Annotated in this window: 59 protein-coding genes, 1 tRNA gene, 1 riboswitch and 1 other annotated feature (1 of these 62 only partly in view); of the genes, 8 read left to right on the plus strand and 52 right to left on the minus strand. The window is 41.1% G+C overall.

Going from position 1 to position 57,671, the window contains the following annotated elements:
* The 9 genes from NRIC_RS00595 to NRIC_RS00635 all read right to left on the minus strand — a co-directional run.
* A protein-coding gene (locus tag NRIC_RS00595) for a GntR family transcriptional regulator (protein ID WP_146620749.1) crosses the window boundary here: on the minus strand, positions 1-342 show its 5' end (the start). It extends 357 nt beyond the left edge of the window; 342 of the gene's 699 nt are visible here — the first part of the coding sequence; the start codon lies at positions 340-342; its stop codon lies beyond the left edge, outside the window.
* Positions 343-526: 184 nt separating this feature from the next.
* On the minus strand, positions 527-2,020 hold the full coding sequence (locus NRIC_RS00600) for a glycine betaine uptake BCCT transporter (RefSeq protein WP_146620750.1): 1,494 nt from the start codon (positions 2,018-2,020) through the stop codon (positions 527-529).
* 72 nt (positions 2,021-2,092) lie between these two features.
* Positions 2,093-3,412, minus strand: a complete 1,320-nt coding sequence (gene grdH, locus NRIC_RS00605) for a betaine reductase selenoprotein B (RefSeq protein ID WP_146620751.1) — start codon at positions 3,410-3,412, stop codon at positions 2,093-2,095.
* 11 nt (positions 3,413-3,423) lie between these two features.
* Positions 3,424-4,749: a glycine/sarcosine/betaine reductase component B subunit gene (locus tag NRIC_RS00610; RefSeq protein ID WP_146620752.1), complete on the minus strand. Its 1,326-nt coding sequence runs from the start codon at positions 4,747-4,749 to the stop codon at positions 3,424-3,426.
* A 104-nt stretch (positions 4,750-4,853) separates the two neighbouring features.
* On the minus strand, positions 4,854-6,008 hold the full coding sequence (grdD, locus tag NRIC_RS00615) for a glycine/sarcosine/betaine reductase complex component C subunit alpha (protein WP_146620753.1): 1,155 nt from the start codon (positions 6,006-6,008) through the stop codon (positions 4,854-4,856).
* 4 nt (positions 6,009-6,012) lie between these two features.
* On the minus strand, positions 6,013-7,548 hold the full coding sequence (gene grdC / locus NRIC_RS00620) for a glycine/sarcosine/betaine reductase complex component C subunit beta (RefSeq protein WP_146620754.1): 1,536 nt from the start codon (positions 7,546-7,548) through the stop codon (positions 6,013-6,015).
* Positions 7,549-7,633: 85 nt separating this feature from the next.
* On the minus strand, positions 7,634-8,095 hold the full coding sequence (gene grdA, locus NRIC_RS00625; RefSeq protein WP_146620755.1) for a glycine/sarcosine/betaine reductase complex selenoprotein A: 462 nt from the start codon (positions 8,093-8,095) through the stop codon (positions 7,634-7,636).
* A 44-nt stretch (positions 8,096-8,139) separates the two neighbouring features.
* Positions 8,140-8,457, minus strand: a complete 318-nt coding sequence (gene trxA, locus NRIC_RS00630; protein WP_146620756.1) for a thioredoxin TrxA — start codon at positions 8,455-8,457, stop codon at positions 8,140-8,142.
* A gap of 29 nt (positions 8,458-8,486) precedes the next feature.
* Positions 8,487-9,416 (minus strand): NAD(P)/FAD-dependent oxidoreductase, encoded by a 930-nt coding sequence (locus NRIC_RS00635; RefSeq protein ID WP_146620757.1) that lies wholly within the window; start codon positions 9,414-9,416, stop codon positions 8,487-8,489.
* Between the two features lie 373 nt (positions 9,417-9,789).
* On the opposite strand from NRIC_RS00635, the gene NRIC_RS00640 reads away from it, so the two are divergent.
* Positions 9,790-10,512: a gamma-glutamyl-gamma-aminobutyrate hydrolase family protein gene (locus NRIC_RS00640; RefSeq protein ID WP_146620758.1), complete on the plus strand. Its 723-nt coding sequence runs from the start codon at positions 9,790-9,792 to the stop codon at positions 10,510-10,512.
* A 214-nt stretch (positions 10,513-10,726) separates the two neighbouring features.
* On the opposite strand, the gene NRIC_RS00645 is transcribed toward NRIC_RS00640, so the two are convergent.
* The 11 genes from NRIC_RS00645 to NRIC_RS00695 all read right to left on the minus strand — a co-directional run bounded on the left by NRIC_RS00645 (position 10,727) and on the right by NRIC_RS00695 (position 21,738).
* A complete protein-coding gene (locus tag NRIC_RS00645) occupies positions 10,727-11,548 on the minus strand; it encodes an aldo/keto reductase (RefSeq protein WP_175579962.1) in 822 nt (273 codons plus the stop codon).
* A gap of 101 nt (positions 11,549-11,649) precedes the next feature.
* Positions 11,650-12,918 (minus strand): ABC transporter permease, encoded by a 1,269-nt coding sequence (locus NRIC_RS00650; RefSeq protein WP_146620760.1) that lies wholly within the window; start codon positions 12,916-12,918, stop codon positions 11,650-11,652.
* Positions 12,911-13,810 (minus strand): ABC transporter ATP-binding protein, encoded by a 900-nt coding sequence (locus NRIC_RS00655; RefSeq protein ID WP_146620761.1) that lies wholly within the window; start codon positions 13,808-13,810, stop codon positions 12,911-12,913. Before NRIC_RS00655 ends, NRIC_RS00650 begins: the two co-directional genes overlap by 8 nt.
* A gap of 27 nt (positions 13,811-13,837) precedes the next feature.
* A complete protein-coding gene (locus NRIC_RS00660) occupies positions 13,838-14,302 on the minus strand; it encodes a hypothetical protein (RefSeq protein ID WP_146620762.1) in 465 nt (154 codons plus the stop codon).
* Positions 14,302-14,502, minus strand: a complete 201-nt coding sequence (locus NRIC_RS00665; RefSeq protein WP_146620763.1) for a helix-turn-helix transcriptional regulator — start codon at positions 14,500-14,502, stop codon at positions 14,302-14,304. Before NRIC_RS00665 ends, NRIC_RS00660 begins: the two co-directional genes overlap by 1 nt.
* Before the next feature lie 80 nt (positions 14,503-14,582).
* Positions 14,583-16,367 carry an excinuclease ABC subunit UvrC gene (uvrC, locus tag NRIC_RS00670; RefSeq protein ID WP_146620764.1) on the minus strand — a complete coding sequence of 595 codons (1,785 nt, stop codon included), beginning with the start codon at positions 16,365-16,367 and terminating at the stop codon, positions 14,583-14,585.
* A gap of 158 nt (positions 16,368-16,525) precedes the next feature.
* Positions 16,526-16,840: a thioredoxin gene (gene trxA / locus NRIC_RS00675; RefSeq protein WP_146620765.1), complete on the minus strand. Its 315-nt coding sequence runs from the start codon at positions 16,838-16,840 to the stop codon at positions 16,526-16,528.
* A gap of 85 nt (positions 16,841-16,925) precedes the next feature.
* On the minus strand, positions 16,926-19,286 hold the full coding sequence (locus NRIC_RS00680; RefSeq protein WP_146620766.1) for an endonuclease MutS2: 2,361 nt from the start codon (positions 19,284-19,286) through the stop codon (positions 16,926-16,928).
* A 64-nt stretch (positions 19,287-19,350) separates the two neighbouring features.
* A complete protein-coding gene (locus tag NRIC_RS00685) occupies positions 19,351-19,899 on the minus strand; it encodes a CvpA family protein (RefSeq protein WP_146620767.1) in 549 nt (182 codons plus the stop codon).
* 12 nt (positions 19,900-19,911) lie between these two features.
* Positions 19,912-20,346 (minus strand): cell division protein ZapA, encoded by a 435-nt coding sequence (gene zapA, locus NRIC_RS00690; RefSeq protein ID WP_146620768.1) that lies wholly within the window; start codon positions 20,344-20,346, stop codon positions 19,912-19,914.
* Between the two features lie 288 nt (positions 20,347-20,634).
* Entirely contained in the window at positions 20,635-21,738 is a 1,104-nt protein-coding gene (locus tag NRIC_RS00695; protein WP_146620769.1) for an alpha-hydroxy-acid oxidizing protein, read from the minus strand.
* Positions 21,739-21,910: 172 nt separating this feature from the next.
* Between NRIC_RS00695 and NRIC_RS00700 the strand changes: the two genes are divergently transcribed.
* Entirely contained in the window at positions 21,911-22,402 is a 492-nt protein-coding gene (locus NRIC_RS00700; protein ID WP_146620770.1) for a flavodoxin family protein, read from the plus strand.
* A gap of 163 nt (positions 22,403-22,565) precedes the next feature.
* On the opposite strand, the gene NRIC_RS00705 is transcribed toward NRIC_RS00700, so the two are convergent.
* From NRIC_RS00705 to NRIC_RS00760, 12 genes are all read right to left on the minus strand, one after another.
* Positions 22,566-24,005: a TrkH family potassium uptake protein gene (locus tag NRIC_RS00705; RefSeq protein WP_146620771.1), complete on the minus strand. Its 1,440-nt coding sequence runs from the start codon at positions 24,003-24,005 to the stop codon at positions 22,566-22,568.
* A gap of 9 nt (positions 24,006-24,014) precedes the next feature.
* Positions 24,015-25,376 carry a Trk system potassium transporter TrkA gene (gene trkA / locus NRIC_RS00710; protein ID WP_146620772.1) on the minus strand — a complete coding sequence of 454 codons (1,362 nt, stop codon included), beginning with the start codon at positions 25,374-25,376 and terminating at the stop codon, positions 24,015-24,017.
* Positions 25,377-25,526: 150 nt separating this feature from the next.
* Positions 25,527-25,835 (minus strand): DUF1292 domain-containing protein, encoded by a 309-nt coding sequence (locus NRIC_RS00715; RefSeq protein WP_146620773.1) that lies wholly within the window; start codon positions 25,833-25,835, stop codon positions 25,527-25,529.
* Positions 25,836-25,850: 15 nt separating this feature from the next.
* Positions 25,851-26,279: a Holliday junction resolvase RuvX gene (gene ruvX, locus NRIC_RS00720; RefSeq protein ID WP_146620774.1), complete on the minus strand. Its 429-nt coding sequence runs from the start codon at positions 26,277-26,279 to the stop codon at positions 25,851-25,853.
* Positions 26,279-26,545, minus strand: coding sequence for an IreB family regulatory phosphoprotein (locus NRIC_RS00725; RefSeq protein WP_146620775.1), 267 nt, complete (start codon positions 26,543-26,545; stop codon positions 26,279-26,281). Before NRIC_RS00725 ends, ruvX begins: the two co-directional genes overlap by 1 nt.
* A gap of 234 nt (positions 26,546-26,779) precedes the next feature.
* A complete protein-coding gene (glnA, locus tag NRIC_RS00730; protein WP_146620776.1) occupies positions 26,780-28,120 on the minus strand; it encodes a type I glutamate--ammonia ligase in 1,341 nt (446 codons plus the stop codon).
* A gap of 43 nt (positions 28,121-28,163) precedes the next feature.
* Complete coding sequence (locus tag NRIC_RS00735) at positions 28,164-28,544, minus strand: MerR family transcriptional regulator (protein ID WP_146620777.1); 381 nt, start codon at positions 28,542-28,544, stop codon at positions 28,164-28,166.
* Positions 28,545-28,723: 179 nt separating this feature from the next.
* Entirely contained in the window at positions 28,724-29,974 is a 1,251-nt protein-coding gene (locus NRIC_RS00740) for a methionine gamma-lyase family protein (RefSeq protein ID WP_146620778.1), read from the minus strand.
* Positions 29,958-31,202 carry a GTPase HflX gene (hflX, locus tag NRIC_RS00745; RefSeq protein ID WP_146620779.1) on the minus strand — a complete coding sequence of 415 codons (1,245 nt, stop codon included), beginning with the start codon at positions 31,200-31,202 and terminating at the stop codon, positions 29,958-29,960. Before hflX ends, NRIC_RS00740 begins: the two co-directional genes overlap by 17 nt.
* Positions 31,187-32,125, minus strand: a complete 939-nt coding sequence (miaA, locus tag NRIC_RS00750; RefSeq protein WP_146620780.1) for a tRNA (adenosine(37)-N6)-dimethylallyltransferase MiaA — start codon at positions 32,123-32,125, stop codon at positions 31,187-31,189. Before miaA ends, hflX begins: the two co-directional genes overlap by 16 nt.
* Positions 32,122-32,856 (minus strand): glycerophosphodiester phosphodiesterase, encoded by a 735-nt coding sequence (locus NRIC_RS00755; RefSeq protein ID WP_146620781.1) that lies wholly within the window; start codon positions 32,854-32,856, stop codon positions 32,122-32,124. Before NRIC_RS00755 ends, miaA begins: the two co-directional genes overlap by 4 nt.
* A gap of 13 nt (positions 32,857-32,869) precedes the next feature.
* Positions 32,870-33,385 (minus strand): hypothetical protein, encoded by a 516-nt coding sequence (locus NRIC_RS00760; protein WP_146620782.1) that lies wholly within the window; start codon positions 33,383-33,385, stop codon positions 32,870-32,872.
* Positions 33,386-33,581: 196 nt separating this feature from the next.
* Here NRIC_RS00760 and clpP point away from each other — a divergent pair, with 196 nt between their 5' ends.
* Positions 33,582-34,175 (plus strand): ATP-dependent Clp endopeptidase proteolytic subunit ClpP, encoded by a 594-nt coding sequence (clpP, locus tag NRIC_RS00765; RefSeq protein ID WP_146620783.1) that lies wholly within the window; start codon positions 33,582-33,584, stop codon positions 34,173-34,175.
* 217 nt (positions 34,176-34,392) lie between these two features.
* Here the strand turns inward: clpP and NRIC_RS00770 are convergent, their stop codons facing one another.
* From NRIC_RS00770 to NRIC_RS00780, 3 genes are all read right to left on the minus strand, one after another.
* Positions 34,393-35,091, minus strand: coding sequence for a DNA/RNA non-specific endonuclease (locus NRIC_RS00770; RefSeq protein ID WP_373862065.1), 699 nt, complete (start codon positions 35,089-35,091; stop codon positions 34,393-34,395).
* Between the two features lie 142 nt (positions 35,092-35,233).
* Entirely contained in the window at positions 35,234-35,707 is a 474-nt protein-coding gene (locus NRIC_RS00775) for a rhodanese-like domain-containing protein (protein WP_146620785.1), read from the minus strand.
* A 390-nt stretch (positions 35,708-36,097) separates the two neighbouring features.
* Positions 36,098-36,168, minus strand: a tRNA-Gly gene (locus NRIC_RS00780).
* A 215-nt stretch (positions 36,169-36,383) separates the two neighbouring features.
* Here NRIC_RS00780 and NRIC_RS19430 point away from each other — a divergent pair.
* On the plus strand, positions 36,384-36,587 hold the full coding sequence (locus NRIC_RS19430; protein ID WP_227873696.1) for a thioredoxin family protein: 204 nt from the start codon (positions 36,384-36,386) through the stop codon (positions 36,585-36,587).
* A gap of 57 nt (positions 36,588-36,644) precedes the next feature.
* Here NRIC_RS19430 and NRIC_RS00790 read toward each other — a convergent pair whose 3' ends face one another.
* The gene (locus tag NRIC_RS00790) at positions 36,645-37,286 is read right to left on the minus strand and encodes a redox-sensing transcriptional repressor Rex (protein WP_146620786.1); all 642 of its coding nucleotides are present in this window, start codon (positions 37,284-37,286) and stop codon (positions 36,645-36,647) included.
* Between the two features lie 196 nt (positions 37,287-37,482).
* On the opposite strand from NRIC_RS00790, the gene NRIC_RS00795 reads away from it, so the two are divergent.
* Together NRIC_RS00795 and NRIC_RS00800 are read left to right on the plus strand one after the other, a co-directional pair.
* Complete coding sequence (locus NRIC_RS00795) at positions 37,483-39,414, plus strand: ABC-F family ATP-binding cassette domain-containing protein (protein WP_146620787.1); 1,932 nt, start codon at positions 37,483-37,485, stop codon at positions 39,412-39,414.
* A gap of 58 nt (positions 39,415-39,472) precedes the next feature.
* Positions 39,473-40,132 (plus strand): C39 family peptidase, encoded by a 660-nt coding sequence (locus tag NRIC_RS00800; protein ID WP_146620788.1) that lies wholly within the window; start codon positions 39,473-39,475, stop codon positions 40,130-40,132.
* A gap of 47 nt (positions 40,133-40,179) precedes the next feature.
* Here NRIC_RS00800 and NRIC_RS00805 read toward each other — a convergent pair whose 3' ends face one another.
* The 12 genes from NRIC_RS00805 to argF form a co-directional block, all read right to left on the minus strand.
* Positions 40,180-41,286, minus strand: a complete 1,107-nt coding sequence (locus tag NRIC_RS00805) for a 5-methyltetrahydropteroyltriglutamate--homocysteine S-methyltransferase (protein ID WP_146620789.1) — start codon at positions 41,284-41,286, stop codon at positions 40,180-40,182.
* 59 nt (positions 41,287-41,345) lie between these two features.
* Positions 41,346-41,582, minus strand: a binding site (T-box leader).
* 359 nt (positions 41,583-41,941) lie between these two features.
* Entirely contained in the window at positions 41,942-42,682 is a 741-nt protein-coding gene (dagF, locus tag NRIC_RS00810; RefSeq protein ID WP_146620790.1) for a 2-dehydro-3-deoxy-phosphogluconate aldolase, read from the minus strand.
* Positions 42,683-42,685: 3 nt separating this feature from the next.
* On the minus strand, positions 42,686-43,786 hold the full coding sequence (locus NRIC_RS00815) for a DgaE family pyridoxal phosphate-dependent ammonia lyase (RefSeq protein ID WP_146620791.1): 1,101 nt from the start codon (positions 43,784-43,786) through the stop codon (positions 42,686-42,688).
* Positions 43,770-44,879 carry an amidohydrolase/deacetylase family metallohydrolase gene (locus NRIC_RS00820; protein ID WP_146620792.1) on the minus strand — a complete coding sequence of 370 codons (1,110 nt, stop codon included), beginning with the start codon at positions 44,877-44,879 and terminating at the stop codon, positions 43,770-43,772. The genes NRIC_RS00815 and NRIC_RS00820 overlap by 17 nt, the downstream gene beginning before the upstream one ends.
* Before the next feature lie 13 nt (positions 44,880-44,892).
* The gene (locus tag NRIC_RS00825; RefSeq protein ID WP_146620793.1) at positions 44,893-45,564 is read right to left on the minus strand and encodes a DUF4310 family protein; all 672 of its coding nucleotides are present in this window, start codon (positions 45,562-45,564) and stop codon (positions 44,893-44,895) included.
* A gap of 47 nt (positions 45,565-45,611) precedes the next feature.
* Complete coding sequence (locus NRIC_RS00830) at positions 45,612-46,391, minus strand: DUF4311 domain-containing protein (RefSeq protein ID WP_146620794.1); 780 nt, start codon at positions 46,389-46,391, stop codon at positions 45,612-45,614.
* Positions 46,392-46,406: 15 nt separating this feature from the next.
* On the minus strand, positions 46,407-46,760 hold the full coding sequence (locus NRIC_RS00835; protein WP_146620795.1) for a DUF4312 family protein: 354 nt from the start codon (positions 46,758-46,760) through the stop codon (positions 46,407-46,409).
* A gap of 17 nt (positions 46,761-46,777) precedes the next feature.
* Positions 46,778-47,134: a glycine-rich SFCGS family protein gene (locus NRIC_RS00840; RefSeq protein WP_146620796.1), complete on the minus strand. Its 357-nt coding sequence runs from the start codon at positions 47,132-47,134 to the stop codon at positions 46,778-46,780.
* 22 nt (positions 47,135-47,156) lie between these two features.
* Positions 47,157-47,489: a PRD domain-containing protein gene (locus NRIC_RS00845; RefSeq protein WP_146620797.1), complete on the minus strand. Its 333-nt coding sequence runs from the start codon at positions 47,487-47,489 to the stop codon at positions 47,157-47,159.
* Complete coding sequence (locus tag NRIC_RS00850) at positions 47,437-49,368, minus strand: BglG family transcription antiterminator (RefSeq protein ID WP_227873697.1); 1,932 nt, start codon at positions 49,366-49,368, stop codon at positions 47,437-47,439. The genes NRIC_RS00845 and NRIC_RS00850 overlap by 53 nt, the downstream gene beginning before the upstream one ends.
* A gap of 309 nt (positions 49,369-49,677) precedes the next feature.
* A complete protein-coding gene (argS, locus tag NRIC_RS00855) occupies positions 49,678-51,369 on the minus strand; it encodes an arginine--tRNA ligase (protein ID WP_146620798.1) in 1,692 nt (563 codons plus the stop codon).
* Between the two features lie 353 nt (positions 51,370-51,722).
* The gene (gene argF / locus NRIC_RS00860; protein ID WP_146620799.1) at positions 51,723-52,736 is read right to left on the minus strand and encodes an ornithine carbamoyltransferase; all 1,014 of its coding nucleotides are present in this window, start codon (positions 52,734-52,736) and stop codon (positions 51,723-51,725) included.
* Between the two features lie 152 nt (positions 52,737-52,888).
* A riboswitch (PreQ1 riboswitch) is annotated at positions 52,889-52,933 on the plus strand.
* A 64-nt stretch (positions 52,934-52,997) separates the two neighbouring features.
* On the opposite strand from argF, the gene NRIC_RS00865 reads away from it, so the two are divergent.
* The gene (locus NRIC_RS00865; RefSeq protein ID WP_146620800.1) at positions 52,998-53,972 is read left to right on the plus strand and encodes a nucleoside hydrolase; all 975 of its coding nucleotides are present in this window, start codon (positions 52,998-53,000) and stop codon (positions 53,970-53,972) included.
* Positions 53,969-54,523: an ECF transporter S component gene (locus NRIC_RS00870; protein ID WP_146620801.1), complete on the plus strand. Its 555-nt coding sequence runs from the start codon at positions 53,969-53,971 to the stop codon at positions 54,521-54,523. Before NRIC_RS00865 ends, NRIC_RS00870 begins: the two co-directional genes overlap by 4 nt.
* A gap of 310 nt (positions 54,524-54,833) precedes the next feature.
* On the opposite strand, the gene tsaD is transcribed toward NRIC_RS00870, so the two are convergent.
* The 4 genes from tsaD to tsaB are packed head-to-tail and all read right to left on the minus strand — an operon-like array spanning position 54,834 to position 57,546.
* Positions 54,834-55,862, minus strand: a complete 1,029-nt coding sequence (tsaD, locus tag NRIC_RS00875; RefSeq protein ID WP_175579963.1) for a tRNA (adenosine(37)-N6)-threonylcarbamoyltransferase complex transferase subunit TsaD — start codon at positions 55,860-55,862, stop codon at positions 54,834-54,836.
* The gene (rimI, locus tag NRIC_RS00880; protein ID WP_146620803.1) at positions 55,852-56,313 is read right to left on the minus strand and encodes a ribosomal protein S18-alanine N-acetyltransferase; all 462 of its coding nucleotides are present in this window, start codon (positions 56,311-56,313) and stop codon (positions 55,852-55,854) included. Before rimI (NRIC_RS00880) ends, tsaD begins: the two co-directional genes overlap by 11 nt.
* Entirely contained in the window at positions 56,310-56,855 is a 546-nt protein-coding gene (gene rimI / locus NRIC_RS00885) for a ribosomal protein S18-alanine N-acetyltransferase (protein ID WP_146620804.1), read from the minus strand. The genes rimI (NRIC_RS00880) and rimI (NRIC_RS00885) overlap by 4 nt, the downstream gene beginning before the upstream one ends.
* Complete coding sequence (gene tsaB / locus NRIC_RS00890; RefSeq protein WP_146620805.1) at positions 56,839-57,546, minus strand: tRNA (adenosine(37)-N6)-threonylcarbamoyltransferase complex dimerization subunit type 1 TsaB; 708 nt, start codon at positions 57,544-57,546, stop codon at positions 56,839-56,841. The genes rimI (NRIC_RS00885) and tsaB overlap by 17 nt, the downstream gene beginning before the upstream one ends.
* Positions 57,547-57,671 lie beyond the last annotated feature (125 nt).

Below are 57,671 nucleotides of genomic sequence, written 5' to 3' on the forward strand. Positions count from 1 at the left end.
CAAATTCTGAAAATCTTCCTCCACGAGCATCTGGTTACGCAAAATTTTTCGCAGAATCTGGGTCTCCAAAGAAGCACGAATCTCAAAAACTTCTAAAATTTCATTCGAAGTCAATTCAACCACGTGGTTGCCCTTTCTGGGTGAGAAGGAGATGATCCCCTGCTCGTTCAAAATTCTCATAGCTTCCCTCACAGGTGCACGGCTGATGTTGAATTTGGTAGAAATTTCCGATTCGATCAACCGATCACCACTTTTGAGAGTCCCTGACAATATTCTGTTTTTTATATATGTTACGACCATATCACTTAAACTCTTTTTTTCGTATTTTGGAATAATTTCCATGATTAACTCAGCATCCCTTCCAATATATCTCCCTTATTATATCAGAAAGCCCTTGCTAAGTCTTTGGTCGTTCGGAAATTGCCTTTTCTTATGGGTTTGTTTTCTGTCAAACATCGCTGCTTGAATGGAAAATCACTTGATTTGGTTTTGATCAATTTTTCACAAGAAACCAGGTTCTCTTTTGTTATTTTGGAACCTTTTCTGCTTCTTCCTGGAGTGGTAATTCCGATTTTCTTTCTTGCATCAGGGCTTTAAACAAGCATACTGCGCAGAGCAGCATAATAACAGTTAGTGGAAGTGCCGCAACGATGGAACATGTTTGCAATGCATCTAATCCACCTGTCATCAGCAAGACTAATGCTAAAAGGGCCTGAATTACACCCCATAAAATCTTTTTATCATTGCCAGGATTTAAATCCCCTTCTGAAGAAAACATCGACAATACAAAAATCCCTGAATTCGCCGAGGTTATGAAGAAGGTGCACAATAAACAAATCGCGATGATCGAGAAGATCATGCCTAGCGGATATTCTGCAAGCACCACGAAAAGTGCTGTCTCTGTTACTTCTTTCGCCTTGTCAATGATTCCAAGATCCAAGTTAAGCCCTAAACTGCCGAAGACAGAAAACCAAACAAAAGAAACCATTGAAGGTGCAATAATGACCCCTAGTACGAATTCTTTGATCGTTCTTCCTTTAGAAATGCGTGCAATAAAAGTACCTACAAATGGCCCCCATGCGATCCACCAAGACCAATAAAAAATTGTCCAGGATCCGAGCCAAGAATTGTCACCAAAGGGATTGATCGAGAAACTTTCCGAAACCAAATTATTGAAGTAGCCGCCTAACGTATTTGTAAAAATATTCAAGGTCATAATCTTAGGACCAATCAAAAAGGCTCCAACCAAAATCAAGATAGCTAACAATAAGTTGATATCTGACAAAAGTTTGATTCCTTTATCGATCCCACTGACTGCGGTCCAAGTATAGATCACCGTTAACACGACGATAATGACAATCTGAACAAGTCGAGTCGTTGGAATATCGAACAAATAATTTAAGCCTGAATTGATTTGCAATGTCCCTTGTCCTAATGAAGTTGCAATACCGGCGACTGTTGCGAACACTGCACAAATATCGATCAGTTTCCCAATCGGGCCTCTCACGCCTTCTTCTCCTAGGATCGGAAGAAAAATACTACTGATCAAACCTGGAGTCTTTTTTCTAAATTGGAAATACGCCAAGGCCATCCCAATAATTGAATATGCTGCCCAGGGATGAAATCCCCAATGTAAAAAGGATTTCCGCATCGCTAAATCAGCCGCCTGCTCACTGCCGCCAAAGGTCACAAAATGATTCAACGGTTCCGCAACACCCCAGAACACCAGTCCAATCCCCATTCCAGCACCAAAAAGCATCGCAAACCATGAACGATTGCTGTATTCAGGCACAGAATCATCTGGCCCTAATTTTATTTTGCCAAAGCGGCTGAACGCAATGAAAAGTGAAAATATGACGAAAACAAACATCGCAATAAGATAAAACCAGCCAAAGGTCTCAACAAGAAATTCCTTTACAACATTCATGCCTTGGGCAAAAGGACCTGGAACAATCAATCCTACCAAGACAATCACAGCTGTAATTAAAAGAGAAATATAAAATACACTATTTTTTTTCATAGAACCCTCTCCTCTTCAACGTTTTTAATTTAGAGAGCCGCAACTTTTCTGGTTGCGACTCTCCTGCACAAATTAAATCTTCACTTCAAAGAGTCGTGGTTCTTCGATCTCAGTCGATAATGCATCCAAAGCAACTCCAACACGGTGATAACGCAAACGGTATTGTACGTCTTTTGGTGTTGAAGGATCCCCTAATGGGTACGGAATCGAGATAGTTGGAACGATTCTGTTCACTCCAACCGTTCGTGCCACCGGAATCAGATTGGCCATTTGTACGATCGTGATCCCTGCTTTTTCAATCTCTCGGGTCATCGTTGCACCGCAACGAGTACAGGTTCCTCAGGTGGAGGTTAGAATAACAGCCTTCACACCATCATCAACTAATTCCTGAGCAATCTCTTGCCCCATTCGTGTCGCTTCTGCCTGAGTCGTTCCTGTTCCTACCGTAGCATAAAAATATTGATAAACGCCTCCGATCTTACCTTCCTTCGCATATTGCTTCATTGCGTCCAATGGCAAGACCACATTTGGATCATCGTTCGCTGCAGCTGGATCAAATCCAGCATGAATCGTCATAAATTCCCCTTTTTTCAGTTCATCCATTGATTCAATATCGTATTTGCCCCATTTGGTAGCAGAAGCCGATTGAATCCTATCTGGGTTTCCAACCGGAACGATCCCACCAGAAGTTACTAAAGCTACTTTAATTTTCGCCAATTCATCAGCCGAAATGGCAGGAGCGATCGGTGCTCGTTCGGATTTTGGAATGACTAATTCTGACTGGTAAGGTTCCCCATTCACTTTCTTCAAAAGCATATTGATTACTCGGTCTGCTGCAGTAACAGGTGGGTTCAACCAAATTTGATCACGGATCCCTCTGCCAAAATATCCTTCCTCTTCAGCCGAATTCAATTTTTCACCTTTTAATAAACGTAATGCGAACGAAGTCATTTTAGCAACATCCTTACGCATTGCCGCAGCACTTGCTCCGCCTTTAAAAATGTACATTTCTTTTTTGTACATTTCTACACCGGGGTTTTCTTCGTTCATCGACGTCACTGCTGGAACATTAAATTTCTTCTGAACCGCCGAACAGATATGCCCACAAGCAGCACCATACCGGCCTGCACGGAAAGCAGGTCCAGCGAAGAAAATATCAAAATCCTTTCCTTCTAAAAAGCCAAGGATCCGTTCAATCGCTTCTTCGGTATTGGAGCCCATAAAATTGTCGCCACAAATAATCGTATGAGTCAATTCGACTTCATCGCCTAGAGCAGCAGAGAAAGCCATACCTGGACCGACGATTCCTTCTCTAATTTCTGGTTCATGTCCGGCGAATTCCTCACCACCGATCTGACCAAAAAACTGATTGATATACAAAATCGCTTTCATGTTTTCCCTCCTTAGAATTCAACCATTGTTTTTGTTGACCATCCTACTACCTGATCGCCGCAGAACATTGCATTGTTTTCCATAATAATGGAACCGTCTGGTTTCACAGATGCTCCGAGAACCTCATCATTAGACCAACCGCCTGAGAGACCATCTCTAGCCAGTGCTTCCAATTCTCCCAAAACAGTTTTCATTGCTGGCAAGCGAATAAGTGAAGATACATTTCCAGCAGACACAATCGCGTCGCATTTTTCATCCATTGATACCAACGGTTGGCTCGCGCCGTCACGACCCGTGCACTCGTTGGTTAAACCAACTGTTTTGACTCCTGCATCTTCTAAAGCAACATAGCAGGCAGTAAAGTCAGCATCTGGATTTCCATAGCCTTCTTCAGCTACAACAGCACTATCCGCTCCTAAGCTTTTCGCCATCTGAGCTACAAACAAGGCTGCCCGTTCCTTTTGCTCCAGAGCAACATTCAAGTTTGACATGATGATTCCAAGGAAATTGATTGTCTTGCCATGTTCTTGGTAAAGTCGTTTAATCATAGGAAAATTCTGGAAATCATAGGTCGACCATTTAGAAGAACAAGGCATGAATGAACCAGAAATCATTGCGCCATCCAATACCTCATTTGGATGCATGAAGGTAGGCAGCATTAAGTTGCAATCCCATCCATAATTTAAATCATTATATCCCGAATCTTCCATTTGCGATTGCGGTTGCATAACAAATACGACACTTGGCAGTTTGTTTATTTTTTCAGATCGTTTTGTTACAGGTTCTAATTGGTAAGTCTCGATCTCATCAGATTTCAAGCCTTTGGTACATGCACCAATATACTCTGCTAAACGCATTCCAGCCCAACGCAAGGCGTGATTTTTCTTTTGTTGTTCATGATGTTCAAATGCTTCATCCGTATCTGCGACTAAGACAACATTTTTTAATTGTGAGTAGTATGTGTATTTTGCACCTTCTCCACTCATATCGATCAAACCATCCTGAAATCCCCCGTAATGTCTCCCAACGACTAAAACACTCATGTCCTTCAAGGCATGGGTTACTCCATTTCCTGCTTGCATCAATTTCCCGGTTACTCCAGGGAATACAGGGCCACCCCCAACGCGATACCGTGGTTCAATAGCTTCTTTTACAGGAACCAATCGCACTTCGTCTCCTGGACGAACAATGTGAAGGTCTGCTTCAGTAATATGTTCATCTTCAAAAACAACATCTAAGGCTTCTTTTTTATTGATTGTCAAAATTCCTTCAGAGTATTCGGTTTTTTCTCCGAACTGAATTTCATTGACATGGAAATTTGCGATGTCTAATTTCATTTACTGTTTTCCTCCTTTAATCCATTCCCTCAAAAATAATTAGTGAAGGTTTGAACAAGAATGTTGAATATCATATTATTTTGTAAAGTAGTAGTCATAGTTTCTTATCCAATATAACCGGCTTTGGACAAGATTTCCTTTGCTTTTGCTGTATTTTTTTCTGAGATCATGACGACAGGCCCCGTACAGCCCATACCGCTTTCGGCATAAACATTTTGTTTCCAAAGGTGCCGAACAGCATCCTCCAGATCCAATATTTCTACTCCGTGGATTTCTTCTGTAACAATTTCCTTGTCAGGCTGCGCGATTTCTTCTTGAACCACTTCTTTTTGCGGCTGTGCCTCTTTCAAAAGAGTTTCCAGTGAAGCTTGCTTTGCTTTTGCCATCTCATCTTTTACTATTTTTTTGAAATTGCCGCGAACGAGCTCATCCGCAAACTCGATTGCTCCACAAATTACTGGTGCTCCTGAAGCCCGTGAAACGATCATAATGATTTGGTCCATCGCTTCTCCGACACCAGGTCCATAACCAAATCCTAACGATTCGTAATTTCCGCCTGTGTGGTAAGAAGAGAAAACCTTCTGCAGAATATTTCCGGTCAATGAATCCATCACTAATATGTCGCATGTTCCAGCAAGAGCATCATTCCCCCGCATGACTGCGCCGCCATCACTCCGATTCGATTCTGCAAAGTGTATCGGGTACCCATTTTCTGCTAAACGTTTCAGGACTATTTCCGTTTGTCGAGCACCATCGATATTTAACAATCCAACAGTAGGCTTCTTGATTCCACAAGCTTTGGCTGTCATAATCCCATATAAAGTGTTGCGAACTAAGGCTTCTACACGGTTTAATGCGGAAGTCCCAGTCGTTGTAGCAAGGTACATAGGTTTGCCTTTCGCAGGGGTAATCACCCTTCCAACGGTGGAAACTCCGATCGGAAATGGATAATGCATCGTCACTCCAGCTTGAGCCTTACCTGTCTCCAGCAATCCCTCTAATTTCTGATGACTCGCTTCCTCGTCAGAAACCAAAATACTTTCAACACCTGGATAGTCGATGGATTGTGTCCCAATAACTTTAACGGATATTCCCCTGTCTGCTGCCATTCTGGCAGCCTGATACAATTCGGCTTCCCCGTGCTCACTTCCTAGGGCTGTCAGCGCGATGGAAGAAGAGATACCTCTCCCGGTTTCCAATGTATTCGCCATCTGCTGGAATACTTCGGCAATGGTTTGATTGATTTCTTTTTCAGCCATCTGCCTAATCCTCTAGCTTTCCAGCAAGATGATTGGCAAAATCCCTCAAAGATTCAGCAATCAATTGCTTGATCTGTTCTTCGGAAACGGCTTCCTCCTGTACGCCACTATTTTTTTGCAGAACAAAAGAAATCCCGTCAAACAAGTTTGTCATTCTTCCTAGGAAAAGACTGCCTTTACCAACAAACATGGCTCGTTGGATTTTCCCGTCTAGCATATTTTGTCTTGCTAATCCTAAATAAGGAACACCTGAAGGAATATGACCTTGTGTAGGCGCCCAGCCTACCATGCCATGTTGTTTCACAAAATCGGCCAATTCTGGTTTCTGGATCTGCCCTTTCATAACTGCAAGTGCACCAATCATTTTATAATTTGCCTCTGGAACATTCCCGGCGCCAGCGGGTTTGGTAATATCTGGATTTTGCATCTCTACTGAATATTTATCAATATCGGTCAGCTTCAAACCAGCTTTTTCTAGCGGAATGCTTGTTAAAGAGGAAATGACATTTTGCGGAGAGGCACCAGTCCCTACAGTATGGCGGCCTACAATGTCGATATTCAACTCCGGATTAATGCCATCATTTTCTGAGATCAACACTGCAAAACTGGCGACACTATCCTCTAAAATTGGCAGGCCCTTTTTCAGGTGATCCTTCCCATTCATTCCAAGCTTCGCAGTAGATCCGCCGGCAGCAACAATAACGTGTTTGAATACACCAGACTTAACAAGAGAAGCAGCTTGTACTAAAGCATGAGCAGGTCCTGCACAGAATCCTCTGACATCACTCCCAGTGGCATTGTCCAATCCAACGATTTCTGCAGCAGCTTTTGCAAAGTTTCCTCCACCACGTTGGTTCATATCTCCGCAAGCTTCTTCAGAACATTCAATCACATATTCCACGGTATCTTTGTTCATCCCCGTTTGCTGCATCAAATGCAAAATTGCCATAGTACACGAGGCTTTTGAAACGAGGTTCTCAAAGATCACATGAGCAAACAACGTATCATCCAAATTATGAGCAGCCTTCACACATCCGACTACTTCTCCTTCAAAATAGATTGGTTCTGCATGTTCATTTTTTATAAAGCCTTGAATTTCTTCGATAGATACTTCTTCATCCAGCTTGGCTACTAAGGCCTGATCAAGCAAAGGATGCGCTTTCAATTTGTTGCTGACTACTTTACTAAATTCATTATTCAATTTGACTAAATCAAAAACATCTACATATTTCATCATGCCTATGAATTCATCTTGAGGCATAATCTCTCCAAATGTTCCTTGGCGTTGACTTTCAACCCTTTTGTCATACCAAGGCATTTCGATTTTCTCCAGCTCCTCAGGTGTCATATTGCCGATATACACCTGATTTGGCGGATAAGTGACGCAATCCTCATAGCTGCGCAAGTGATTGCTGATATTTTTTAAGTATTCTGAATCAGGATCAATTTTTCTTTGAAGTGTTTGAGTCGTCCCATTGTGAACAACCATGTCAGGGGTATGGGCAAGAAAATAGCTCGACCCTTTTAAAACGCTATACATAAAAACATCCTTCCTTATCAAAGTCTTGTAATGATATCAAACAGAAGCTGACTTCTGTTTGATATCATTTAAAGCTGTAAAAATGTTAACCGACTTGACTTCGGATCGCTGTCATTTCACTAACGATATCATCAACGTCTAAAACCATTTCCATCATGCCAACCTGTTCTTCATACAGCTCAGAGTCGATTTCTTCTTTCATTTCTGGTTCACAGATATGATACACGCTCAGTCCCAACTGGACTCCCGCTAATGGACCTGCATAAGTAGGGTCACCTACAGTAACGGTTTCAGCTGCTAGACCAGCAGCCTCACCTTCAGATGCACCAAGAATAACAACAATATTCTCTGCACCGAATTCCTCTGTAAATTCTTTTACCCTCTTTTGATTTTCCAGATCCATTGCGCCCGCAGCCGTTCAGACAAAGCATTCTGTAGATGAGAACACAACATCTGCGCCAGCTGGCTTCACACATTCTTCAATGGCTTGCCCGGGAACGCCGTCTCTGTCGCCGAGGATGATTACTTTTTTGTCTTTCAGCAACATATTTTTTTCCTCCTTAATTAATTTTATTTAAACGGTTTTACCCGTTAAATATACTTTTGGATCATTGATTCTACATTTTCTGGTGTTGCGTCGTCTTTGACTAATTCTTCGACTTTCTCACCATTCTTATAAATTGCAATCACCGGAAGTCCCAAGATTTTTTGCCCGATGGCAACTCGTCTTGCTTTACTAGTATCTAGTTTCGCAAATTGCAATTGATCTCCATATTTTTCTGAAAATTCTACAATGCTCGGCATCAACGCCTGGCAAGGTTCGCAGCTTTCTGAATAGAAATCAACGACAAGTGTATCGGTTGAATTTAAAACTTCTTCCTCAAAATTCTTTTTGTCTAAGATCTTCATTGATAGGCACTCCTTTTCACTTCAAACTTTTAATGATTCAAGAATTTCTCAACTGCAACAGCAGCTGTTGCTCCATCACTGCTTGCTGTTACTACCTGACGTACATTTTTTACACGAATATCTCCTGCTGCATAAACACCTGGAAGGTTGGTCGCCATTTTCTCATCCGTTTTGATGTACCCATTTTCCATATCCAAAATGCCTTCAAAGACTTTGGATTGCGGAAGATACCCAATAAAACTGAACACTCCGATCAAGCCATCCTCTTCATCCGCTTCAAACCGTGTTGTTTCGTTCGTTTCTGTGTTGCGAATCGTTATCGCTTCAACGATTCCGTCACCCTCTAATTTCTCAACAATTGAGTGATAAATGTAATGAATTTTTTTATTTGCCTTCGCTTGTTCAATTGCAATTGCATCCGCTGTCAGTTCTGACAAGTTTTGAATAATCGTTACCTTTCGCGCAAACGTCGATAGGAACATTGCTTCTTCTACAGCAGAATTCCCTCCACCGATAACAAATACTTCCATGTCCTCAAAGAAAGCGGCATCACAAGTCGCACAGTAGGAAAGACCTTTACCAATGTAATCCTTTTCATTTTCGCACCCAATTGGTCTAGGAAACGCACCTGCTGCAATAATCACAGAACGTCCCTGATACTCATCTTTTTTTCCTTTTAACACCTTAATTTCTTTTGAAAGATCCGCTGCAACAACCGTATCCGCCGCACGAACCACACCAAATGACTCTACTTGCTGGCTCATCCGTTTGATTAATGAAGGCCCTGACTCATGTTCAATACTGCCCGGATAATTCTCAATCTCAGATGTTAAAGCGATCTGTCCACCATCCTTTCCTTTTTCTATCAGCAAGGTCTTTAATCTCGCACGTCCAGCATAGATCGCTGCTGATAAACCTGCAGGCCCAGCGCCAATAATGATTACATCGTACACTTGCATAAGCTTCCTCCATGTTTGATTTATTAAATACAGCTTTCTTTATTGCGAAGAAAGTGTAATTTCTGAGGTTATTTCATTATTTGATATACAAAATGTGAATTTTTGAACAATATCTCCTAAAAATTTTTTATTTATTTTCCTATAAAAAAATAAATAAAAAAGCAACTTAGTCGATTGTCGACAAACGACACCCGCAAAATCATTTTAGCAATATTCCTCATTTCACGCAATACTTTTTTTAAGAATGGTGAAAAAAAACTGCGTTCTTGAATCTTGATTTCTTGCGTATCCTCTTTTTTTATGGTTACAATAAAAATAGTTCAGTTTTACATGTATTCGGATTAACACTTTTTAAACAGAGGAGTATTCATTTATGTCAAAACCAAAAATTGGAATTGCTGCAAATCAACATTATCAAGATAATCAAGCTTTCTTTGATCAGCCATTTACTTATGTTCCTCAAGGTTTTATCAACGGTGTTCATCAAGCGGGCGGCCTTCCCTTTTTATTTCCAATTGGCGATCCCGAGTTGGCACACGAGTATATCTCTGGTGTAGATAAACTGTTATTAGCGGGAGGTCAAGACGTGACTCCTTTTTTATATGACGAGGAACCTCGCCCTGAGTTAGGAGCAACCAGCATTGAGCGTGATCGTTTCGAAATAGCGTTGATCAAAGAGGCCCTCAAACAGAATAAACCGATTTTCACTGTTTGCCGCGGTACTCAGCTTTTAAACGTTACTTTAGGCGGAACATTGTATCAAGATCTTTCACAGTATGATCAATGGCGTGTAAAACACGATATGTATCCGACTTTTCCTGCCTTCGCTTTGCATTCAATCACCGTCAAAAGCAATACGGTCCTGGCTCAGTTATTTGGAGAAAAAGCGCAGGTAAACTCTTACCATCATCAAGCTATTCAGAAAATTGCTGAATCATTAACTCCGATTGCTTGGTCCGAGGATGGCATCATTGAAGCAGTAGAAAGTCGAGACACCAGCACCAGAATTTTAGGTGTTCAATGGCACCCTGAACTAACTCATACTTCAGATCCAAAAGAGCAAAGGCTGTTTGATTATTTTGTCCAAACATTTTAAACGCAAAGAAGTTTTGGAAAGATCTCACTTTTCCAAAGCTTTTTCTTTTGGAGCTTCACAGGATTTCGCCTTTTTTCAAATTTCCTCTGTTGTAAAATCAGACTCTCTACAATTTTTATTTTGATTGTTTGACGATATGAAGATTTTTTAGCTGCGTAAAAAACTCCTCAGAAATAAGCTTCCTGAGGAGTTTACGAATTTATCCTTGATTGGTTTAGAAATCAAAATTATCTGGGTCAGCCCCTAAACGTTCGTTACTATTCAATCCATCGATTTGTGCCATTTCATCCTTTGTTAATTCAAAATCAAATACATCAAAATTTTGTTGAATGCGTGCTTCGTGAACCGATTTCGGGATAACGATGATGTCACTCTGCAAATGCCAGCGGATAATCACTTGAGCAGCAGTCTTATTGTGTTGTTTGCCTATAGACACCAGCGTTTCATTTTCTAATATTTTCCCTTGACCAAGAGGAGACCAAGCTTCTACAGCAATTCCCTCTGATGCTAAATATTTCCTTAGAGGTTCTTGTGTCAACGTCGGATGTAATTCAATTTGATCCACCATCGGTTTTATTTTTGCTGTTGCCATCAGTTTTTCAATATGATGTTGATGGAAATTCGAAACGCCGATCGCTTTTGCTCTGCCGCTCTCATAAATCTCTTCCATCGCACGCCATGAATCGTTGAATTCCCCTTCCACCGGCCAATGGATCAGATATAAATCGACATATTCCAATCCTAAACGATCCAAACTATCATTAAACGCTTGATGTGCGGATTCGTATCCTTGGTCACTGTTCCAAAGCTTAGTCGTGATAAATAAATCTTTACGCTGGATGCCTGACTCTCGAATCCCTTTGCCTACACCTGTTTCATTTTTGTAAATTGCTGCCGTGTCGATCAAACGATACCCATCGTTAATCGCCCATTTGACCGCATCAGTTGCCGTGGTGTCTTCCACACGCCATACTCCTAAGCCTAACCGGGGCATCTCCAACCCATTAGCAAGTTGTTTCGTCTTTTCCATTCTCATCATTCCTCCTTGTTCTCTCCTCAATACACCAAGCTCCACAATAAAGCGAGCAGGACTGTACCTACAACCTTTATTGTGGAGTTGATTGAACATTTGGTCAACTACTTTGTTTGTTTTTTTCGTCGTTCATTCCGCATGATTGACAGAGATTGTTTAAACGAGCTGAAAGTTCCTCCCTCACTATAAACCAATACATTTGATTTATATAGTTCGGCTGAGAATAAAGTCAAACCTATCGTTGTCCCAAATAGAATCCCTAACGAAACCAATGCACTTGAAAAATGCACAGTATTAGTTGCCAGTCTCAAAGGCATACTATAAGAAGAGATGAAGGGAATATAAGAAGTCACTTTTATAACCGCATTGGTTGGATCGGCCGCTCCTAAAATCAACCCGATCATATAACCAATCATCGAAAGATACATAACCGGTTGAATCGCTTTTGCCGTGTCCTCTGGTTTATTGACCAATGACCCACAAAGTGCCGAGAGAACCGCATAAATAAAGATACCGATCAGCATAAAACCGATGATTACGAAAACATTTTTTCCTAACAAGCTTTTGATCGATACATTGGATAGAAAATCACGAACTATTGGTTGATCCTTAAACTGCTGGTAAGCAATGATGAAAGCAATCAGATAAATAACTAATTGAGTGACTGCGACAAGCAAGACACCTAAAAGCTTGCCATAATAATGGGTTTTAGCCTTCATACTAGATAACAGAACCTCCATGATCCGTGTTCCCTTTTCAGAAGCAATCTCCTGAGAAATGATCGATGAATAGGTCATGATAAAAACAAACATGATGATTGTTGTCAAAAAACTCAATACTAGTTGAATACCCGCATCTCCCTGGTCACTTTCCATCTTTCCATTTTCAAAACTGACCTTCGAGGCCTTAAAAGCAGCTGGAGCCATCACTGCCTGGACCTGCTCAGTAGAAAGAGAAAGATTAGCAGCCCGAATGCTAGATTGTAGCTGATTTAAAATTTGCTGAAGACTTAGTTCAGTGGTAGTTCCTAGTGAGGAAGTACTGTACATTTCTCCATTGATATTCTGACCATCAATACTTAATTTTAGGTAGGCATCGATGGTTTCATTCTCTAATTGATCTTGTGCTTTCTTTTCCGAGGAAACTGTCTCAAAGCGATAATCCTTATTCTTTATTTGCTTAAACTGATCAGCAATCGTAGATTCCTCTGCGACGATCCCAATTTTGTTGATATCATTCATATCCCCAAAAAAGTGTTGCGACAAATAGAAGATACCCATGACTAAAAATGGTGCTAAAATCATGATGACAAAGGCTACCGACTTCACATTTTTTTTGTAAACATCCTTAATAATGATCCCCAGCTTACTCATTAATTTCACCAGCTTTCCATTTAAAGATCTCTTCTAAGGTTGGTGGTTGTTGATTAAACATCGGAATGTAGCCGTTCTTAGTGGCCTCACTGAAAACTTTCTCCCCCACATCAGGTGTTGTCAGCGTTAGATCAAAACTACCGTCTTCACGCTCCGAAATATTATGAATACCGTCAAATTGCATAAGTTCCGCTTTTGTTAGCGAAGATTTTAAGTACAACTTCGTTCTGCCGAAAGATTCACGGATCTCACTAACCTTGCCATTCAAAACGGTTTCCCCATTCCTAAGCATGATTAGATGATCGCAAATTTTTTCAACATTATCCATATTATGGCTAGAAAAAATCACACAAGAGCCTTTCTCCTTGAGTTCGATGATGCCATTTTTCAATAATTCTGCATTCACTGGATCCAATCCGCTAAAAGGTTCATCTAAAATAACCAATTTTGGCTCGTGAATCAACGTAGCGATCAATTGAACCTTTTGCTGATTTCCTTTAGAAAGCGACTTTACCTTGTCCGTCTTTTTTCCTTTGACTTGAAATTTTTCCATCCACTCGTCAATTTTTGGAGCAATTTCTTTTCGGCTTCTTCCTCGCAGAGATGCAAAAAACAGCAATTGTTCCTCGATACTAACTTTGGGATACAGACCTCGTTCCTCCGGCAAGTAACCAATCGAATCGAAATCCTTTTCCTTCAAAGTATGCCCGTTCCAAAGAATTTCTCCTGAATCATTGCTCAAAAAATCCAAAATCAGGCGAAAAGTTGTTGTTTTCCCTGCACCATTTTGTCCGATCAATCCCAATATTTTTCCATCCTCTATCGAAAATGACAAATCGTCTAATGCTTTAAATGTGCCAAAGCTTTTACTCAAATGCTTAACCGTTAACATACTTTCATTCCTCCATTCACTACTTGTTTACATTTTTTTACGATAGTAAAAATAGCTGACCATATAGATCAATCCGAAAAGATACAGCAATCCACTAGATACCTTCAATAGCAAAGGATCGAAAAAACTTCCAATCACACTGGCCACAACCAAAGAAGCCGTTAGAAAGTATGTTGCAATACTTTGTGCACGCAGAACGATGTTTTGCGTTCGTTCATCTGTACTTTCAATTCTCGCCTTACGCAACATTTTGGGGTTGTTCATGATTCGAGTGTTTCGGAAAATGAAAATCACAAATGTTAAAATGATCGCACTGAACAACCCTGAAAGAAAGTCTTTCCCATGTTCCTGAATGGACAATTCAAACAGCTGTATGCCGAATCGTAAAAAAAGCATGGAAAAAAGTAAAACCAAAACGACTAAACCATACCAACGGTTTTTCCGGATTAATCTATCTCGATAGACTTGATCTGCTGAAGTCAACTTTTCCATCACTGTTCCTCCTCAAAAATGAATACTTCCTCGATTGCTAAGTCAAAAAAACGGGCTACCTTGTGAGCCAAGAGCAGCGAGGCATTGTATCGTCCATTTTCTAACGAAATGATCGTCTGTCTCGTTACTTCCAAATGATCTGCCAGTTCACTTTGAGTCATTCGACGTTCTTTACGTAATTCCTGGATTCGATTTTGCAATTAAACCCCCTCCAATGTATAGTCCGCTTTACATCTTACACCAAAAAGTATAGCACGCTTTACTTTTATTGTAAAGCGTACTATACATTTTTTTCCTCATGAACTTGATTGTACACATTTTGAGCAACAGTCATCGGCAAACCGATCGCTTTTAATTCTTCTACTGAAGCTGCTTGAATATTTTTTAAGGATTTAAATTCCTTTAGCAAAAGTTTTTTCCGTTTCGGTCCCAATCCTTCAATTTCGTCTAGCTTGGAAGCAAAGCTGTTTTTACTTCGCAATTGACGATGAAAGGTGATCGCAAAACGGTGGACTTCATCTTGGATTCTCTGCAGTAAGAAAAACTCCTGCGAATTTCTTTCTAAAGGTATCCGTTCTAAGTTTGTACCAAAAAGCAGCTCACTGGTTTTATGTTTATCATCTTTGGCTAATCCTGCAATCGGAATATCTAGCCCTAGCTGATTATCCAATACATCTTTGGCAGCATCAACCTGTCCCTTCCCTCCATCGATCACAATCAAATCAGGAAATGGTAAGCCTTCTTTCAGTACACGGGAGTATCGACGATAGATCACCTCTCGCATGGAAGCATAATCATCCGGCCCTTTGACCGTTTTGATTTTATATTTTCGGTACTCTTTTTTAGCTGGCCTGCCATCAATAAAGACGACCATTGCTGATACCGGATCTGATCCCATGATGTTGGAATTATCGAAGGCTTCGATGCGAATCGGCTCTGGAATGTTCATCGCATTACCTAGCCGTTCAACTGCCCCAATTGTACGGGCCTCGTTACGTTCAATCAAATCAAATTTCTCATTTAAAGCGACGTGAGCATTTTTCCCAGCAAGCTTCACCAATTTTTTCTTTTCTCCACGCTGCGGCTGCAATACTTTTGTAGCCAATAAAGCTTCAACACTGGTTTTATCGATATCGTCTGGAATCAATACTTCTTTCGGAATAAAATGTTCATTTTCTTGATAGAACTGACCAATGTAAGTTAGAAAATCTTCTTGGGCTTCATTATAAAAGGGAAACATCGACACATCTCGTTCGATCAGCTTCCCTTGTCTGATAAAGAAGACCTGGACACACATCCACCCTTTGTCTGTGGCATAACCAAAGACATCACGGTCCACTAAATCGGCATTGGTCATTTTTTGCTTAGTCATCACCGTCTCAATTGCCTGAATTTGATCGCGATACTCTGCAGCCTTCTCAAACTCCATGTTTTCAGCGGCATCGTTCATCTTTTTTTCCAACACCGTTTGTACTTCGGTGTGTCCACCATTTAAAAAGCGCTTGATCTCATTGACCATCATCTTGTAGCGGACACTCGGAATATCAAAAATGCATGGAGCTAAGCACTGCCCCATATGGTAATAAAGACAAACTTCCTTTGGCAAAGTTTTGCACTTTCTTAGCGGAAATAGACGATCCAATAGTCTTTTAGTTTCATTGGCAGCTCCAACATCTGGATATGGGCCAAAATACAAGGCTTTATCCTTTACTACCTTTCGAGTGATCAGTAAACGAGGGTAATCCTCATTCGTGATTTTAATGAAAGGATAGGTTTTATCATCTTTCAACATGATATTGTATTTTGGATCATTCTTTTTGATCAGATTGATTTCCAGAATCAACGCTTCAATGTTTGACTCTGTCACAATGTATTCAAAATCCACGATTTCGCTGACCAGACGCTCGGTTTTAGTATCATGACTGCCAGTAAAATAAGAGCGGACACGATTTTTCAAGATCTTAGCTTTTCCAACGTAAATGATCGTGCCATTCTTGTCTTTCATTAAATAGCATCCCGGTTGATCTGGCAACAAGGCTAATTTATTTTTGATTCGTTCATTCATCGCTAGCTTCCCTTCAACATCTTCAAAAAACGGTAAAACGACCTCACGAACTTGTTTCGCATTTAAGCAATAATCATTCGTGGGGCCCGATCTCTTGAGGCTTTTTCTTCACTGTTTGACCATGAAGAAAAAGCTGAGCCTCAGCCCAGCTTTGACACCTACATATGTGCGCTGATCAATTCTTTTAATTGATCTTTTGTATGAACACCGATTACTTTGTCAACCACTTGTCCGTCTTTTTTCAAGACGAGTGTCGGAATGCTCATGATTCCAAAAGAAGCAGGTGTTTCTGGATTTTCATCTACATCCATTTTAACGATTTTCAGGTCGTCTTCTCCATATTCTTCACCAAGTTGCTCTAAAATCGGCGCTTGCATGCGACAAGGACCGCACCAAGTAGCCCAAAAATCTATCAAGACTAATCCTTTATCGGTTTCTTCATTAAATGTTGTATCTGTAACTGCTTGTGACATGTATGTATCCCTCCCAAAAATTTCTATGACCATTATAGCATGCTCTTTCGTTCGTGGCTATTTTTCTGCTTACACTTGTAAACAATTATTTAAAGGTGACTACTGTAGCCCCACTGCCGCCTTCATTGCCCGCTGCAAATTCAAAACTTTTGACCTGCCGGTTGTTCTTCAAATATTCTGTAATGCCTTTTCGAAGCGCACCAGTTCCCTTGCCGTGAATAATTCTGACTTGTGGATAATTTGCCAACAATGCAGCGTCAATGTATTGATCTACTTCGGCTAACGCTTCTTCGTATCGTTTCCCTCGAAGGTCCAGCTCCGGTTTTACTTGGGCGCTTGCTCCGCGTTGAACACCAGTTACAACTCTTTGTTTTGGCTCTTCGAGTGGCGCAACAGGCGCCATATCCTCTTCTGCTATCGTCATTTTTAAAATTCCTAATTGGACTTGCCACTGTTCATTTGCCATTTTTTTGATCAAGGTTCCCCTTTGTCCGTAGGTCTCGACCAATACTTCATCTCCAGCATGAAATTGTTTCTTCGCCTTCGCTTTTTGGAGAACTTTATTTTTTTTGAGATGTTCGTCCTGCTTCAAATCTTCTAATTGCGAACGTGCACCGATCAACTGATGCTCTTTCACTGTGCCTTGACCTTCTAATTGCATTTTTCGAATATCTTTAATGATCTTCTCGGCATTCTCTTGAGCTTCTTGTACAAGTAAATTGGCTTTTTTTCTCGCCTTTTCCATCTCTTTTTCGCGCTCATCAAAGAAATAAGTGTATGCATTCTTCAAATCGCGATACAAGATCTCTGATTCCTGTACATAATGGCGAACTTCGTGGTATTCCGTTTCTGTCATCTTACGTTGGTTTTCCAGATCCGCTATCATCTCATTCAAATCTTGACTTTCTTCATCGATGATTTGCTTAGCACTTTCAATCACTGCAGCATCCAGTCCGAGTCGTCGAGAAATTTCAAACGCATTGCTTCGTCCAGGAACACCAATCAGCAAACGATACGTCGGACTCAACGTATCCACATCGAACTCCATACTGGCATTGATCGTATTCGGACGATTATAGCCATAGATTTTTAACTCAGGATAATGGGTCGTAGCCATCACGTAAGAAGATTTCATACCTACTGCGTCTAAGATTGCTATAGCCAGAGCAGCCCCCTCTTGAGGATCCGTCCCAGCACCTAGTTCATCAAAGAGCACCAAACTTCGCTCGTCGATCTTTTCTAAAATCGATACGATGTTGGTCATATGAGAAGAAAACGTCGATAAACTTTGTTCGATCGATTGTTCGTCGCCGATATCAGCAAAAATCTCTTGGAAAATACCCATCTGACTTTCTTCAGCTACTGGCAAGGGCAATCCGGCTTGTCCCATCAGCTGTAAAATTCCTAGTGTTTTCAACGTGATCGTTTTGCCACCAGTATTTGGGCCGGTGATAACCACCGCTTGATACTCTTCTCCGATCCGAATATCATTAGCAACAGCCATATCCTGATTCAGCAATGGATGTCTGGCCTGCTTGAAAAACACATGATTGTCTCGACTGATTGCTGGTACGACTGCTTTCAATTCTTTAGCGAAACGTGCTTTGGCATTCATTACATCAAAGCGGCCCAATACATAAGCATTGTGCAAAATCTCTCGTCGATAAGGAGCTAGGTCAGCTGAAAGTTCGGATAAAATCCGTTCGATCTCACTACGTTCAGCGATTTGCTGTTGCCGCAATCGATTGTTCAAATCAACGACTTGTTTTGGTTCAATAAACAAGGTTTGTCCAGATGAACTTTGATCATGCACGACACCACCAAAGATGCTGCGGTATTCTTGTTTTACTGGGATTACATATCGGTCGTTACGCATCGTTATGATTGGATCACTCAGATACTTCGCATTCTTTCCACGAACCAATCCATCTAATTTCTCGCGAATCGTTTGTTCGCTTCGCCTTATTTGACTGCGGATTGTCCGTAATTCAGAAGAAGCCTCGTCCTTGATTCGGCCATCCTCTTCAACAGAACGACGCAATCGTCCGCTTAATTCGGGTAAAGTCACCAATTGATCTGCCCAAAAATAAAGGCGGAGAAACTCCAGCTCGTTGTCTTTCAGGTCATCAATAAATCGCATGATCTCGCTCGTTGTAGAAAGCACGCGTGAAACTTCTGCCAATTCTAGACCATTTAAGTTTGCCCCAATTTCGACTCGTTTCATATGAGGTTTGATATTCATTAATTTGGGTACAGGAAGTCCTCCACGCAACCGTAGAACGTTTAGTCCATCTTCCGTTTCTTCCAACCAAGACCGAACAACCTCTCGATCACTAGAAGGTACGAGCTTGCGGAGCTCTTCAGACCCTTGCATAGTCGCTAGATGATTTGCGATCATTGCCTTAACCTCATCAAATCCAAGCGTTGTCAGAATTCGTTCATTCATTTTTTCACCTTCTACTATAAAATAAACCGAAATCCTTTTCGTATGCAGGATCCCGGTTTTTGATTTAACCTATGATTCTTGATACCCATAATGTTTCAAAAGCCGGACTTAAAAACAAGGAATGCTCCACAATAAATATGGCCAGCCCGCTGCCATCGAGTGCATTTTGAACCAATGCCAGTGGAATGAACGATGCCAATTTTAATAGAAGAAAAATCAACATGTATGACAAAAATACAGAGATAGCACCTGCAATGAGTCCATCGTACTTCGCAAAAAGAACTCGAAACAACAAGTTCTTAAAGAACACAGCAATTAAATGGGTGATCAGCCAGCCAATCAAGATAATGCTCATGAAGGCGACACCTGCATAAAAAGCCTTATCTAATTCAAAGCCTTGTTCAACCGTATAAAACACCATCGTCGATTCACTCGTCACCGAAGGATACGGAACGAACAAGTCCAAACGCTCCCCTAATCCCTTATAAAAAAATAAAGCAAGAATAAATGAGATCGCATATCCGATCGTAAAGAATAATTGATAGGCTGTACCACGTCGATATCCTGTATAAAAGGAAATCAACAAAAAAAATAGAATAATCAGAGTTAACATAGGATTCCTCGCTTATTTATTGGCCGCACGCTTTTGGATCTCACGTTTGCGGTTTTCGTTCACAATTTGTTGTGCTTCTACATGATTGCGGATCTGCGCATGGTTGTTACCATTCTTTTGCAAAATCGATTTTGCTTCGGCTTCCACTGCCTCAATCTTTCTGATTCTGTTTTCCAATTCCACAGACCGGGCCGCTTTTCGCTGCAGCTCGTTTTGATGTTTTTTCAATCTTAATAGCTCTTCTTGCTTTTTCACTTGATCCGATACTGCATTGATCGCCAGTAAGATCGCTGCTTGTTCCAGTGAAACATCTTGTGACAACCCTTTGATCTCTGTCAATTGTTCATTGACTAGAGCAACAACCAGATCCATATGTTGCTTGGACTCTTGACCAATAATAGTATAAGTCTGGCCAGCAACTTCTGCTTTGTATCTATTTTGAGCCATGCAAATCGTCCCTCCATAAGCATGTTTCGTTTTCGTCATTCGCAAAAACACTGAGTCTATTATATGCTAAAACAGGAGGTTTTTACAACTTTCAATGAATAAAACCCAATTAAATTAAGGAAAAGAGAAATATTTTATGCGTTCGGCCGTAGTAAACTTATAAAAAATGCTATATAGTCATCGATTGGCTGTCCAATCGATGAAGTTGTGGCAGTCTTACAAGCTATAGAAGCAGGAAAAATAGCCAAAAGCAGCACCATTTGGAATCTGTACTGATTTTGACTATTGTTAGATATAACGATTTTCTCTCAATTTTATTCCTTGGATCTCTTCGATGGTTTGCACGCCGGCTAACTGCATTACCATTTCCAATTCTGTTTGGAAAAATTCAAAGACTTGACGAATACCGACAGAACCGCCCAACGCCAAGCCATAGATCGCTGGGCGACCAATGGCGACAAGATCGGCCCCAGAAGCTAAAGCTTTAAAAACATGTTGTCCTCGGCGAACACCGCTGTCGAATACGATCGGGACCCGTCCATCAACTGCTTTTGATACATACTGTAAAGAATCAAAGGCAGCAGGTCCGCCATCTAATTGACGCCCACCGTGGTTAGATACCCAAATCCCGTTTGCACCTGCTGACAGTGCCCGTTCTACATCTTCCTCTGACTGAACTCCTTTTACATAAACAGGCAAGGAAGAATGCTCGACAATAAATTCAACATCTTTGGGACTCAGTTTTTGCTTTGATGAACCATAAACAGCATTCATCGTCTGTCCAACGCCGGTCTGATAGGATTCAACGATCGGCATCGCCAATGGAAATGTGAACCCATTTCGTCGATCTGTTTCACGATTCCCACCAACTGTAGCATCTGCTGTCAAAACAATCGCTTTTGCTCCGTTAGCTTTCGCTTGTTCAAGGATCGTCAAATTGATTCCGTCATCTTTACTCATATAAAACTGAAACCATTGATTAGCAGAAGGGCCCGCTGCCTGTCTGATCTGTTCCATCGTTCGCGAAGCATAAGAACTGATGGTGTAAATGGTCCCATATTCGGCTACTCCTTTTGCTGACGCTTCTTCGCCTTTTGTATTTGCCAATCCATGAGCAGCCACTGGAGCCATGATGATAGGCGAGCGTAGCTTCTCTCCTTCAAACAATTTTTCTGTGGAAGGCAGTTCAACATCCTTCAAGACATGAGGGATAATTAATTGATGTTCAAATGCCCGTTCGTTCTCTCGATAAGTAAAAACGTCTCCTGCTCCACTGCTGATATATCCAAATCCGCCTTTAGGAATAACCTCCTGAGCCATGTGTTCAAGGTCAAACATGTTTATAAAATTGATAGTCCCTTCGGCATCGCTGGTCTGATAAATTTCTGTCATTTCCTACACATCCCGTCCTAAATAATCACTATTCAAAAAACGCTTACAAGCAAATCCTACTCCAGTCATTTAAAGCTGACAAATAATCTGTTTGTTCTACAACATAATCAGCTTGTTAAAAACGTTAGGAAAACTTATAGTAGAAGAAAAGAATACGAAGGGAAGTGTTAAGATGAAATTTGCAGTCATTTACTATAGTGTTAGCGGCAATACAAAATCGATGGCTGAAGAAATTGCTGAGGGCATCCGAATCGCTGGAGAAGAAGCTCGATTGTTTTCGATTGAAGAGAACGTAGATCCTGCCTATCTTGAGCAATGTAAAGGAATCCTATTTGGAACGCCGACTTATGTGGCGACCAGTCACTGGAAAATGATCGAATGGCTGAATCATACTTCTGGAATAAATCTATCTGGAAAGTTAGGCGGATGTTTCGCAACAGCTCACTATGCTCAAGGCGGTGGAGACACTGCGATCTTGTCAATGATCGGTGTGTTATTAGTCAAGGGGATGCTTATTTATTCAGGAGGAGCCGCTTTCGGCCAACCATTTATTCACCACGGACCAATTGCTTTAGATGCTGTCGGTACCCATTTTGAGGATTCTCGGGAAATGTTCAGAATATTTGGTGAACGATTTGCAAATAAAGCCCTTGAGCTGTTTTAAAAGAGGCGGCGACAAAAGCGTTTAGCTCCGAGAAATCAGCCGGATAATCCGAAAATAACTTCTCTTATTTTTGCGAATAGGCGGCTGATTTCCGAAAGAACTGTTTCAGCCACACCGATTATGCGGATTTTAAAGAGGTTGTGACAGTGCTGTCACAGCCTCTTTACTCTCGCCAAAAAGCCTTTGAAAAAAGAATAAACAACGGGAAAATTTCCAATCTTCCAGCCAACATGACAAACGACAAAACAACTTTTGAAGGGTTGGAGAGAAATCCATAGTTCCCCATCGGTCCAACCTCACCAAAGCCTGGACCAACGTTGTTAATACAAGTGGCAACGGCGGAAAAGGTTGTTTGAAAGTCAACATTCTCTAATGACAAGAAAATCAAAGCCCCTGCAAATGTCATTAGGTACAATACCAAATAAGCATGAATATTGTTCAACGTCTTGATGGAAACCGACATTTTCTCAAAGCTGACCGTCAATACACTTTGAGGGTGAATCAATTTTTTGATTTCCTTCGCCGCATTTTTAACAAACATTACGATGCGAGATACTTTGATGCCTCCACCTGTAGAACCAGAACAAGCACCGACGAACATCAATAGCAAAAGAAGGGTTTGCGAAAACATCGGCCATTGATTATAGTCTGCTGTAGCAAAGCCTGTAGTCGTTATGATTGACGCGACCTGAAAAGCAGCATATCTGAAAGCTGCTGAAAATGAATGGTACAAAGGCTGAATATTGATGGTGATTCCTGCAATTGCTGCAGCAATAATGCCTAAATACCATAATAACTCCTCATTTTTCAATACAGCAAGTACTTTTCCAACCAGCAAAAAATACAATAAATTGAAGTTGATTCCGAAAAGGATCATAAAAATCGTAATAACGCCATCAATGTAGGCACTTTGATAGCCGATAATGCCTGCTGTACTCATTGAAAATCCGCCAGTACCTGCAGTAGCAAACGCGTTCAGCAAACTGTCAAACACCGGCATTCCGCCTAAAAGCAATAAGAGAACTTCAATCAAGGTCAAGGCTGTGTAAATGACATACAGAATTCGCGCGGATACATGGATTTTAGATACTAATTTCCCTACAATAGGACCAGGCATTTCCGCCTTCAAAATGTGCATTGTTCTTCCCGAAGCCAACGGAATAAAGGCTACCGTAAAAACTAAAATTCCCATCCCGCCTATCCAATGTGTGAAACTCCGCCAAAAAAGACTAGCATGGCTCATGTGATCTAAGTTTGATAAAATCGAAGCCCCTGTAGTCGTGAACCCAGAAACGGTTTCGAAAAAAGCATCAATGTAAGAGGGTATCTCACCGGTTAAAACAAAAGGAAGAGCACCAAATGCTGACAACAAACACCAACTGATGCCCACGATAAAAAAACCCTCTTTCGCATAAATTTTTCGATTTTCAAGTGGATGACGGCTAATAAAGGAGCCTAGCAGGAAAACGATCAGACCGACTGACACATAATCCAGACTTGATTGTTCCTGATAGATCAAACCAACCAGAACAGGAAAGAGCATCAGAAGTCCTTCTACTTTCATCAATTTCCCTAATGTATAAACGATCATTTTCTTATTCATGTCGCTCTGCTATCTCCTGACAATCTCATTCAAATTACTAATTTTTTTATCTTTCGTGATTATTACGATATGGTCGTTTAAGCGGATCCTAGTTTCTCCATTAGGAATTACGAAACCTCTTTCCCTGGAGATTGCTGCGATCAAAAGCCCTTCACGTAAATTTAAACTGGCTATTTTTTGATCGATAAATGAAGTGTGCTTTGTCACGATAAATTCTAAACCTTCTACTTCGTCATTGATGATTTTGTGCAATGTCTTTACACTGGTGTCATCATCTTTGTTGTCTTTTGCACGAACGTAGCGCAGGATTTGCGAGGCAATAATGCTTTTAGGAGAAATCACACTATCAATATCAATTTGATCCAAAACACTGGTAAAATTCATCCTAGTGACCTTTGCAACGGTCTTCTTAGCATTCATCTGCTTTCCATATAAAGAGATCACAATATTTTCCTCATCAAGTCCGGTCAAAGAAACAAGCGCATCAATTTTTTCAATTCCTTCTTCAATCAACACCTCTTCGTCACTTCCATCAGCCTCAATGATGGTTACGTGGGAAAGTTTTCGAGACAGCTCCAGACAACGTTTTGAATTGTTCTCAATTATTTTGACCCGAATTCCTTGGGTTGATAATTGCTGAGCAAGGTAAAAGGCAATCCTCCCTCCACCGATAATCATCACACGTTTGCTCTTGTGTTCAAATAGCCCAATATCCTGACAAAATCGAACCAAATCCCGGTGCTGTCCAGTGACATAAATACGATCATTTTGTTCCAATACAAAATTACCGTCAGGAATAATCAACTCACATTTTCTTCGTACAGCGCAGATCAGTACATTGGTTTTAGATACCTTTGGCAAACGACTCAACGAAATTCCGGAAAGCTTGGTCTTTCCTGTCAAACGAAATTCTGCCAGCTCAATCTTTCCACTGACAAATGTATCTACTTTGAATGCAGAAGGAAACATTAGAATCCGTCGAATCTCATTGGCGGCTTCTAGTTCTGGGTTGACGATCATCGACAGTCCCAATTGATCCCGCATGAACGAGCGTTGCTTCAAATATTCTGGATTTCTCACCCGAGCGATCGTATTATCTGCACCCATGCGTTTAGCCATCAGACAAGCCAAAATATTCAATTCATCCGAATCCGTCACCGCAATAATGATATCCGCTTCCTTAATGTCCGCTTCTTCCAAAACATCGTAAGTCGCTCCATTTCCGCTTATTCCAAATACGTCAAACTGATCTACGATTTTTTCTACTTTTTCACTGTGCAGATCAATGATCACCAGGTCATGGTCTTCGTCTGATAAATGTTGCACAAGGGCCTTTCCGACTTTTCCAGCACCCAAAATAATAATTTTCACGCTGTTCCTCCTGAATGATTCTTTCTCCATATTTTAGTATATTCAGGGAAGGAAAACAATCACTGTTAAAAACAGTTAAGGAGACAATGATTAGGGTCATCGCTTTCCCATAAAAAAAAGACTAAACTCATTCGTCTAGTCCTTCACAGTCTATTCTTCTTCAGACATGAATGTGTTGAAAACCTCTTCAATCATATCCCATTCAGCATCCGTTTCAATCTGCAGCAGTTCACCTTCACTGCCATCTTCATTTTCCACGTAAGCATACGCTTGCAACTCTACGTCTTCGTCCTCAGGCGCACCCGCTGGATAAAGCAGTACATAGTTACGATTGAACTCCTCTTGTCCATCAATGGTTAGGAGAATCTCATACAGCGTTTCATTTCCCTCATCGTCTACCAAAGTAATCATTTCATGTTCGTGATCGTGGTCATGATCGTGATTATGTTCGTGTGCCATTCCATTTCCTCATTTCTAAAATTTATTGCTGGTACGATCAAGATAATTCTGCAAGATCATGACCGCCGCAAGTTTATCGATAACCTTTTTTCGTTTGGCCCGGGAAGTATCCGCTTGTTCCACCAACATGCGCTCTGCCTGAACAGTCGTTAATCGTTCGTCTTGATAATCCACCGGTAAATCAAACAATTCCTTGAGTTTTTCGCCGTAGTGCATGGAAGCTTCGGCCCTAGGACCAATCGAATTATTCATATTTTTTGGCAGCCCGATAACAAATTTTGTCACCTGGTACTCTTTGACTAATTCTTGCAGTCGCTTAAGGCCAAACTCGCCTCGATCTTCATTGATCCGAATGATCTCAACACCCTGTGCTGTCCACCCAAAAGGATCGCTGACAGCGATTCCTACTGTTTTTGAACCGACATCTAATCCCATTATTCTCATTAAAGATCAATACCGTGGTTCGACAAGTAATACTTCACCAATACTTCCATGACTTCATCACGTTCGTGACGGCGAATTAAATTTCGCGCGTCCTGAAAACGCGGGATATAAGCCGGATCGCCTGATAACAAATAACCGACGATCTGATTGATTGGGTTGTAGCCTTTTTCCGCTAATGCATGATAAACGATTTCTAACGTTTCGCTGATTTCCTTTTTACGATTGTCATCAAAATCGAAACGAACTGTTTCATCTGTATATCCCATCTTTGAACACCTCTTTCTCAAACTTTCACATACCTTATTCTACTAAATATAACGACAACTTACAAATATTGAAATTTTACAAAAGAATTACCAGAAACAGCGCATTTGTAACACTCCTCTAATCCATTCGATCAGTCGTTTCCAGCCTCACCTGGTTTTATTTTTTTATCCATAGCTGGTACCTGCTAAAAAAACAGCACGACATCATGTCATGCTGTTTCAACTTCGTTTCTTTTAATACAATTCTAAATACTGCTCACGTTCCCATTCGGACACCGTTTGACGGAACGCTGCCCACTCGATTTTTTTCGCTTCAGTAAAGTTGTTGTAAATGTGCGAACCCAAAGAATCAATCATCACTTGGTCTTCGCGCAACGCTTTGATCGCATTGTGGATAGTAGAAGGAAGATCTAGAATTTGCGCTTCTTTACGTTCTTCTTCACTCATCACATAAATGTTGCGATCTACCGCTGCAGGAGGAGTTAAGTCATTACGAATTCCATCTAAGCCAGCTTCAAGCAGCACTGCCATAGTCAAATACGGATTGGCAGCCGGGTCAACAGATCGTAGTTCTAAACGCGTTGACAACCCGCGTGATTCTGGAATACGGATCAACGGAGAACGGTTGCGTCCACTCCACGCGACGTATACAGGTGCTTCGAAGCCAGGTACTAAGCGTTTATAAGAATTAACGATTGGATTACATACTGCTGTATATGCTCGAGCATGTTTCAATAGTCCAGCTAAAAATTGATATGCCGTTTTGCTTAGCTTCATTGGACCATCTTCATCGAAAAAGACATTGCCTTCCTCGTTGAAAAGAGACATGTTGCAATGCATACCAGAACCATTGATTCCATACAAAGGTTTTGGCATAAAAGTTGCGTGCAATCCATGCTTGCGGGCGATCGTCTTAACGACCAATTTAAAAGTTTGAATATTGTCGCAAGCCTCGATGGCATCTGCATATTTAAAATCGATCTCATGCTGCCCTGGAGCAACCTCATGGTGAGAGGCCTCAACTTCAAAACCAAGACTTTCAAGTTCTAAAACGATGTCTCGACGGCAGTTTTCTCCAAGATCTGTAGGGGCAAAGTCAAAATAGCCGCCTTTATCATTTAGGTCTAGTGTTGGATCACCGCATTCGTCCATTTTAAACAGGAAAAATTCAGGCTCAGGCCCTAAGTTGAATGAAGTAAAGCCAAATTCTTCCATGCCAGTCAATACACGCTTTAAGTTTCCACGAGGATCCCCAGCAAAAGGAGTACCATCTGGATTGTAGATATCGCAAATCAAACGCCCTACTTTTCCATGATCGCTTTCCCAAGGGAAAATCATCCAAGTAGAAAGGTCTGGATATAAATACATATCACTTTCTTCGATCCGCACGAACCCTTCAATTGATGAACCATCGAACATCATCTTATTGCTCAATACTTTGTCCATTTGACTTACAGGTACTTCTACGTTTTTGATCGTTCCTAAAATATCGGTGAACATTAAGCGCAGAAATCGTACATTTTCTTCCTCAACGATTCGTTTGATGTCTTGAACAGTTAAATCTTTCTTTGGCATAGTATCCCTTCCTTACACTTCATTTTTTTATATTCCACAACCACTAAAGCTTTGGCCCTTGTGATTGAAATGGATGTTGCTGGTTTAATCCGCTTTGAGTCAGCATCTCATCATAGAAAATGCGCCGAACATCTTTATCAGTCAACGGCGGTTTTTCTTTTGCTGCCTTTTCTTCTTCTTGGCGCATCTGGTAGACGCGCTTGATGCCAGCCATATTTAATCCATCCGATAAATAATCCTTGATTTCCAAGAGCACATCAATGTCATTAAGAGAGTACATTCTGCGGTTGCCTTCACTCCGCTCTGGATGGATCAATTCTTGTTCTTCGTAATAACGAATCTGACGAGCCGTTAAATCTGTTAACTTCATGACTGTACCAATTGGAAAAACGGCCAATGACCGACGTAGTTCTTTCTCCCGCATCAAATATCCTCCTCGTTTCTTAATGATGAAACTAGAATACCAAGCAATAGACCACTTGTCAACAGCAAATGTGAGATTTTATGACATGGAAACAAAATTTTTTCTGACATCAAAAATCAAATCCCTCTTTCAGGATTCAGCACACAAAAAAAAGACCTCAACGGAGATCTTTCGTTTTATCAATGATACACATCATTAACCGCATTTGAAACCGCAACTTTCACATGTTCGTAGGTCAGTCCCCCTTGCAAATAAAGCGAATAAGGTTCTCTTAATGGTCCATCCGCACTTAGTTCAATGCTTGCTCCCTGAACAAAAGTCCCTGCTGCCATGATAATATCATCCTCATAACCAGGCATGTATGCAGGAATCGGTAATACGTAAGCATCAATCGGCGAGAATTTTTGAATTGACTGACAAAAACGAATCATCGCCTCCCGATCATTAAAGTTGATTAGTTGAATGAGATCGGTTCGAGGCTCATGCCACTTGGGAGTTGATTCCAGATGGTATTCCTCTAGTAGTGCTGAAGAAAAAATCGTCCCCTGAATCGCCTGCCCCACCACATGAGGAGCTAAAAAAAATCCTTGCAGCATGTCATACACATTGCCCAGCATTGCACCACCTTCCGCACCGACTCCAGGTGTAGTCAAACGATACGCACACCTTTCTATCAACGCTTTTTTCCCGGCAATGTACCCACCTGTTTTTGCTATTCCGCCTCCAGGATTTTTAATTAACGAACCTGCCACCAGATCTGCACCTACTTGTGTTGGTTCTTTCAATTCAGCAAATTCACCATAGCAATTGTCAACGAAAATAATGACATTCGGTGCGACCTTCTTTACAAATTGACACATTTCTTCGATTTGAGCAATCGTAAATGATAGCCGAGAAGCATAACCTCTAGAACGTTGAATGGCTACGACCTTTGTCTTTTCAGTTATACTCGTTTGAACTTTTTCAAGATCGACTGAACCGTCCACTTTCAATGCCACTTCAGCATATCCAATTTTATACTCGTTGAATGAGCCGATGCCATTACCTTGGACACCGATCACTTCCAATAATGTATCGTATGGCGTTCCGGTGATGTACAACAAGTCATCTTCAGGACGTAAAACACCAAACAATGCTGTTGAGATAGCATGTGTCCCAGAAACAATTTGTGGGCGAACTAAAGCAGCCTCCGCACCAAAGGTTTGAGCATATACAGCCTCTAACACCTCACGACCTAAATCGTCGTTCCCGTAACCAGTGGAGGGCAGAAAATGATTTTCTGACACCCGATTGTCTCGAAAAGCGGTTAAAACTTTTGCTTGATTCGATAAAGCAGTCTCCCTAATTGCTTTCAAACGATCATCGATTTTTTGATCGACTTTTTGGATCGTTTGGATCAATTCAGGCGAAAGCTCAGCGGTCCATCCCATCTTCCATCCTCCTCAGCCAACTAGAAGACTTTTTTGCAAATCCTCTTATTTGGTAGTTCTCTTTTTCTTCGTTAAATTGCTCACTTAAAACCAGCGTTTCACGTTTGATGATGCTCAATTCGTGCCCATTTTCTGCTGAAATACTCAGCAAGTACGGTTCTAGGATTTCCATCATCACTGTTTTGATAGCTTCAGAGAGTTGTTCTTTCCCCTTGCTGGATTTTGCTGAGATCAAGACATTTGGAAACAATGTAGGTGTAAAATGAAATGCATCAATCCGATCTGCTTTATTGTAAATCGTTAAAACCGGGATAGACTCCATGCCTAATTCTTTCAGCAGTGTAATAACAGTTTGTTCCTGCTGCTGCCGATCCTCAGAACTTGCATCTACTACATGCAGCAGCAAATCCATTCCTTGGCTCTCCTCCAACGTTGACTGAAATGCATCGATCAGTTGCGTTGGCAGATCTTGAATAAAACCAACCGTATCTGTGATCGTGGCTTCCATTCCTTGAGGCAGGTGCCATCTTTTTGTCAAAGGATCCAGCGTAGCGAACAATTGATCCTGCGAATAGGTTTCAGCATTTGTCAAGAGGTTCAAAATAGTCGATTTGCCAGCATTTGTATAGCCGATCAGCCCGATTTGAAATAAATTAGACTGTTGACGCTGCTGACGGTTTCGTGCACGATGCGCTTCGACATGTTTCAACTCTTTTTTGATCGCAGAGATTCGACGGCGAATATGACGACGATCCGTTTCTAATTTTGTTTCACCAGGACCTCTTGTTCCGATCCCTCCACCTAAACGTGAAAGGTTTTGCCCTTGTCCCATCAATCGAGGCAAAAGGTAGCTTAATTGTGCTAGTTCTACCTGCAACTTCCCTTCCTTTGATCTTGCCCGTTGTGCAAATATATCCAAAATCAGTTGGATGCGATCAATCACAGGAACGCCAACGATCTCCTCGATTAATTGTGCTTGTCGAGGTGTCAAAGCATGATTGAAAATGACCAGATCAGCTTCGTGAGCATCCACAAGTTGGGCCAATTCGTGTGTCTTCCCTTTACCGATGATCGTCTGCGGATCGACTCTAGGACGCTTTTGGGTCAACGAGAAAACAATCTCTCCATTCGCCGTTTTAGCCAATCCAGCTAGCTCATACATCGATTCTAAATGATTTTTCTTTGTTTCTTCTGTTTCCACTCCCACAAGGATTACTCGTTCTGACAAACTGATCCCTCCTCCAGCCAGCATTTTGCGGCTGAAATTATTTGACTGATGTCCTCTGGATGCTGCACTAGGTCATACCAATGTACATCCATTCGGTTTCTAAACCATGTTAATTGGCGTTTGGCATAACGTCTCGACTGCTGTTGAACAACCGCTGCAGCTTCTTCTAGCGAAATTTCTCCAGCAAAATATGGGAAAAACTCTTTGTAGCCAATCCCTTGTGCCGCCTGAACAGTGGGAGTTTTATACAAACTCCGTGCTTCGTCTAAGATTCCAGATTCAAGCATTGACTCAACCCGTTGATCGATTCGAGCATACAGCAATTCTCTCTTCGTATCTAACCCGATTAAATAAGCATCATAAAGTAATTTAGGCTCTTTCTCAGGAACCATGATCGAACGTCCCGTAAGTTCAAATACCTCTAACGCGCGGATCACTTTTTTCTGATTGTTCAAGTGAATTTTCTGTGCTGCTAATGGATCTCTTTCGGCTAAATAGCGCCATAATGCTTCTTTGCCATGCTCCTTAGCGTAAGCTTCATACATTCTCCGCAATCTAGGATCCTGCTGGTCTCGCTCATTGCCTAGCTTATAGTCCCAAAGTAAAGATTGAATATAAAGACCTGTCCCACCCACTACGATCGGCAGCTTGCCACGACTGCAGATCGTCGCGATCACTTCTCTGGCAGTCGCTTGAAATTCAGAAACAGAATATCCTTCTGTCACCTCTTTAATGTCGATCAAGTGGTGCGGGATTCCTGACATTTCCTTCTTAGTTACTTTGGCAGTACCAATGTCTAACGTTCGGTAGACTTGCATGGAGTCTCCACTAATAATCTCTCCATTCAACCGTTTGGCAAGTTCAATACTTAAACTTGTTTTGCCTACAGCCGTTGGACCTACGATAGCCAATACTTTTTTCATCTTCGCATCCTACTCTTTACCCGGTGTGCTTTTTCAGGAAAATCAGTAATAATCGCAGCCAGTTTCAAATCGAAGCATTGAATCATAGACTGGTATAAATTAGGTGTCCACGGACGAATCGCTTTAGGAAAATTTGCCACTTGATTACTGTTTTCTTGTACCCACTGATAGCTTGGATGAATCCCTTCAATAAAATCACATTCCATTGCGGCTGCAACTTGTGATCGCGATTTCTTAAGCAGCAAGTCCAATTGTGCATCCGGTTCGATCTCATGAAGGATCCGCAGCGTTTCAAGATTAAAACTGGAATACCAATGAGTAAATGGCCACTCTTGCGTATGGAGACATTTCGAAACAGCCATTTCGATCCCAGGATAATGATAATTCTCAGTCTTTAGTTCTATGTTTAAAATCCCTCGAAAGTTCATCTGCAGCAAAAGATTTAACACTTCCTGCAAGGTCGATACCTTAGTGGCTTTGTATTTTTTTGCAAACCAGCTTCCTGCATCCAGTTTCTTTATTTCCTCAAGTGTTAGCTCTCGAACCAGGCCTTTTCCATCCGTGGTGCGATCCACCGTCTCATCATGCATGATGATTAGCTGCTGATCCTTTGTCAGATGTACATCTAAATGGATACCATCTGCTCCAGTGCGTACTGCTTCAGCAAAAGCAGGCAATGTATTTTCAGGATGCGTTCCACTGCTTCCTCGATGAGCCAAAATAAGCGTCACTGTCTTTCACCTCTTATTTTGCGTCAAAATAACGCAATGGTTGTTTAGTTAATTTGCTCAATTGCATTTTTTTCTCTCGAACAATCTCCATCAATTGATCGGAGAATGACTCCATAACCAGTCTTCCACCCTTATAAGCATACCCACCCATCGTAGCTGTTTCCTCCGGTGACAAAATCACTTTGCGGTGGGAGATATTTTTAAAGAATTCCTCGATCAAAAAAGTTGGCAAATAGAAATTGTTTTGTGCGGTAAAGGATTGGAGATAAATATAGTCATCAATGGTAATATAGCAATCATCAAATGAATTGAAGCTAACATATTCTTCGCTTAGTACCGTTCTTTTTCCTAAAATTTCATTGATTTTTTTATTTAGGAGATTCAAGGTCTCGATCTCCTTTACTTTATGTTCAAGTTCACGCCGCTTAAACTCCGTGCGTTGCATAAATTTAAAGATAATAAATACTGTGATACCAACGATCACAGCCCCTACAATAACTCCCAATAAGCCGATCATTGCTGTTTTCATTTCCATCCCCCTCAACAGTTTGTTTGCGTTATTAATAGTACCATATTTTAATGGTTTTCGGATAGTTTTGCTTTATCAAAAAAACTTGAGTATACTATTTGACCAAAACTGACCAATGTTGTATACTCTTTTTTAGAATTTAGCTATTACTTATGCTAAACTATAATATGAAGAACAATTTTGAGGAGGAGTCACTATGAATTTAGTTCCTACAGTTATTGAACAATCTTCCCGTGGTGAACGGGCCTACGACATTTATTCTCGCTTATTAAAGGATCGCATTATCATGTTGAGCGGACCAATTGATGACAATGTGGCTAACTCTGTGATTGCCCAGCTGCTTTTCTTGGATGCTCAGGACTCTGAAAAGGATATCTATTTGTACATTAACTCTCCTGGCGGGAGCGTATCTGCTGGTTTGGCTATTTTTGATACGATGAACTTTGTGAAAGCGGATGTTCAAACCATCGTTCTTGGAATGGCTGCTTCGATGGGCAGCTTCTTGTTGACCGCTGGCACCAAAGGAAAACGTTTCGCACTGCCAAATGCGGAGATCATGATCCATCAACCACTAGGTGGAGCACAAGGTCAAGCAACTGAAATTGAGATCGCTGCTCGGCATATCTTAAAAACGCGTGAGCGCCTCAATAACATCTTGGCTGAGCGTACCGGTCAACCTCTTGAAGTGATCGAAAAAGACACGGATCGGGATAATTTTATGACGGCAGAGCAAGCCAAGGAATATGGGTTAATCGATGAAGTGATGATTAACAGCAGTGCATTGAGCTAACCGCTTTACAAAAACTGAAAGAATCACATCTGCTTTACCCTAACAAATCAATAAAGTTGATGATTGAAACAAAAAGGCGACCCTCATTTTTTTCGTGAGGGTTGCCTTTTTTAATTATATGACGACTGCGAATGTCGGTTTTTTGATTAAACATATCCTTTAGCTGTCGCTGGTCAATAGCTCAATAAGTCTTCATATCCTATTATATGAATGACGTTTATTCTGCTTTAGAACGTCCAGTTGTATAATCGATCGAAACACCTTGTTGAATATTGTAAATAAACACATTAAAAGAAACTTCCTTATCCTCTATGCTTTGTGCCTCCATTTGTACTCCTCTGGCTACCAGCTCTTCTCCTTTGAAATAAGGCGTTATTCGATATCGAATATGATTACCCGTTTCTTTCAGATACTCAGCTACTTGCTCTTCATAAACCGTCATACCCGGCGAATTCAAGCTGCTGGTGGCTGTCATCAAATTTTTCCAGTTGTTGTTTTCACCGGTCAGGCGAAAAGCAATCAAATGCGCTCGATTGTACAATGGGCGATCTTGATAAAATTTTTGTTGCCAGCCTGTTGGCTTAACATATAAACGCTCTCGTTCCTCTCTTGGAAAAAGACTTTTGTTCAACATGGCATTCGCTGGTCCTACTCGATTGAAAGAATCCAAGTCAGAAAAATGCGTTCCTAAAGGCATTTTCAGGTCTTCCTCCGAAAAATCAGGACGACCATGATTGAGTTGTATCACCTGATGTTCGCCATCGTATTCTGGAATCTCGGCTAATTGCTGGACCTCGATCGTTTTAAGTGAATTATCTGGCTCCAGCGTTTGCGTATAAAGCCCATACAATGCTGCCAACAACAATACGACACTGGATAAAATCTTAGTAGTGGTTTGTTTCTTCTTGCGTGCGATAATGGTCACTCCTCTAATCTGTTTGCAAGCCTGTCGCAGGCTCCTTTGACATCATATACTAAAATGAAGCACCAAAAAAGTCCTTCCCGTATCCTTATTTAAAAAAGCAAAAAATGTCTCGGCACCTTCTGCTCAAATCGTATTATTCGTTTGTTACCCACAATAACTCATCGCTCTTGTAGGGCCATTTCTTAGCGCCATCTTCAACAATATAAAAACGTGATTCGTCAATTCCTTCATGGACCATTACAAAGATTGCACGCTGTGCGCCGCTTCCTCCGCCAGGGCAAACAACATAAATAGGCTCTGTCCCATTCTCAAATACATCTATCTGATCCACCACTTTTTGTTCCAGCTCTTTAGTGTCTACAGGATAAGCAGCTACACTAATTGAATTGGGCAAATGTCCCCGTTGATACTCTGCTTCAGGTTGAATATCCATAATTTGATAACTGCCAGATGACTCTTCTTCGATCACCTGTTTCATTTTTTTAGGCGTAATATATTGCCAGTCGATGTCCTTCTGATCTTTTTTAGCATTCCTTGTTGAACATCCTGCAAACAAAACCAATCCTGATAGGATGACTAAAATAAACAAACCAATGTTGCTTTTCATCTGATTCCCTCTTCCAAAATAAATAAATAATGCTTTTCACAAATTATAATAGCAATCAAAGGGCCATTTATAAAGTACTTTTTAATTTTAACAATAATTTTATAATTTTTATGAATTGAAATTGTTATTTTTATTTAGAAACCAAAAACATCCAATCGTATGACTAAACATCGAATAATCATTTCATTTTTTATTTGATGTTCGATGGGCTATAATCAAGTTACCAAGGACAGGAGGGTGATCTTGATGCAAAAACATTCGGAGCGATCAGAACAGCTGTTGAAACTCGCGGCCATGTTAAGTGCAGTAAGTCTATTCTTAAAAATCATTACCCTTTTCATCGATCGCAAGCAAAAAAGCTAGAAACCTTTTTAGGTTCTAGCTTTTTAAAGCGGGTGACGAGAATCGAACTCGCGACGGAAGCTTGGGAAGCTTCTGTTTTACCACTAAACTACACCCGCATCGTATAAAATATTATATACCTGATTACGATTTGTTTCAAATAAATCCTCACCATTTTTCTTTGTTAGTAAGGAGCAACACTATGGATTCTTTAAATCAAGTTCAAGCAGTTCTCAAAACAGAAGCCCGTTTAATCATTTTTATTTCTTCTAAGTATTGACGTATTTGTCATGTCGACGAACCTCGAGTTCGAGGGATAGCAGAAAAATACGCCTTGCCGTACTATCACTTGGATATTTTAGATGAACCTGAGTTGTCAGGCTATTTCGAAGTATTGACTGTTCCAGCCGTTCTCATTTACTATTCTGGACAAGAGATCCTGCGCCAGGCACGATTCCTTGACTACCAAGAAATTGAAAAACGGATCATGCAGTTACCTGACCAACCTGACCTGTCAGACTATTCGACGTTATTTTGACACAACTCTGCGGGCGAATGAATGATTTTAGACAATAAAAAAAGCAAGTTCGAAAACTTACTTTTTATCGTCATCATTATGATGTAGAAAATAAATCAGTGTTTGTAATTCATTGGTTAAATCAACACTTTGGATGATTACATTACTAGGCGCGTTCAAACGTGCTGCTGTAAAATTCAAGATCCCCTTAATACCAGCATCGGTCAATTGATCAACCACTGGTTGAGCTTGTTGTGCAGGCAATGTTAAAATAGCGATCTCAATTTGCTGGAGTTTGATTTGCTCCACTAAATTGTCCATCGGATAAACTGGAATACCATCAACGATTCGGCCAACAATGTCTTCCTTGACATCAAATGCACAACTGACACGAATGCTGTTGCTTTGATGAAACTTGAACTTTAATAAAGCGCTGCCTAGGTTCCCCACCCCGACGAGTGCCACATTAGTCAGCTGATCATCGTTAAGGATCTTCCCGAAAAAATTCATCAAGTCCTCAACATCATACCCATATCCCCGCTTGCCTAACTCACCAAAATAAGAAAAGTCGCGGCGAATCGTTGCGCTGTCGACTTGAATCGCTTCACTTAGTTCTGTAGAAGAAACCTTTGTTTTACCTGCGTTATTCAAAATACGGAGATAACGATAATACAAGGGCAATCGTTTTACAGTCGCTTTTGGAATTGCGTTTTCTTTCACAATATCTCCCCTTTACAAAATTCTTGTTAGTCAATTTCAAATCCTATAATATCAAGAATAGATAGACAATTGCAACGTCTCTGCTCAAATAATTGTGAAATAATCACGAATTTACTAGAAACCGCACACAATTCTGCCGTCTTAAAAAGAAATATGGTAGACTAGTACCATTGAAAACGATGAATGAGGAAAAATTATGCTATTACTACAAGTAAATCAAGTGGCACGCTATTTTGGTGCTGAAACACTTTTTGAGAATATTCAGCTTGAGGTTTCTAGTCGCGGAAGAATCGGGTTAGTCGGTCGAAATGGGGCTGGAAAGTCTACCTTGTTAAAAATCATTGCTGGTGTTGAAAGCCCTGATGCAGGCCAAATCATTAAGAACAAGCAAACATCATTAGGCTACCTAGCTCAGGATACTGGTCTTGTTTCGAATGAGACCGTATGGAATGAGATGTTAAAGGCTTTCGAACACTTGAGAAAAATGGAAGCCCGTATGCGTGAAGTTGAGCTTACTATCAGTACAGGGGCAGAATCTGATGAACGCTACGAAGCGTTACTAAAGGAATATGACCAGCTGCAACATGATTTCAATGATCAAAATGGCTATGGCTATGAAAATGAGATTCGCAGTGTTCTGCATGGATTCAAATTCGATGACTCCTTTTATGAGAAACCCATCGACACTTTGTCAGGCGGACAAAAAACTCGTCTTGCACTGGCGCGAATGTTGCTGGTCAAGCCCGATATTTTGATTTTGGATGAGCCGACAAACCATTTGGACATTGAAACACTTGCTTGGTTAGAAGATTATTTGCAAGCATACTCCGGTGCCCTGTTGATCGTTTCCCATGACCGATATTTTCTCGATCAGGTCGTCACAGAGATCTATGAAATCTCTAGACAAAAAATGACCCACTACACCGGTAATTATTCGCGCTATTTGGACGTTAAAGCGGCACAAATTGCAAGTGATTGGAAAGCCTATGAGAAACAACAGGCAGAAATTGAAAAACTAGAAGATTTTGTCGCCCGCAATCTTGTTCGAGCATCCACAACAAAACGAGCACAAAGTCGCCGCAAGACCTTAGAAAAGATGGATCGTTTAGACCGACCCGACGGCAAAGAAAAGTCAGCACATTTTATGTTCGATATCGAAAAAGCTTCTGGAAATGTTGTTCTCCAGCTAGAAGATGGGGCAATTGGCTATGAGAAACCATTGGCAGAACCAATCAATCTAGATATTCGCCGTACAGATGCCATTGCTTTAGTCGGTCCAAATGGGGTTGGAAAATCGACTCTGCTTAAGTCGTTGATCGACCAAATTCCTTTTTTAAGAGGAAAACCACATTTCGGAACCAATGTTTCTATTGGTTATTATGATCAAACTCAGGCAGATCTTCATGGAAACAAGACGATTTTGGCTGAGTTATGGGACGAACATCCGACAGTTCCGGAAAAAGAAATTCGATCTGTATTAGGCGGGTTTTTATTTAGTGGAGAGGATGTAGAAAAAACGATTCCCTTGCTTAGCGGAGGCGAAAAAGCGCGGGTCGCATTAGCGAAGCTATCTATGAATAAAGAGAATTTTCTAATTTTAGATGAACCCACCAATCATTTAGATATTGACAACAAAGAGGTTTTGGAGAATGCCTTGATCGATTTTGAAGGAACCTTGCTATTTGTCTCACACGACCGGTACTTTATCAACCGGTTGGCAAATAAGGTGGTCGAGCTGTCTCCTGAAGGCAGCAGGTTGTATTTAGGTGACTACGATTATTATCTTGAAAAGAAAAAAGAAGAAGAAGAAATTGCTGCATTATTAGCTGAAGAAACAACTGTGGTTGACCCTGCGCCTAGAAATAAATTCTATCAAGACAAAGAACAACAAAAGATGATTCGCAGCCTTCGCCGAAAAATAGAGACCCTCGAAGAGAATTTAACGATTTTAGAAACGACTATTGCACAGTTAGAAGAGTCGATGACGCAGCCAGAACTATTGAACGACCATGTAAAGTTGACGGAATTATCTGCCGAACTAGAAGCCAAAAGGCAAGTACAAGAAGAACAGTTGACTCAATGGGAAGAATTGAGTTTAGAGTTGGAAGAAATCACTAGTACGACTTAAGTTGGATGACAAGTTCTCCGTTTTCAGTTTTAATAGGTTTACGGAGGTGTGAATAACTATGAAAAAGAAAAGCAGCCTGTCAACCTTACTGGGAATTTTTCTGGTAGTTGCCGGACTGGGAATTTTTTCGTTGAGATTTCTAGCTCCAAAAACAATTGCCATTCCTTCCTCATTTGCAAACGAAGCAAACCACTATTTAAGTACCTCTGGACAAGATATGACGTTGCTTTTACAAACTGATCCTGCTTGGGGCCAGACGCCCTATGGCAGCGGATCAGAAACAAACGATCTGGCTACTAATGGATGTGCTATCACTTCATTAGCGATGGTTCTCTCATACTACCAAAAGCGGACTGTATTGCCTACTGAGATTTTAGAATGGTCCCAAGATCGTTACTATGTTGAGGGCAGCGGAACGGCTTGGTCGATTTTCCCAGATTTTGCAGATCGTTACCAGTTGTCCTGTCAAGATCTTGGTCTTGATGCTTCTCAAATCCAGGATCGCCTAAATCAAAACCAGCCGATAATTCTTTCTGTTAAACCGGGTGAATTTACGACTATCGGACACATTATGGTCATCAAAAAGGACCTGACAAGTGATCAGATTATCGTTTACGATCCCAACGACTCTCCTGAAAAGGAGCATTTCAAAACGCGTTATGCATTAGAGCCGCTTCTGGCTCAAAGTGTCCATGCATGGAGCTTTGCTCCGATATAAAAAAACAAGGCATCAAAACGTGACTCATCGTTTTGATGCCTGTTTTTTTATACGTCTGTCCAAATTTCTTTAGCTGTATCGATCACTAATTTCAACTTAGCCCATTGATCCTCTTCAGTAACGTGGTTGCCTTCATGCGTTGAAGAAAAACCGCATTGAGGACTAAGGCACAATTGATCCAAAGGCACGTATTTTGATGCTTCTTGGATTCTTTTTTTGAGAATCTCTTTGTCTTCTAAATTAGGAGTTTTTGTTGTAACCAATCCAAGAACTAAACGTTGCTGACCGAGATTCTTTATCGGTTCGAAGCTGCCGGAACGTTCATCATCAAACTCTAAAAAGAATCCATCAAATGCAGCAATCGATAATAAGCGTTTTGCTATTTTATCATACGACCCGTTATACAGCCAATGAGATTGAAAATTCCCTTTGCAAAAGTGAAACGTGATCGCTATATCTGCCGGCTTTTGGGAAAGTGCCTGCTCTGTGATATCGCCGAATGCTTGGATCAACTCATCAGGATCAAATCCATTCTGGGAGATCATTTCACGAAACCGTTCGTCAAACAGTCCACCCCAACTGGTATCATCTAATTGCAGGTATCGGCAACCTACATCATAAAATGCTTGAATAGCCGCTTGATACGTGCGCACCAAGTCTTCTTTGAATGTTTCAATAGAAGAGTAAATTGGATTTTCTTTGTACTGCTTGGACAAGATCAACGAGTCCAAAAAAATCATATTCGGTCCAGGAATCGTCTGTTTTGCTACTGTCTCACCGGCGTGTTTCTTAGTGAATGTAAAATGCTTTAAGAATGGATGATTTTCATTGAATGACAATTTCCCGCTCACATAAGTCCCTTGTGCTTCAGTAGTGATTCCAAATGCCGTCGTTGTAAAATCGTAAACGGTGATCCCATTCAATCCAGCAATAAAATCAAGATGCCACCAGCGGCGACGAAACTCCCCATCCGTAACTGCCTGCAATCCGACTGACTTTTGTTTTTCAATTACGTTTATGATTTCTGCATCTTCGACAGCTGTTAATTCTTCCTTGGAAAGTTCTCCCAGCTTACATTTTTCACGTGCCTCTTTTAAAGCGATTGGCCGCAATAAACTACCCACCTGATCAAATCGAAATGGTATTTTTTCCATTCTTTCACACTCCTTTTTTATTTAAAGACGCAAAAAAGCCTTAGACACCTAAAAAGATATCTAAGGGCAAACATTTGCGGTACCACCTTATTTTTTACAGCTATTTGTTGCGTGCTGTCTCGAACAGTCTCCATTCGGACACTGTTGCCAGCTAACGGGGCTAGCCGTACCTTCTTACTTATCAGAAGATCCACTCAAAAGCCATTTTCTGAACGAACGAATTCCATCTCTTTTCAGCTGCCGAGACTCTCTGTTAGAACCGTGATCGATCATACTTTCTTTTTCATCGTGTTTTATATTTTTTCTAAGATACCAAAAATCTGTAAGCAATGTCAATAGGGTTTGTGTATTAATTTTGAACCTGAGAGCTTCCACAAAAAGGATCCGCAGTCTTTTTGCGGAAGTTTCAGATTGAAATGGTATCCTATTCAGGGGGAAGTGATCTAGGATGTACTTTTATATTACCTTCCCCTCTTGAAGATTTTTCGACGAATTCTTAAAAATGAATCGTCCTTTTAAAGAATTTTAATGTCTCCGCTTCATACCAGAATCATTTTCTGCATTCTCAAGGGGTGTGACCACACAATGCCAAACTACGATTTTGTTCGAACTATAAAACCTGCCGCCTTCACATAGACGACAGGTAATGACTATACTATTTCAGTGTATTTCTCATCATTTCTAATAATAGACTTACATCTTTTGGCTTAGTATCCCCTGTTTTTGAATCAATGATCGAGCTGTATACATGTGGAATGATTTTTTTCACTCCAGCATCTACAGCAATTTGCACGATTTCCTCAAAATTATCCAGATCGATCCCGCCTGTTGGCTCTAAGTAAAAGTCTTGTCTCGCACAAGCTTCTGCTACTGCTTTATACTCTTCAATATGTGCTAGACCCTTCATCGGGAAATATTTGACAGAACTAGCTCCCATGTCCTTTAATAAAGCAATCGCTGTATCGATTGGAACCTCTGCAGGTGTCTCTTTTGAACTTAATGGACCAGTAGCAATATTGACAAAGCCTACCTTGCCAGTTGGAGACACTAGTGCATTAACTACGGTATCATTTTGTCCAAGTACCGCTCTTGATGTACCAGCCCCTGTAAAAACCTGATTCACGTGTTGAGGTTGTAATACGGCCGACAAACGAGAGACCATGGCACTTTGATTGGGATCACCCGCTCCTAAACCAACCGATAAAGCGTTATTTGTAGCAGTTTGGTACTTTTTCATGTCTTCAGTGGCTGCTTCATCGCTGTCATAGTTTTTCGAAAGCACACCTAATACAACATGTCCTTCCGCTGCTTCATAACATTCTTTCGCATTCTCGACTGAATTGGCTAAAACATTTAAGCAAATTCGATCTGATAAATAATTTGGTATTAATGACATTTTTTACTCCTCTTTCATGATTTCTTTCAGACGTGCTGTAATAGCAGCCATTTCCCGCTGATTTACTGAACGGACATCAAACTCAATGATGCCGTTATTCGACTGATATTCTCGAGTATACACAGCTGGATCACCTGCTTTTAATTCTTCGATTACTTGTTTGGCTGATTTTCCTTCCGTAACCTTGACACTGGCACGGTAGATGTCCCGGCCCGCTCCATCCTGAACGATATTTCCTTGCAAGCCACAAATCTCATTGATGGCTTCAATAAAAGGAGCCAAACGTTCCTGCATGGACTTTCCAGATTCACTGCCAAATGTCAGGTAATCCTCAACTGCCTGAGTGAAGCCTAAAATATTATCTTTGCCAATTTTCATTGAGCGACCTAATCCCTTGCTTTGCAAACGTACCCACTCAATATACTTTTTCTTTCCAATAACCATCCCAGCACTAGGCCCCTCTATGGCCTTAGCACCAGAATAAATCACTATGTCTGCGCCTTGTTCAATATATTTTGATAAGTCCTCTTCCGCCGCAGCATCAACAATCAGCGGGAGCTGATGTTTTTTCGCAATCTCCGCAGCTTCAGCTACTGACAGCATGCTTTTTTGAACAGTATGATGACTTTTGATATATAGAACCGCAGCCGTTTTTTCAGTAATCATCATTTCAATGTGCTCAGGTGAACACATGTTAGCATATCCTGCTTCAACGACCTGACCACCACCCTGTTCGACCATAACTTCAACAGCTGTCCCGTAGTCAACGTTATGCCCCTTTGGTAAAATAATCTCTCTTTTTTCAATTCGAGCGGTGTAAGGATGATAGGTATGATAGATATCTCCACGACCAATAATTCCTGCCACAGATTGAGCAATACCAGCAGATGCAGATGAGACAATTTGAACATCCTCTACCTTTAAGAGCTTTGCTAGATAAGCCCCTGTTTTCATAGCCAAATCACTCATCTCAAAAAAGTGTTCCCCACCAAAACGCTGCGCAGCCAAAACATTTTCCGAAACCTTCGATACGCCTAAAATGGTCATTCGACCTGAAGCATTGATTACATGCTTCAAGTCGAATTTTTTATAATTGATTGTCATATATTTCTCCTCCAATGACCGTCTGTACGGGTATGATCCTTTCCCTAGTTTGACGGGTATTTCCATTGGAGTCAACTAACACCTTTTCTTCCTCAACAATTTTGAACACCGTTAGATCGGCATCACAGCCAACTTCCAAACGCCCTTTTTGAGTAAAATGAAATTGAGCGGCAGCCGCAACAGTGATTTTATCGATAATTTCTTCCCACGAGTAGCCCACGACATGAAGCTTCTCTAAAGTTGTAGCCAGATCGTAAACTGGACCATTTTTTCGATTGCGAATATAGATGTCTGTACTGATGGTATTTGCCTTCATTCCCTCTTTGAAAGCCGCTTCAGCGACATCAAAATTGAAACTATCTGTACCATGACCGATATCGAATAGAATTCCTTCCTTATGAGCCTTCCAGGCGAAATCTTTTATCTGATCGGTTTCTCGATTCAAAATACCATTGACCTTGCCATTGAAGCAGTGCGTCAAAATATCCCCTTCGCTCATAACCTCTAAAATATCAGTTAATTCCGGTGGTGCAGATCCAATATGCACCATCAGCGGCAGCCCTAGAATTTCGTTTTGAATTTCTTTAGCCAATTTCAGAGGTGTGATTCCATTCTCTCCAATGACCGTCTTACTCATGCGAGCCTTAATTCCTACGATAAACTCCGGCAAGTCTGTGATCGCTTGTTTCACTAACTCTGCCTGTACTTTTGTGAGATCTGCCAGTTCATCCTGCTCAACGATGCCGAATTTAGAAATATTCAACAGCGCATAAACGTTGGTTTTTGCCTGCTGTGCCAATTCGTAAAAATGCCGAACATTTTCTGCGCCCGTTGTTCCAGCATCGATAACCGTTGTTACACCCTTTTCAACCCCGATTTCATCTGGATAATCGTAATACAGCTCCATTTCCTGGTAGCAGTGAACATGACTGTCGATCCAACCGGCAGACACATAATTTCCAGCTAAATCCAATACTTTCAGATCTCCTGCTTCAATCGATTCTGCTACCTCTAAAATTTTCCCTTCAGAGATAACCAGTTCGATGGGGTCTCCATTAATTAGTCTTCCGTGTTTCAGTACAATTTTAGACATCATTTCGTCCTTTCTACTGTTCCAAGGTTACAGGGAATAAGGCACCTAAGATCATTGCACCGAGGATTGCGCCACCGGCAATTGGTTTTTTCCACTTATAAAAGACAATTGCACCAATCGTTGAGCCAATACCGATAGGAATAGATGCTCCTGCCGCACTCAAAATAATCAACGGCCCCAGGAAGCGCCCTGATTGATTCCCAGCTCCCATCATAATATCCGCACCAAAAGTCGAGTTCGATTGATTGATAGTGAATTTACGAATCAAAATGATGATTCCGCCGACCAGCACACCAAGGATCGCACCTGTGACTAATGCCAAAGGGAAGCTTTCGATCGGTGCAGTAATTCCCATTGAAAGAAAAATTGCTGGGATACCAATTCCTAGTCCAGTCAAGATCGATCCGCCTAGATCTAGAATCCCTACAAGAGAACCTTCTAAGATACGTGCAAATAGAAAGCTTGCTCCGAAAGCTGCAGCGGCTCCATACGAACCTCCGTCTAGACCAGCTTTCAGCATTGCAACGATCGATACTTCATTAAAGGCACCTACCCCATATTGAACATACATGTGTGTTCCTGTAAATACTGCCGACGCCATTAATCCCACTAAAATCGGGAATGACCAATCAGCAAACCAGAAACTCTTTTTCTTTTGCTCTTCAGTCAAATCTGTAATTTCCATGAATTGCTCCTCCTAAATCAAATCTTTCTACTCATTTAAAATCACTATTATTTCACTGTGAATACTTCATGCAGATTGTTCAACCAAGCTGGAGCATCCAGTTTGAAGCTTTCCAGCAATTGCAAATCGAATCCACGGAAGAATCCGCTGAAAACAAACAATAAGATAGCGGCAGTTAAAATGATCTTAGTAATCTTTGTCCAGCCTTGATCGTCTACACCCTTACCGACTAAAATCCCTAATACTACACCAGGGACTGCATTGCCCATGATCATTTGTGCAATTGCTCCAAAAAGAGTTCCCCAAAAGCCAGAACGTTTTCCTGCATCTATAGCAGCTAACCAAAAGAGAACTGGCATCACGATGTTGATCAGCGTTGTTGCTGCAGGTACCAATACCGCGACTGCTGTAACTTGCAACGCTTCAGGGATTGCAGCCGCAGTCGTGTTCAAGAAGGCTACTAACGCCATTCCTATCACCGCACCAGAGAAGCCCATCTTTTTAGGATCATGCATTGTTTGTGCAACATTTTTATTTTTTAGAAGCAATGCAGCTGTGGCCCAGTTCGGTACAACACGGTGCGTCACATCCTGTGTGAATGCCCCTGCTCCTACTGCTGATGCCCATGCATTAAAGAAGAAGCCCAACCCGAAAGAGAAATGGGATGCTGGATCCCCTTCACACGCATTCATTTCACCAAGTGTTCGGAAAGCCCCTAATCCTTGTGTGCTCGGCGCATGAAACATTCGAGCTGCTCCAGCTCCGGCTGAAAAGCCCAGCAGTCCGCCGATGACCAATGATTTCAATAAAATAATTACAAAATCCACGTTTTACTCACCCTTTTACATTTTTTTTGATAGAAACGGAAATGAAATCGAATCTGGAGCTGATTGATCCATCTGCTTAAATACAACGTTATTCATTTGAATCGTCGACAGCTCCACCTCAACTTTCAACTTTACGGCATAGTCTACCCGTTTCCTTGGCATAAAGAAGAACAAAAATCGCTCTGTATACTGTTGTTCTTCAGCAGAAAGTACAGTGACTTCTTTAGGCTCGATACGCAAGATAACATCTTGTGATCCTTTTAATACTTGCTTCTGTATTTTATTCAAGGCATCTGAAAATGCGGCTGTCTTGCTTTCTCCTTTACCCTCAACGATCAGGCTTTGCTGTATTTTTGTTGTTGTGTCCACCTGTACTTCCCCTTTCATTACGCGCCGTATTTCTTGATATATGCTTCTGTTAGTCGTTTCCCTAATTCTTCAACGTCCATGAATCCAAAGCCTAATACTGTGTTTCCATCTTCGATTGCTGTAACGCCCTCTTCAACAGAGCGCATGCCATGACGCTCTTTATACCCATATTTTGTCGCTGCAGTTAGCGCTCCTGCTCCGCCGCTTCCGCAAAATGAGATCCCTAAATCTGCATTTTCCTGCTGCATAACATCTCCCAGACGCATATCTGCTCCCATTCCTGGAACAACGACTGCCCGTCCGCCTGCTGCTTCAACACCTTTTGCCACGTTTTGTCCTTTTCCTAAACGATCTGCGATGACTACTGTTACCATGTTTATTCCTCCTAATTATTGATTAATTTTGTTTAGCACTTTCAAAGTGAATCGATAAAACATAGATCTCGTCTTCGGCAAGTCCGCCGATTTTCTCAACGACATTTCTTGAGATCTGCATTGCCTCCTTCGAAACCTCATTGAACATTTCAGGATCTACAGTGGGAATCGTAGTGCCTTCCTTTTGTCGTAAGATCATTTCATTCAAGTGATTGATCAAGATCGTCCATTGCAGCTCCGTTGGTTCGATTTGATAGGTTGTTACTAAATTATCTGTGTAGTCGACAATTGCTTTCAATTCTTCAGGATAAACACTCTTCTGAAAAATCTGCTGACTCTCTTCTGTTACTTTCATTGCCTTTTCTTTCCTCCTTGCTTTTTTTGTCGACATAATTGAACAATGCCGTTAACTCCGCTTCATTGACAGCCAAATCATTTTCAGAGAATAGCTGCTCGATTGCTTTGAACAGGTGACGGTCCTGAAAGAGCGTGTGATGATCTACGTTGCCCTCCAACTCATATTGTTGCTTAAAAATAATGCGATGAACCATCAAGAAGACATGCAATAAAAAGGCATCTTCGATTTCCTTTTTTAATCGCTGGGCAAACAGTTTTCTTAAGCCTTCATAGAGGATAAAGCCCTTCAAAATGACTTCTTTTGTCGCTTCCTCAGGTGCTGTACCAAGTTGAGTACGATCAAATCGCACGTACGATGCCGCCGGTTGTCGATTGACTGCGGTTTTCTTTGTAAACTCCTTGATGGCTTCAATATCCTCTCGCGAGGGAATGGCGTTCACCTTGATCAAAGGACAATTGATTCCTTCGATGGGAAAAATGCTGACCACCAAATCAGGCTTATGCGTACGGATCATTTCCACTGCGTTTAAAACGGATGCAAAGCTGACGATTTCTACATTGGAAATCTCTTCTTCGATTTTTTGTTGAATCAAACTGGTTACCCCTAATCCCGTTGAGCATACATACACGATGCGAACGATTCCCTGCTCTATCTTTTCCTTTTCAAAATGGACCATAAAATGGAGTGCAATGTAGGAGATAAAGGAATCATTGATCAAATAACGCATCGCACTCGGTAGAACCTTGCGACAGGCTTTCTTTATTGCTGAGAATAATGCTGGATGCATCCCCTTGATATCATCGATAAAAGGATTGTATTCATTCAAATATAAATGCTTTTTTCCCAGTCGCAAGGACAGGTGAGCAAACAGGTTCGTCAGCAATTGCGGGTTTTCATCGAATGACACATTCATATCCTTAGATATAGAGTCAATCAATTGAATAGACAGCTGCAGTGTATCAGGATGTTCTTCCTCTACCGTCAAATCACTGCAAATATATTCATATTCATCTCTGAGTATCGGCAAACCATAATGAGAAAAGACCAATTCCATCAACATCATTGGAATGTCTTGATTTTTCAACAGCGTTTGTCTTTCCTGAAGCAAAGTAAATGAACCAATTGATTTATGAATCAGCAGCCGGCTAGTGGCGATTGCAACCCGAAACGTGATTGCCAGCAACTCCGCATAATTGAATTCGTTCATTACGTTAGGAGCCAATAATTCTGCTGTTTTATCGATCACCAATTGATAAACTTCATAAAAGGGAAGACCTTTGCCGATATGAATCGGATGCTTGGCCGGTTCTAACGGATCAGTCAATCGATGCATAATTTGATAGATATCATACTCTGTAAGGCTGTGATGCAAGAGATAGTCCATCAAAAACCGGCATTTTTCTTCCGTGCCTTCTAGCCAAAATCCTTGTCCGCTTTGTCTTTTCAAAACTAAGCCGTATTTGAATGCAAATTCTTCGACCTTCTCTAAATCAGTCATAATGGTATTCTTTGAAACATCCATTGAATCCGCTAACCTTTTTGCCGTCGTTACCGTTTCAGAAAACAAGAGACAAAGAGTGATCTGATCAATTCTTGCCTTTTGATCCAAGTAAACGTCAAAAAATTTCTCTCCAATGAGTTCATTTTTTAGAGCGATTCGCTGCGTTTCCGTCAGTTCAAACCAAAAACCTTTGCTGCGTTGCGCATGCAATTCGATTTCACGTTCATACAACCACAGGCGAATATTGTCCAAGTCATATTTCACTGTGCGCACGCTTACAAGAAATTGATCAGACAATTCCTTTGTCGTGACACTTTTTTCACTGTCCAGCAGCTTTAATAAAATTTTGATCTCTCGTTTCGATAATTGCATCATCCGTTTATCTCCTTACACTTGCTACTATAATCATGAAAATCACTTGTCACAATACAAACCTATTGCACTTACTTAAGTGCAATGCTTCACCAAAATCTAAATTCTTTTCTTTGCAGGATTGCGCTTTTTGAGCACCAGAACAGACGAAATGCTGATTATTCACAAAAAATCCGATTGCACTAATTCTTTTTTCTTACCTAATTTCATTATGCAATTGCACTAAGAGGATTGCTTGTCTTTTTTTTTAGGAGTTCTAAATAATTCAAACAAAAAAAGAATGGACCGAGATCCATTCTTCTCCTGGAGCTGCTACATCTTATTCGGTGCATGAACGCCCAACAACCGCAAATCCTCTTTCAAGATCGTAGTCACGGCTGAAACCAATGCTAGACGCGCATCCTTTTGTTCATCTTCGACCAATATTTTGGTATGTGCATAGTATTTATTGAAGGCTTGGGCAACTTTCAATGAATGCTTGGCAATCACGGATGGTTCATATTGGTTGGCAGCCTGCATAACGACCTCAGGATAATTTTGTAAAAGCTTGATGATTTCCCAGCTGTCCCCATCATTTAATGCGTAAACTGCCTCGGGATTAGGTGTAAAACCCGCTTTATCCAAAATCGTCATAGCGCGTGCATGGGTGTATTGCACGTAAGGTCCCGTCTCCCCTTCGAAACGAACAACCTCTTCCAATTCAAAATCGAAATTATTCAAACGATCATTTTTTAAATCATGAAAGACTACTGCACCTACCCCTACTTGGCGGGCTACCTCCTCTTTGTTTGGCAAATCAGGATTTTTCTCGACGATTTGATTCAAAGCAGATTCGATCGCTTCGTTTAGAACCTCTTCTAATAAAATGATTTTGCCTTTTCGAGTAGACAGTTTTTTACCGCCCTGAGTGATTAATCCGAATGGTACATGCGTCATTTCATCCGACCAATCAAAGCCCATTTCTTTTAACACAGCCTTCAATTGTTTGAAATGAATACTTTGCTCATTGCCTACAACATACAAAGATTTCACAAAATTATAGGTGCGTTTTCGATATATTGCTGCTGCTAGATCTCGTGTAATATACAATGTTGCACCATCAGATTTCTTGATTAGTGCAGGATTTAACTCATAAGCTGAAAGATCCACGATTTCCGCACCTTGATCTTCCTTCAACAAATGCTTTTCCTCCAACATCGTAACGACCTCAGCCATTTTATCGTTATAAAAGGCCTCACCATTGTATGAATCAAACGACACTTCCAGCATTTGATAAATTTTATCGAACTCTTTTAATGATTCGCTGCGGAACCATTTCCACAATTCAACGGCCTCTTCATCATTCTCTTCTAGTTTTTTGAACCAAGCGCGTGCTTCGTCTTCTAAAGCAGGCTCGCTCTCTGCAACTTCATGGAATTGAACATATAAACGCAAAAGTTCTGTAATCGGTTCAGCTTTCACTTTTTCCTCGGAACCCCATTTTTGGTACGCAACAATCAGTTTGCCGAATTGCGTGCCCCAATCTCCTAAGTGATTGATTTTGACTGGTTGAAAGCCTACCTTATCCAGAATAAGACTGATGGAATTGCCGATCACCGTGGAACGCAAGTGTCCCATAGAAATTGGCTTAGCAATGTTAGGAGAGGACATATCGATAGTGACATTCCCTTTATTTCCAATCACACTGTCTCCGAAAGTGCTGCCCTCTTTAGCAATCTCTTTTAACACTAGGCTTGAAATAACTTCTTTATTCATGAAAAAGTTTAAGTACGGTCCTACAACATCAATTTTTTCAAAACGATCGCCATTGATCTTTTTAGCTAAATCGGCTGCAATCTGCTGAGGTGCTTTCCGGTAAATTTTTGCCAAAGCAAAAGTTGGAAAGGCCACGTCTCCGTGTTCAGCAGACTTAGGGTTTTCTAAAAGCCTTCCAACTTCCTCTATTGTCAACTCTTCCTTTACCGCCTCAAAAATAGCCTGTGCGACGATTTCCTTGTTGTTCATCCTGATTTCCTCCTATTGGTTCATCTTCTACAAAATTCCTACTACTCGTATTGGTTTACAAAAAAATGCCATCCTGCATGTAAAATGCAGAACAAATCGCCTTAAAAACAAAAAAAGTCTCTGATGAAGTTATCATCAGAGACGAGATTTCCCGCGGTACCACTCTTATTGTCTTACGACCATCTTTACTATAACGGTAGCTGCCGTTTCCTCTCCAAAGTGCGCCCTCTATCTTTGTTTATCCGGCTCACACCCTCCCGAAATCGCTAAAAAACAGTCGATAGACTTCTCTTTGTCATTGACGAAATAGTTATCTGGATTTCATAGTACCAGATAACCCAAAGAAGTCAAGGTTAAACTTTAGGGATAAACAAATTTCCCAGAGTAGCAGCCATTACAGCCTTGATGGTGTGCATCCGATTTTCAGCCTGCTCAAATTGATACGCATAATCTGATTGGAAGACTTCATCGGAGACCTCCATTTCTGCTAGTCCGGATGATGCTTGGATCTCTTTCGCAACTTCCGTTTCCAAATCGTGAAAGGCTGGCAGACAATGTAAAAAGATCGTTTCTTTTTTACCTGTTTTGTTGATCATTGCTTGATTCACTTGATAAGGCAGCAGTAAATCGATCCGTTTTTGGAATTCTGCTTCCTCACCCATAGACACCCAAACATCCGTATAAACCACATCGGCTCCTTTGACGCCTAAATCGATGTTGTCTGTCACTACGATTTCAGCCCCTGATTTTGCTGCGTACTCCTCAGCTAAACTGATCAATGACTCTTCCGGATATAATTCCTTCGGGGTCACAATGTGCATGTTTACTCCCAAAATTGCCCCCGTGATCAATAAGGAGTTTGCCACATTGTTTCGACCATCCCCGGCATAAGCCAGCGTCAACCCTTCAAGTGTACCAAATTGCTCTTTGATTGTTAAAAAATCTGCCAACATTTGAGTTGGATGCCATTGGTCAGTCAACCCGTTCCAAACAGGAACACCGGAAAACTCTGCTAACTGCTCCACCGCTTCCTGAGAAAAACCTCGATATTCGATGCCGTCGAACATACTGCCTAACACTTTTGCCGTGTCTTTCACAGACTCTTTCTTCCCTAATTGAATATCATTTTTTCCTAAATACTCTGGATGAGCCCCTAAATCAATTGCAGCTGTCGTGAATGCAGCTCGTGTCCTAGTAGAGGTTTTTTCAAACAGCAAAGCTATATTTTTCCCGGCTAGGTAGTGGTGTTGAATATTTTTTTTCTTTAATTGCTTAAGATGAGCAGCAAAATCAATCAAATAAAGCAGTTCATCCTTTGTAAAATCAATCTCCTTTAAAAAACTTTTCCCTTGAAATACTGAATTCATAATTTTTTCCTCCCGAATATTTAAACAATAAACGTGTAAAATAATCTATTTTTATACACAATAGCAGAATTTGATGAAAATAGCAATGCTTCTTTTCTTTCTTGTTTAAATCCTCTATGATAAAAGGGTGCATTTAAAATCGAGTGTGGAAACTCGGACTGGTTCGAAAACTTCCCAGAATAAAAAACTAAGTATCTCTTGATGAAGGGGTTGTACTGTCCATTTGCAAACTGTTCATCAGAAAGAAGGAGGTTAGAAAAAATGCAAAAGGTGATTATTGATTGTGATCCTGGAATCGATGATGTCTTAGCTCTAGAGTACGCGTTACGTTCAGAGGAGCTAGAGGTTCTTGCAGTGACCGTTGTAGCAGGAAATGTTCCGGTTGATCTAGGTGTGGAAAATGTGTTCAAAGTTTTGGAACGCTGTCAGCGACTGGATGTCCCAGTCTATACTGGTGCGGCCCAGCCTTTACACAAGACCTTCGTATCTGCTCAAGATACGCACGGGATGGATGGGCTTGGAGAGAGCAACATTCCAAGAACATCGATGATTAAGGTTCAACCTACATCTGCATCAGATTTTTTAGCAGATTTTTTTAGCGAGAAGCAAGACGTGGGTATCATTGCTCTTGGACCTTTGACGAATATTGCCATGGCGCTGGGCAAAAACCCTTGTTTAGGAAAACATTTGACTCGCTTTGTAACGATGGGTGGAACCTATAAAAGTCATGGAAATTGTTCGCCTGTGGCAGAGTTTAATTATTGGTGCGACCCGGAGGCTTCAGCCATCGTTTATCAAGATCTCGGCTGTCTGATCGAAATGGTTGGCTTGGATGTAACCCGTCAGATTGTTTTGACACCGAATCTTTTAAATTATTGTTCGAGAATTAATCCGCATGTGCACCAGTACATGGAAAGAATCACTCAATTTTATTTTGATTTTCATTGGAAATATGAACATCTTCTTGGTTGTGTGATCAATGACCCTCTAGCTGTTGCTTATTACATTGACCAAAGCCTTTGTCAAGGCTTTGACAGTTATACCGCTATAGAGACCAACGGCATCAGTCTTGGACAGACACTGGTTGACCGTTACGATTTTTGGCAAAAAGAGGTGAACAGCCGGATTTTAGTATCGGTGGATACTCGCCGCTTTTTCACCCAGTTTTTGACCGTCCTTTTAGATGCACCAGAAGCTTTGATCGCTTCTGATCTAAATCAATTACAGTTAGGATGAGTCATTTGAAAAAAACAACTCCCCATCAGCTTGCTTTGATGGCATTGGCCGTTGCTCTGAACATTGTTTTAGGAAACCTCGCTTTATTCTTGAGGCTTCCAATTTATTTAGATGCAGTGGGTACGATGCTTTCAGCTGCTGCATTTGGTCCTTTTGCTGGAATTCTTACTGGATTATCCAGCGCATTGATCACAGGACTTACAACCGATCTTTTTTCTCTTTACTTTGCACCTGTTCAAGTTTGCGTAGGTTTGATGACTGGGCTGCTCGTGTATCGACAAACCTTTAAGGGTCCCCTCATCATTAAGGCATTGCTGATCACGATTCCTGGTACGTTCATTGCTTCGCTCATCACCGTTCTATTGTTCGGAGGAATCACTTCTTCTGGATCCAGCATGATCGTACAAATCCTGAATGGATTAGGGCTCAATCAAACATTGAGTGTCTTTCTCGTACAGCTTGGAACAGATTATTTAGACCGATTTCTAGCGTTGACCCTCGTCGTTGGTGCCTTAAGAATAATGCCGAGTTATAAGAAACGAGTGTTGTAACCTTTGAGAACATCCTTTCTGAGTGTTCTTTTCTATAAAAAAGAGACGAGACTGTAGCATAAGTCTCTGAAAAACCCTCCAGAAATGACGTGATTTGTCTGTTTTTGGAGGTTTTTTGTAAAATAAAAGAGTACGGGATCACTCCCATACTCTAAGTCATTCAACCCTCGAAAAGATCAAAATCATGCATCCAAATTATACTATGAATCGACTCACCTCAGATATCTCATACTTCCTATTTTCCAAAGGAAGACAGCACTGCGTTATCAATGAATAGGTCGAATCTCTTGAAATAAATGACTCCTAGACTCTAGACAACTTCTCGTTGAAAAGCAGCACTGGGTTCCGCGTTCAAATCCATAGCCGCCGTGTGTTGTTTTCTCAACTCCACATGTGCAGCAGCACCAATCATTGCTGCATTGTCTCCACACAATCGCAAAGGTGGAATAATCAGAGTCAAGTCGGGCATTTGTTCTTCCAGTGTCTGTTGCATTGCATCTCGCAGACCTTGATTTGCTGCAACTCCGCCAGCAATGATCAACTGATATACCGGATAATTCTGACAAGCTCGAAGTGTTTTTGTAACTAACACTTCAATGACACTTGCTTGAAAACTTGCAGCAAGATCTTTACTATCTAACTCTTCGTCCCGTTGCTGTGCATTATGGACCAAATTAATAAACGCACTTTTTAATCCGCTAAAGCTGAAATCAAAGTTGTCCTCTTTGATCATCGCACGTGGAAAGTGGAAAATATCTTCTCCTTCATGTGCTAGTCGATCAATTTCTTTGCCGCTTGGATAGGGTAACCCGAGCACTCGTCCGACTTTATCATAAGCTTCTCCGGCTGCATCATCTCTAGTTTCTCCAATGATTTGATATGAACCATCCTCCACCATATACACTAACTCTGTGTGTCCTCCACTGACTAAGAGGGCCATCAGAGGAAATTTTAGAGGCTGAGTCAACCGAGCTGCATAAATATGTCCAGCCATGTGATTCACCGGAATCAGCGGCAATCCGTGAGCCCAAGCAAACGCCTTCGCTGCACTTAGACCAATAAGTAACGCCCCGACCAGTCCCGGACCATATGTTACAGCAACAGCTGTCAACTCTTCGGGAGCGATACCGGCTTCTTCCAGTGCTTCTTCCAAACAAATTGTAATTTGTTCCACATGGTGCCGACTGGCCACTTCAGGCACCACTCCGCCAAACCGTTGATGACTTTTGATTTGAGAGGCTACAATGTTGGAAAGGATCGCTTCTCCATTTTTTACGATCGCTACACTGGTTTCATCACAACTGCTTTCTATTGCTAATATGTATTCATCAATCTGCATTTGCTTCATTCACCCTCATACTCATTAAAATAGCATCCTCGATCGGATGCGCATAATACTTTTTTCGAAGGCCGGTTTCTTTAAATCCGTACTTCCCATAAAACTGACGTGCCGACTGATTGGAGGCACGTACTTCTAAAAAGATTTGCACGATTCCCTGCTCTTTCGCATAGTCAATCAATCGCTGGATGAGATGAAAGCCAAATCCTTGGCCTTTGTATTCTGGACGAACGGCAATGTTCGTAACTTCCAGCTCATCCAATACCTGATGAACCCCAACAAAGCCAATCACTTGCTGCTTCTCCTCAAGGATAAAATAATGACTATGTGACAAAGCGATATCCTCAGCGAAAATCTTCTTAGGCCAAGGAGAACCAAACTCGTAAGCGTGTTGACTGATTTCCCATACTTGTTCAGCTAACTCCTGATTTATTGATTCCTTAATGATCATTCTTCCTGTAACCTCTTAATCATCTCCAACGCATCTTCATGATCTTCCGTGTAATAATTCCTGCGAATGGACAGGCTTTCAAACCCAAGACGCCGATACAGTCTCTGGGCATCCTTGTTACTGACCCGCACTTCTAAAGAGAGGGTGATACAGCCATTCATTATAGCGAATTTTTCAACTTCGTCAATCAAATAGCTGCCTAATCCCGCGTTTTGCGCATCACGCCGCACGGCCACATTTGTAATGTGAGTATCATTTCCGATCACACGACAGCCAATGAACGCGACAATCTCTTTTTGACGAATCAGACACGCGTAAAGATGGTGAATTGGTGAATGGATCTCCGATAAAAAGGCACTCTTGGTCCAAGGTGTTTCACCAAAATAAACATCCTTTTCTAATGCAATCAACTCTTTGATATCAGCATCCATGATTGATCGAAGAATATAATCTTCTTGATTAATGGATACTTTCTTAGGTTGTGCTAAAGGAGATCTGCGAATAAAAAAAGTTTTGATCAGTCCACTAAATTTTTTCAACATAATCCGTATCCTCAGATGGGTGAGTTTTCAACCAATTTTCTTCTGCTTCTACACGTTTTAAATAGTCTGGAACAAAAGAGTGAATGTCTTCTACCGTATTTTGCTCCAAACCCAATCTTCCCAAACTTACTGCATTGGGTAAATTGAATTGATCCTCAGTAATAATGTTAGCATCCGGCAATCGTTCATAAATCAGAGTTTGAAATTTTTCCGCCTCACCGACAAAAATAGCCGGTTCCTTGAGATTATCCAGCAATTCGTCCAGCGAGACATGCTGATCCGAAAAAACAGCTTTCAATTGTTGATCTTCCCAACGATACCCGCCAGCATAAACATTTTTTCTTCTGGCATCAAACAGCGGAACGATCAAAGAATCCGTTCGAAAATTTGCCGCAATACTGGCCAAGCTTGAGACTCCGACCAACTCGATCTTCAATGTATCTGCCAATGTCTTCGCTGTCGTAACCGCAATTCGAATTCCTGTATAAGAACCTGGTCCTTGGGCAACTACGATACGATCCAAATCCTTCGGTATCAGACCACTGGCCTTCATTAATTGTTCGATCGCAGGCATCAATGTCAGGCTGTGGTTCATCTTACGATTCAGCTGCATCGAAGCGATCACCTGCTGATCCTCTAAAACTGCGACCGCCAAGCCTTGGTTGGATGTATCGAATGCCAATAGTTTCATAGAAATTTTCCTCGCTTTCAGATACCACATTTTATCATAAAATCAATCGTCCTTATAGCTCTCTTATAGAGATTTTAAATTAGGCCCTGATAAAGACGGCTAACTGAAAAAGATGCAGAAACCTT

Origin of the sequence: Enterococcus florum (assembly GCF_004309355.1) — a bacterium.
In the GTDB taxonomy this organism is placed as follows: Bacteria; Bacillota; Bacilli; order Lactobacillales; family Enterococcaceae; genus Enterococcus_A; species Enterococcus_A florum.

Coding starts and splice junctions, on each gene's coding strand:
- NRIC_RS00800 (WP_146620788.1), top strand. CDS start 39,473: ATGAAAAAGAAAAGCAGCCTGTCAACCTTACTGGGAATTTTTCTGGTA.
- grdC (WP_146620754.1), bottom strand. CDS start 7,548: ATGTATAGCGTTTTAAAAGGGTCGAGCTATTTTCTTGCCCATACCCCT.
- NRIC_RS00660 (WP_146620762.1), bottom strand. CDS start 14,302: ATGGAAAAGTTGACTTCAGCAGATCAAGTCTATCGAGATAGATTAATC.
- dagF (WP_146620790.1), bottom strand. CDS start 42,682: ATGTCATTAATACCAAATTATTTATCAGATCGAATTTGCTTAAATGTT.
- NRIC_RS00650 (WP_146620760.1), bottom strand. CDS start 12,918: ATGAGTAAGCTGGGGATCATTATTAAGGATGTTTACAAAAAAAATGTG.
- NRIC_RS00845 (WP_146620797.1), bottom strand. CDS start 47,489: ATGAAAGTAACAGAAGAGAGTCAGCAGATTTTTCAGAAGAGTGTTTAT.
- miaA (WP_146620780.1), bottom strand. CDS start 32,125: ATGAAAAAAGTATTGGCTATCGTAGGTCCAACGGCTGTAGGCAAAACA.
- rimI (WP_146620803.1), bottom strand. CDS start 56,313: ATGATCATTAAGGAATCAATAAATCAGGAGTTAGCTGAACAAGTATGG.
- NRIC_RS00840 (WP_146620796.1), bottom strand. CDS start 47,134: ATGGTAACAGTAGTCATCGCAGATCGTTTAGGAAAAGGACAAAACGTG.
- NRIC_RS00735 (WP_146620777.1), bottom strand. CDS start 28,544: ATGCGGGAGAAAGAACTACGTCGGTCATTGGCCGTTTTTCCAATTGGT.
- glnA (WP_146620776.1), bottom strand. CDS start 28,120: ATGCCAAAGAAAGATTTAACTGTTCAAGACATCAAACGAATCGTTGAG.
- NRIC_RS00805 (WP_146620789.1), bottom strand. CDS start 41,286: ATGGAAAAAATACCATTTCGATTTGATCAGGTGGGTAGTTTATTGCGG.
- NRIC_RS00640 (WP_146620758.1), top strand. CDS start 9,790: ATGTCAAAACCAAAAATTGGAATTGCTGCAAATCAACATTATCAAGAT.
- NRIC_RS00715 (WP_146620773.1), bottom strand. CDS start 25,835: ATGGCACACGAACATAATCACGATCATGACCACGATCACGAACATGAA.
- NRIC_RS00645 (WP_175579962.1), bottom strand. CDS start 11,548: ATGAGAATGGAAAAGACGAAACAACTTGCTAATGGGTTGGAGATGCCC.
- NRIC_RS00695 (WP_146620769.1), bottom strand. CDS start 21,738: ATGACAGAAATTTATCAGACCAGCGATGCCGAAGGGACTATCAATTTT.
- NRIC_RS00600 (WP_146620750.1), bottom strand. CDS start 2,020: ATGAAAAAAAATAGTGTATTTTATATTTCTCTTTTAATTACAGCTGTG.
- NRIC_RS00685 (WP_146620767.1), bottom strand. CDS start 19,899: ATGTTAACTCTGATTATTCTATTTTTTTTGTTGATTTCCTTTTATACA.
- NRIC_RS00725 (WP_146620775.1), bottom strand. CDS start 26,545: ATGGGATATACAGATGAAACAGTTCGTTTCGATTTTGATGACAATCGT.
- ruvX (WP_146620774.1), bottom strand. CDS start 26,279: ATGAGAATAATGGGATTAGATGTCGGTTCAAAAACAGTAGGAATCGCT.
- NRIC_RS00680 (WP_146620766.1), bottom strand. CDS start 19,286: ATGAATGAACGAATTCTGACAACGCTTGGATTTGATGAGGTTAAGGCA.
- rimI (WP_146620804.1), bottom strand. CDS start 56,855: ATGTTGAAAAAATTTAGTGGACTGATCAAAACTTTTTTTATTCGCAGA.
- trxA (WP_146620756.1), bottom strand. CDS start 8,457: ATGAAGATCTTAGACAAAAAGAATTTTGAGGAAGAAGTTTTAAATTCA.
- NRIC_RS00775 (WP_146620785.1), bottom strand. CDS start 35,707: ATGAAAAGCAACATTGGTTTGTTTATTTTAGTCATCCTATCAGGATTG.
- NRIC_RS00815 (WP_146620791.1), bottom strand. CDS start 43,786: ATGACAATCAATTATAAAAAATTCGACTTGAAGCATGTAATCAATGCT.
- NRIC_RS00865 (WP_146620800.1), top strand. CDS start 52,998: ATGCAAAAGGTGATTATTGATTGTGATCCTGGAATCGATGATGTCTTA.
- argF (WP_146620799.1), bottom strand. CDS start 52,736: ATGAATTCAGTATTTCAAGGGAAAAGTTTTTTAAAGGAGATTGATTTT.
- NRIC_RS00705 (WP_146620771.1), bottom strand. CDS start 24,005: ATGAATAAGAAAATGATCGTTTATACATTAGGGAAATTGATGAAAGTA.
- zapA (WP_146620768.1), bottom strand. CDS start 20,346: ATGGCTCAAAATAGATACAAAGCAGAAGTTGCTGGCCAGACTTATACT.
- NRIC_RS00740 (WP_146620778.1), bottom strand. CDS start 29,974: ATGGGATGGACCGCTGAGCTTTCGCCTGAATTGATCCAAACGATCCAA.
- tsaB (WP_146620805.1), bottom strand. CDS start 57,546: ATGAAACTATTGGCATTCGATACATCCAACCAAGGCTTGGCGGTCGCA.
- uvrC (WP_146620764.1), bottom strand. CDS start 16,367: ATGAATGAACGAATCAAAAATAAATTAGCCTTGTTGCCAGATCAACCG.
- NRIC_RS00820 (WP_146620792.1), bottom strand. CDS start 44,879: ATGTCTAAAATTGTACTGAAACACGGAAGACTAATTAATGGAGACCCC.
- NRIC_RS00635 (WP_146620757.1), bottom strand. CDS start 9,416: ATGCAAGTGTACGATGTAATCATTATTGGCGCTGGGCCTGCAGGTTTA.
- grdD (WP_146620753.1), bottom strand. CDS start 6,008: ATGGCTGAAAAAGAAATCAATCAAACCATTGCCGAAGTATTCCAGCAG.
- NRIC_RS00610 (WP_146620752.1), bottom strand. CDS start 4,749: ATGAAATTAGACATCGCAAATTTCCATGTCAATGAAATTCAGTTCGGA.
- NRIC_RS00825 (WP_146620793.1), bottom strand. CDS start 45,564: ATGGAAATTACAGATTTGACTGAAGAGCAAAAGAAAAAGAGTTTCTGG.
- NRIC_RS00795 (WP_146620787.1), top strand. CDS start 37,483: ATGCTATTACTACAAGTAAATCAAGTGGCACGCTATTTTGGTGCTGAA.
- NRIC_RS00700 (WP_146620770.1), top strand. CDS start 21,911: ATGAAATTTGCAGTCATTTACTATAGTGTTAGCGGCAATACAAAATCG.
- NRIC_RS00870 (WP_146620801.1), top strand. CDS start 53,969: ATGAGTCATTTGAAAAAAACAACTCCCCATCAGCTTGCTTTGATGGCA.
- NRIC_RS00850 (WP_227873697.1), bottom strand. CDS start 49,368: ATGATGCAATTATCGAAACGAGAGATCAAAATTTTATTAAAGCTGCTG.
- clpP (WP_146620783.1), top strand. CDS start 33,582: ATGAATTTAGTTCCTACAGTTATTGAACAATCTTCCCGTGGTGAACGG.
- trxA (WP_146620765.1), bottom strand. CDS start 16,840: ATGTCACAAGCAGTTACAGATACAACATTTAATGAAGAAACCGATAAA.
- argS (WP_146620798.1), bottom strand. CDS start 51,369: ATGAACAACAAGGAAATCGTCGCACAGGCTATTTTTGAGGCGGTAAAG.
- NRIC_RS00655 (WP_146620761.1), bottom strand. CDS start 13,810: ATGTTAACGGTTAAGCATTTGAGTAAAAGCTTTGGCACATTTAAAGCA.
- tsaD (WP_175579963.1), bottom strand. CDS start 55,862: ATGCAGATTGATGAATACATATTAGCAATAGAAAGCAGTTGTGATGAA.
- NRIC_RS00760 (WP_146620782.1), bottom strand. CDS start 33,385: ATGAAAACAGCAATGATCGGCTTATTGGGAGTTATTGTAGGGGCTGTG.